The sequence below is a fragment of the Mesorhizobium sp. M0217 genome (assembly GCF_040321955.1).
GTDB lineage: Bacteria > Pseudomonadota > Alphaproteobacteria > Rhizobiales > Rhizobiaceae > Mesorhizobium.
The window spans coordinates 1-54,636 of the sequence record NZ_JAMYSN010000015.1 but is presented as its reverse complement, the minus strand read 5'-3'; the positions used below and the strand labels follow the sequence as shown (position 1 = coordinate 54,636).

Here is a 54,636-nt window from a genome sequence, read left to right as displayed (position 1 = left end):
CGATCTCAATGCGTCAGGCGTTGGCGTATGGCGTCAGAGGAGGAATATGGTGCGGAGCGGCGCCTCGCCCAAACGCCCGCCACGGGCCGCCGTTCCATGCCCCCGTCACCTCTTTTTACCCGAGCAGCGAATTCGCCTGCCCGGCGCCCGGGCGTTTCGGCCACAATAAGCACTTGATCGTAAGCAAATTCCGCTGCATTGGCCAGCGTAGCGCCGGGGGTACGGTGACAATGGCGCGTTTCGCTGGCAAGTTCGCAACCGGGACGTGATTCAGGCAATCAGGAGAGAAAGCATGGCATTGCTTGCCAAGGGAAAGATTATTGCTGCCGCGGTGGTCGCGGTACTCGCGCTGGCGACGGGCGCGCAGGCGGCGGCCAGCTGCGGCAAGACCGGCGCGGGCTTCGAAGCGTGGAAGCAGGACTTTGCCGCGCAGGCCAGGTCCGAAGGTGTCGGCGGGAAGGGTCTGGCTGCTCTGGCCGGTGCCAGCTACGCGACAAAGACAATCTCCGTCGACCGCGCCATCCACAAGGCTTTCAGCGGTTCGGTGGACGCCTTCATGAAGCGCCGTGGCGGAGCTGCGATCATTTCCAGGGGCCGTGCGCTGAAGAAGTCGAATGCGGCGATGTTCGACAGGATCGAGAGCAATTACGGCGTGTCGCCGGGCGTGTTGCTGGCCATCTGGGGCATGGAAACCGGCTTCGGAGCCTCCCTGGGCAACCAGAACACGGTCTCCGCCATTCTGACGCTTGCCTATGATTGCCGTCGCCCGGGGTTCTTTTACCCGCATGCCATTGCGGCGCTGAAGCTGGTCGATCGCGGCGCGCTGAGCGCCTCGTCGGTTGGGGCTGCGCATGGCGAGATCGGCCATACGCAGTTCCTGCCCGGCAATGTCCTGAAGTATGGCGTCGGCAACGGAAATCTGCGCGACAAGGCAACGGCCTTGGCTTCGACGGCCAACTTCCTCAAGGCTCATGGCTGGCGGGCGGGTGCGAGCGCGAGTGCGAATATGGGCGCCATCGCCGGCTGGAATTCCGCCAGCGTCTACCAGCAGGCCATCGCCCAGATCGCCGACGCGATCGACGGCAGCTGATAGAAACCTCTATTCGATGGAGAGCCCGGCCATGTGCCGGGCTCTTTGTTAATGAGAACGTCAGAATCCAATCGCTCGAAACGACTCCTGCACACTGCTCTCAATAATGCGCGTAGCCGCTCAACGGGCATTTTTGGGAGATGGGAACCTGGAAGGCGCCATCGACACCGCTGCAGTTGCGGTACTTGGACGTTCGCGGCGCGGTGGCTTTCGACCTTGACCTGCCCTTAATGTCCACTCCTGTCGGTTGGTCCGCGTGCGCGTAGCCGCTTAACGGGCATTTCTGGGACGCGGGAATCTGGAAGGGGCCGTCAAAACCATTGCAGCTACGCAAGTTGGACGCCCGTGTCGTCTTGGCGCGCGTGGCAGCCTTTGGCCTGCCTTTAATGTCCACCGAGGTCGGTTGGTCGGAATGCGCGTAGCCGCTTAACGGGCATTTCTGGGACGCGGGAATCTGGAAGGGGCCGTCAAAACTTTTGCAGGTGCGCAACTGCGGTGCTGCCAGGGCCTGCGATCCGCCAAAGACGATTGCGGCCGAAAGCAAGAGAAAAATACTGGTCTTCATTGTCGAACTTCCTCTGTCCAGCACGTAATTTAGATCGGACCGCTTTCAATCGCCTTTGATGACCTTCCAGATGTCCGTGGACTGGTCGAACTGGAGGCGGTTTATGTCGGAGAAGGTCAGCCGGCCGCTCTTCATGGCATCGACAAGGCGCCGGCATAGCAAAGGCGGCATGCGTTCCAGGGAAACGCCCATGAAAGCGGCGATCTCGTGTTTGGCCGATATGTTCGATATGGCCACCTTGCTGATGCAGCGCTCGTACGCCGCCTTGGGATACTCACTCACTTGCTCCTGTCCGGTTTGGCAACCGGCAAGCATGGCGGCCATTGCAGGCAACACTAAAAACCACGGCTTCATGTCAAATGCCCCCATCGATCATGATGAGAGGCTAGATACGGCTGCGCAAATATCAAGCATTAAAAGGCGGGTACGTCTTTTGCAATAGTTGGGCGCAAATAAAACCAGGCATCTCCGCCGGGTTTTCCTGGAATAGTAGTTGGGCTCAACCCTTGCGGTTGCGCGCGGCCAGCGTTCTCAGCCGCAGCGCGTTGAGGCGGATGAAGCCGGCGGCGTCCTTCTGGTCGTAGGCGCCGCGGTCATCCTCGAAGGTGACCAGCGCGTCGGAATAGAGCGTCTTCTTGGATTTGCGGCCGGTGACCATGACATTGCCCTTGTAGAGTTTCAGGCGCACCGTGCCTTCGACGTCCTCCTGGCTCTTGTCGATCATCGCCTGCAGCATCAGCCGCTCGGGCGAGAACCAGAAGCCGTTGTAGATCAGCTCGGCGTAGCGCGGCATGAACTCGTCCTTGAGGTGGCCGGCGCCGCGGTCGAGCGTGATCGATTCGATGGCGCGGTGGGCGACGATCAGGATGGTGCCGCCGGGGGTCTCGTAGACGCCGCGCGATTTCATGCCGACGAAGCGGTTCTCGACCAGATCGAGCCGGCCGATGCCATTGTCGCGGCCAAGATCGTTAAGCGCCGTCAGCATGGCGGCCGGCGACAGCTTCTTGCCGTTCAGTGCAATCGGATCGCCCTTCAAAAATTCGATCTCGATCTCGGTGACCTTGTCCGGCGCGTCCATCGGCGAGACGGTGCGCTGATGGACGAATTCCGGCGGCTCGTTCCACGGGTCTTCCAGCACCTTGCCCTCGGAAGAGGAGTGCAGAAGGTTGGCGTCGACCGAGAACGGCGCCTCCCCCCGCTTGTCCTTGGCCACCGGGATCTGGTGCTGCTCGGCGAAGTTGATCAGGTCGGTGCGCGACTTGAACGACCAGTCGCGCCACGGCGCGATGACCTTGATGTCGGGATTCAGCGCATAGGCCGACAGCTCGAAACGCACCTGGTCGTTGCCCTTGCCGGTGGCGCCGTGCGCAATGGCATCGGCGCCGACCTCCTGGGCGATCTCGACCAGGTGCTTGGAAATCAACGGGCGGGCGATCGAGGTGCCGAGCAGGTAGGTGCCTTCATAGACGGCGTTGGCGCGAAACATCGGGAAGACGAAATCCGAGACGAATTCCTCGCGCACATCGACGACGCGGATATCCTTGATGCCCATCATCTCAGCCTTCTGGCGCGCCGGCTCCAGCTCGCCACCCTGGCCGAGATCGGCGGTGAAGGTGACGACTTCGGCGCCGAGCTCGGTCTGCAGCCATTTCAGGATGATGGAGGTGTCGAGACCGCCGGAATAGGCGAGCACGACCTTCTTGACGTCTTTTGTCTTGGGCATTGCTGGGGACATTTTGGCGGTTCCGCGCGTGAGTTTCGCGGGCGAGGTATCACGGCATTTCCGGCCAGCGCAAGGGATGAACGGGCGCCGGCCGCCGCAGCCGCTGGACCAGATGCGACGCCAGTCAGTTGCTGGCGTGAGCGGGGAGGCTGCGTTATAGACCGACGATCATTCGCCAGGGGCCACCGATGTCCTTCATTCCCGACACCACAACACTGATCCAGTTCGCCGTCGCCACCATGATCCTGGCGATCACGCCGGGGCCGGATATGACGCTTTTCGTCTCGCGCACGCTGAGCCAGGGCCGCGCCGCCGGCTTTGCCTCGCTGGCCGGGGCGCTGTGCGGCACGCTGATCCATACAACTTTGGTGGCGGTCGGCATCTCGGCGCTGATCGTCGCCTCGCCAATGGCCTTCCTCGTGCTGAAAATCTTCGGCGCCGCCTATCTCGTCTTCCTCGCTTGGCAGGCAATCACCAAGGGCTCGGCGTTTTCACCGCAGAAGAAGAACGGGCCGCAAATTTCGCTGTTCCGCAGCTGGGCCGCCGGGCTTGGCGTCAATCTGCTCAACCCGAAGATCATCCTGTTCTTCATGACGTTTCTGCCGCAGTTCGTCTCCGCTCACGATCCGAACGCGCCGGGAAAACTGTTCTTCCTCGGCCTCATGTTCATCGTGCTGTCGGTCCCGGTGACAGCGCCGATGGTCTTTGCTGCGGAAAGGTTTTCGGCGGCGATGAAGGCCAGCCCGCGGGTGACGCGGGTGGTAGACTATCTCTTTGCCGGTGTGTTTTCGGCCTTCGCGCTCAAGATCCTGACCGCTCAGGCGAAGTAGCGGCCTGCCACCAGCTTCCGGCCCAGCGGCCGGCGCTTAGCCAGTAGAAGATGCCGCCGACCATGCCGCAGCCGATCACCGCGGCGATGGCGTGCGGTTTGGTGACGTCGACATCCACGTTCTGATGGACGAAGCCGAGGAAGGCCGCGGCCACCACGCCGCCCGCGAGTGCATAGAACAGCCAGTCGCGGCGGCTGAGGACCTCGGAGATCAGGATTGCGACCACCGCCGGTATGAAAGCGAAATAGGCGACAAACAGCGCCACGAACGGAATCGAAAAATAGAGCGCCGTGGCCATCATCGGGTGCGCATCGTCCGGCTTATAACCGACGGAAGCCAGGAACAGCACGTTGAGAAAGGCGCTCGCCGCCAATGAGGCGACGACATAGCCGAACAGGATGACGGTGAAGCGGACGAGGTAGGCGAAGAGGCGGCTCACGCCTCGCCATGCCCCGCAATCATCATGGCTTCCAGCGCCAGGCGGTCGACCTTGCGCATGCGTTCGGAGTCGGATTTGAGCTGGCCGCAGGCGGCCAGGATGTCGCGGCCGCGCGGTGTGCGGATCGGCGAGGCATAGCCGGCATTGTTGATGTAGTCGGCAAACTTCTCGATCGTCTCCCAGTCCGAGCACTGATAGTTGGTGCCCGGCCACGGGTTGAACGGGATCAGATTGATCTTGGCTGGAATGCCTTTGAGCAGCTTGATCAGCCCCTTGGCGTCCTCGATGGAATCGTTGACGTCCTTCAGCATCACATATTCGAAGGTGATGCGCTTGGCGTTGGACAGGCCGGGATAGGCGCGGCAGGCCTCGATCAGTTCCTTCAGCGGATACTTCTTGTTGATCGGCACAAGCAGGTCGCGCAGATCGTCATTGGTGGCGTGCAGCGAGATCGCCAGCATGACCCCTATCTCCTCGCCGGTGCGGAAGATCTCGGGCACCACGCCGGAGGTCGAGAGCGTAATGCGGCGCTTCGACAGCGACAGTCCGTCGCCGTCGGAGGCAATCAGCAGCGCCTTCTTCACCGCCTCGAAATTGTAGAGCGGCTCGCCCATGCCCATCATGACGACGTTGGAGACTTTTCTGCCCTCGGCAGGGACGATGGCGCCGTCGGGTGTGTCGCGGTCGGGGAAATCGCCGAGCCGGTCGCGGGCGGTGAGCAATTGCGCCAGGATCTCTTCCGCCGTCAAATTGCGCACCAGCTTCTGCGTGCCGGTGTGGCAGAACGAGCAGGTCAGCGTGCAGCCGACCTGCGATGAGATGCAGAGCGTGCCGCGGCCTTCCTCGGGGATGTAGACGGTCTCGATCTCGACGGGACGGCCGGCGCCGCGCGGCGGAAAGCGGAACAGCCACTTGCGCGTGCCGTCGGAGGAAATCTGCTCCTCGACGATTTCGGGCCTGGCGACGGTGAAATGCTTGTCCAGTTCGGCGCGCAGATCCTTGGAGATGTTGAACATGCCGGCAAAGTCGGAGACGCCGCGCACATACATCCAGTGCCAGAGCTGTTGGGCGCGCATTTTCGCCTGGCGCTCGGGCACGATGCCGGCACTGATGAGGGCCTCGCCGAGCTCGGTCCGGGTCAGGCCGATCAGCGACGGCTTCTCGGGCGTGGCGCGAGTGCGCAACGCGTCGCGTGCGCCCTCATTGGTGAGATCGAAGGAAAGGGTCATATCAGCGCCAATATAAGCGAATTGCGGCCGATTTCATCCATCGTGCCGAAAGAAGCGCGGCGCATAGCACAGGTTGCGGCGAGAGTCATGCGGCGGGAACCGCGCTAGCCTACTTGCACTTGGCGATCGACGTCAGCGCGGCCGAGATGCCTTTCAGCGAAAACACATAGGTCGTCGGATTGCCGCGGCCAGACTTCGCCGAGACCTTCATGTCGGTGCCGGTCTTCATGGCGGCGATCAGCACCGGCTCTTCGGCGGCGTTCTCGACCCAGGCCGACTTGCCGCGGGTGAACATCGAGAACGTCTTCTTGTCGATGGTGACGGTGGCCTTGGAGCCTTCCTGGAATGTGTAGCCGGCGATGAATTGCGGCTCGTAGGACACTTGCTGGCCCGGCCGCTGGCTGACGAAGAAGAACATGTCGCCGTGATCGAGCGTCGGCGGCTGCTTGTCGGTCGGCACGGTGAGCACATAGCAGACCTTGCCGCCCTGCGCCTGGTAGCTGTAGGTGCCCCAGGCACTGTGCTGGCCGATCTTGGTCGCCTGCTGCGCCAGCGCCGGCGCGGCAAAAGCCACCAGGACCAGGCTCGAGACTAGTGCAATCAATCCGCGCATCGCTTTTCCCGTATTCCAAATGGTGCGGGGCAGGCCGGCTTGGCGTCCTGCCCGTCGCTTCATTTTGATTTAATCTGGGTTACCAAACGGTGAATTTCCCTCGGAAAAGGACATTCACCCATGGAAACCACCGCCATTTCCGCGCCGCTTCTTGAAAAAACGGCTTTCGCAATGTCCCTGCGGCGACTTGGAGGCCACGAAAGCGGCAAGAGTTTGACTTTTCCAACGGCCGCAGCGGAACCCGAAGCCCAGCCGCTATCGTCCTGTTTGAGCGGAGGATTTCTTCTGAACCAAGTTGCCAACGCGACGCCGATTCAGCTCTTGTCGGCGATCGCCTCCTTGGCGGCCTTGCGGTGCGCAGGGGTGATATGGGCGCTTACCGTGGAGATCGCGGCGGTCAGCACGGCGATGTCGTCGGTGAAGCCGAGGCCGAAGACGAAATCGGGTATGACGTCGACCGGCAGCACGAAATAGCCAAGCGCTGCCAGCAATATGCCCTTGGCACGCAAAGGCGTCTTCCTGTCGAGCGCGCAATAATAGCCGGCGACGACCTCTTCCATGAACGGAATCTGCCGGGCGGCCTTCTTGGCCGTGCGCCAGAATTTGGCGCGCACTTCACTTTCGTCGCCGAGCTTGCTGCCGAAGCCGAAGAAATCAAAACCGGGCTGCTGCGCCATCAATCCTCTCCTTGCCGGCCGTCGCGCTACGCGTTGCGCGCGGCCGCCACGGAAAATGTGGTGAAAGTCCCGGTCCACTGCAAGAGGATGGCGCCGATTTGGCGTTGCCGCCCCAGCGTTCAGCCGCCAGCATACCCATTCATCTTCTTGGCCAGCGCGATGTCGAGCGCAGTGACACCACCGGCATCATGGGTGTTGAGCGTCACGTCGACAGTCTTGTAGACGTTCGACCAGTCGGGATGATGGTCCATCTTCTCGGCGGCCAGCGCGACGCGGGTCATGAAGGCGAAGGCTTCGGAAAAATTCTTGAAGTCGAAGCTGCGCTTGATGGAGGCGCCATCGGCTGCCTGCGACCAGCCGGCCAGTTCGGCCAGTGCGGCGGCGATGGCGTCCTTGCTGAGTTTCTCTCTCGTCATGATGATTTCCCGTGCTATCCCAGATATCGACCCTCACCATAATGCAAGTCGCCCAAAAGTCCTTTGCGTTTTGGGCTTCCAAATGCACGAACGGCGCATATCGAATGAGCGTAAAGCCGATAAATTCCATACTCTTCGTCTGCCTCGGCAACATCTGCCGCTCACCCCTGGCCGAAGGCGTGTTCCGCGCCGTGCTGGCGGAACGCGGCCGCGACATGGTGCTGGACGACATCGTGCTGGACTCTGCGGCGACCGGCGGCTGGAACCTCGGCGAAGCGCCCGACCCGCGCTCGATCGCGATTGCGGCCCGCCACGGCCTCGACATATCAGGGCAGCGGGCACGCAAGGTCAGGCCGGAGGATTTTTCGCGCTTCGACCTGATCCTCGGCATGGATCGGCAAAATGTCCGCGACCTCAAGGCGTTGGCGCCGGCCGGTGCGCGGGAACGTATTCATCTCTTGGCAGAGTTTGCGCAGGGCAAAACCCGCGACGTGCCGGATCCCTATTATGACGGGGCCGAAGCGTTCGCTTCGGTCTACCGCATGATCCGCGAAGCGTCGGAGGCGCTGGCGACGAGATTGGTGGCGCGGGCGTCGACGCCGGAGAGCGGCCACGCCTCCTCGACAATGTAGGGACCGCCGCCGACCGAATCGCGCGACGACATCAGCACGAAGCGGCCGACGCGAAACGGTAGCGTCGCAAAATTGCCGCGCGCCGACAGGTACTGGGCGACGTCGAGCGGGCTCGAATTGCGCAAGCGTGCCAGCGTAACATGCGGGGTGAACTTGCGCGGGTCGGCGGGCAGGCCGAGCCGCTGGCAGATGCGGTCGATTTCGCTCTGCAGCGCCGAAAGGTCGGGCGAGGCGAAGACGCCGGCCCAGACGGCGTGCGGCTTCTTCTGGCCGAAAGCGCCAACTCCGGACAGGGTGAGCGAGAAGGATGGGCGGTGCACCCGGTCGAGCGCGTTGGCGATTTCGTCGGCGACATGGCCTTCGACGTCGCCGATGAAGCGCAGCGTCAGATGGTAGTTTTCGACATCGATCCAGCGGGCTCCGGGCAGGCCGCCCCTGAGCAGGGACAGCGAAAGAGCGGCGTCACGCGGTATTTCGAGGGCGGTGAAAAGACGCGGCATGGTGAGCCTCCCTTCCTCGAATCGAACTGTGCCCCTAGCGAATCATCGATAGTCAAACGGGGCAAGTGGTTTGTTGGTTGCAGGCATTTTTACGAACAGGCGCCTCCAAGCGATGAATAAGCACTATTGCCGTGCCGCTTCGGCGCTTGCATTACCCAGATGCTGCATATGCTCTTCGAGCGCAGCATGAATGACTCGGGTCATCGGCAGCCCGGTCTTTTGTTTCAAAGTTCGCGCGAGGCGAACGCCGCGTTATTCTCGTCAGGCCGGCGTTCAACCGCCACCCTGAACTGCCGCAACAGCCTTCTCCACGGCGGGCAGGATGCGCTCGACCATCACTGCGACGCCCTTCGGATTGGGATGCAGGCCGTCCTCCAACTGCAGGCCGGACTGTCCGGCGACGCCATCGAGAAAAAACGGATAGAGCGGCACATCGTATTTCGCGGCCAGCTTTGGATAGATCGCATCGAAGGCGTTCTGGTAGTCGGCGCCGAGATTGGGAGCGGCGCGCATGCCGGCCAAAAGCACCGCGATCTTGCGCGCTTTCAGCTTCGCCAGCATGTCGTCCAGGTTCTTTTCCGTAATGCTGGGCGAGACGCCGCGCAGCATGTCGTTGGCGCCGAGTTCGAGGATAACCAGCCTTGTCCCATCCGACACCGACCAGTCAAGCCGCGCCAAGCCGCCGCTCGAGGTGTCGCCTGAAACGCCGGCGTTGGCTACGGTGACGTCATGGCCTTTGGCGCGCAGCGCAGCTTGCAATTTGTCGGTAAAGCCATCGCCAGGCCCGAGGCCGAAACCGGCCATCAGGCTGTCGCCGAAGCCGACGATGGTGAACGTCTCGGCGCGCACCGACGAAATGGCGCCGCAAAGGGTGACGAAAAGGACGAGCCCTGCGGCATTCAAGCGTTTGAAAGATATCTTGCGTTTGAAAGACATGTGGCAGGCCCCATATACCCGAGGAATTCTTCCGGCGGCGGCTTCCGGCAAGCAGAGCCTTCATCCTGATATAGGACGCTTTAATTGTGACAGAAGCCGTCATCGCGCTGAAAGACATATCCCTGACCCTGGGCCAAGGGGCTTCGTCTGTGCATGTGCTGAAAGGCGTCAGCCTTGACGTGACGCGCGGCGAGGCGACCGGCATTGTCGGCCCTTCGGGTTCCGGCAAGTCGACCTTGCTGATGGTGCTTGCCGGGCTGGAGCGGGTCGATTCGGGGACGGTGCGGATCGCCGGCGAATTGCTGAACGGCAAAAGCGAGGACCAGATCGCCTCTTTTCGGGGCCGAAACATCGGCATCGTCTTCCAGTCCTTCCATCTCATTCCCAACATGACGGCGCTCGAAAATGTCGCGGTGCCGTTGGAACTGGCCGGCCATGCCGATGCGTTCGGTGTCGCGGCGCGCGAGCTGGCGGCGGTGGGCTTGAGCGACCGCGTCACCCACTATCCGGGCGAGCTCTCCGGCGGCGAACAGCAGCGCGTGGCGATCGCCCGCGCGCTGGCGCCGTCGCCGCGCATTCTCATCGCCGACGAGCCGACCGGCAATCTCGACCAGGCGACGGGGCGGCAGGTTGCCGACCTTTTGTTCGCCAAGGCGGCCGAGCGCGGCATGACCTTGGTGCTGGTCACGCACGATCCGGCCCTTGCGGCGCGCTGCTCGCGCCAGGTGTCGATGCGCTCGGGCCGCATCGAGGATGCGCCGGTAGCGCAGGTCAAGGTGCCGGCCTGATGCCACTGTCGCAGACGCTGAAGCTCGCGTTCCGCTTCTCGCTGCGCGAGATGCGCGGCGGGTTGTCGGGTTTCCTGATCTTCCTTGCCTGCATTGCGCTCGGCGTCGCTGCAATCGGCGGGGTCAATTCGGTGGCGCAGGCGATCACCGCAGGCGTTGCCGACCAGGGCCAGACGCTGCTTGGCGGCGACTTGCGCTTCCAGCTTAACCAGCGCGATGCGACGCCAGCCGAAAGCACCTTCCTCGACCGCCTCGGCACTGTGTCGCACAGCGCCAATATGCGCTCGATGGCGCGGCTGGAAGACGGCTCCGACCAGGCGCTGGTCGAGGCCAAGGCCATCGACGACGCCTATCCGCTCTATGGCGCGCTCGAGACCGCGCCGCAGCTTGGCAGAGAGGATTTGTTCGGCGAGAAATCAGGCGTCTTTGGCGCCGCCGCGCTAGACCTGTTGTTCGACCGGCTGAATGTGAAGATCGGTGACCGGCTGAAGGTCGGCAGCGCGACATTCGAATTGCGGGCCAGGCTGGTGAGCGAACCGGATGCGGTGTCGGACGGCTTCGGCTTCGCGCCGCGGCTGATGGTCTCGACGCAAGGGCTTGCCGCGTCCGGCCTGATCCAGCCGGGCAGCCTGGTCGAGAATGCCTACAAGGTTCGGCTGCCGGCCGGCGCCAGCGAGGCCGATCTCAAGGCCATCCAGGATCGGGCGGCGAGCGATTTCCCCGAAGCCGGCTGGTCGATCCGCACCCGCTCGAACGCCGCGCCGGCGCTGTCCTCCAACATCGAGCGCTTCTCGCAATTCCTGACGCTGGTCGGGCTGACGGCGCTGGTCGTCGGTGGCGTCGGCGTTGCCAATGCGGTGCGCGCCTATCTCGACGGCAAGCGCGGCGTCATCGCCACCTTCAAGAGCCTTGGCGCCTCGGGCGGCTTCGTCTTCACCGTCTATCTCGTGCAGATCCTGATGATCGCCGGCCTCGGCATCGCGCTTGGCCTCATCCTCGGCGCCGCCATGCCGTTTGCTGCCAGCGCTGCGCTCCAGTCGGTCATTCCGGTGCCGGCTAAAGGCGGCTTCTATCCCGGTGCGCTGGCTCTTGCCGCGCTGTTCGGGCTGCTGGTGACGCTTGCCTTCGCGCTGTTGCCGCTCGGCCGCGCCCGCGATGTGCCGGCGACCGCGCTGTTTCGCGAAATGGGTTTTGAGGGCCGCGGCTTTCCACGCCTGCCCTATCTTGCCACGGCGGTCGGCATCGCGGTCGCTTTGGCGGCGCTCGCCATCCTGTTTTCCGGCGACCGGCGCATCGCCTTGATCTTCGTCGGCGCGACGGTCTTTGCCTTTCTGGTGTTGCGCCTGGTCGGTGCGCTGGTGCAGTGGGTGGCGCGCAAAAGCCCGCGTGTGCGCTCGGTCGCGCTCAGGCTCGCCATCGGCAACATCCACCGGCCCGGCGCGCTGACGCCGTCCGTCGTGCTGTCGCTGGGCCTCGGGCTGACGCTTTTGGTGACGCTGGCGCTGATCGACGGCAATCTCAGGCAGCAGATCTCCGGCAGTCTGCCGGGACGGGCGCCGAATTTCTTCTTCGTCGACATCCAGAATAGCGAGGTCGATGCCTTCTCGACACTGATCGGCAAAGAGGCGCCGAAGGGAACGCTGGTCAAGGTGCCGATGCTGCGCGGCCGGGTGATGGCGCTGAACGGCGTTAGTGTCGACAAGGCCAATGTGCCATCGGAAGGCGCATGGGTGCTGCGCGGCGATCGCGGCCTGACCTACGACGCCAAACAGCCGGCCAATGCGACATTGACCGAGGGCAGCTGGTGGCCGGAGAACTACAGCGGCGAACCGCTGGTCTCGTTCTCCAACGATGAAGGCAAGGCGCTCGGCCTGAAGCTCGGCGATACCGTCACCGTCAATGTGCTCGGACGCAATGTAGCGGCCAGGATCGCCAATTTCCGAGAGGTGCAATGGGAGACGATGGGCATCAATTTCGTCATGGTGTTCTCGCCCAGCACCTTTGCCGGCGCCCCGCATGGCTGGCTGGCGACGCTGACCGAAAAGGATGCCACGGCAGCAGAGGATGCCCGCCTGCTCAACGCCGTCACCCGCGCCTTCCCGGCGGTGACGACAGTTCGGGTCAAGGACGCGCTCGACGTCGTCAACCGGCTGGTCGGCCAGCTCGGCACGGCGATCCGGGCCGCGGCCGGCGTGGCGCTGATCGCTTCGGTGCTGGTGCTGGCCGGCGCACTCGCCGCGGGAAATCGCGCCCGCATCCACGATGCCGTGGTGCTGAAGACGTTGGGCGCCACGAGGCGCACGCTGATCGCGGCGTTTTCGCTGGAATACATGCTGATCGGCCTGGCCACCGCGGTGTTTGCGTTGGCTGCCGGCGGCATCGCCGCCTGGTACATCGTTGCCCGCATCATGACGTTGCCGTCGCATTTCATGCCGGAGGTGGCAGTGGCGACCTTGGTGTTTGCGCTGGTGATCACGGTCGGCATCGGCCTTGCCGGCACCTGGCGGGTGCTCGGGCACAAGGCGGCGCCGGTGCTGCGCGACCTCTAGGCCCAAAACGGCAAGGTTGGCCGAATCTGCCGTTTCCGATTAAATCTTGGTAATGTGCAGTCAAGGAAGCCCAAGAAAACCGGCTTCCGGAGATTCACCAAGCGTTGCAGCCCGTTACGGTCTTGTTCTTGACGTCAAGAACCATCATATTTCGCCACAGGCATGCTGGAGCCCCGCCAGCGGCGCCCAGGTCCGAAAGGGCCTGACACCGTACGGGGCAGAAGCAACAGAGGATTCCAATGGCTGAGCCCATTCGCAACTACCAGACTTCGGCCGTGCCGGGCGCGCGCGCCGACATCGACCAAGGCCTGCGCACTTACATGCTCAAGGTCTACAATTTGATGGGGCTTGGCCTCCTCATCACCGGCGTCGCCGCCTGGGGCGCTTTCCAGCTCGCCGTCACCGGCGACGGACAGCTGACCGCTTTCGGCACGCTGATCTATGCCAGCGCCTTCCGCTGGGTGGTCATCCTGGCTCCGCTCGCCGCCGTCTTCTTCCTGTCGTTCAGGATCCAGTCGATGAGCGTGGCCGCGGCGCAAACCACCTTCTGGGTCTATTCGGGCCTGGTCGGCCTGTCGCTGTCGACCATCTTCCTGGTCTACACCGGCGCCTCGATCACTCAGACCTTCTTTGCCACGGCGGCCGCCTTCGGCGCGCTGTCGCTCTACGGCTACACGACCAAGCGCGACCTTTCGGCGTTCGGCTCGTTCCTGGTCATGGGCGTGGTCGGCCTGGTGATCGCCATGCTGATCAACATCTTCCTGCAATCGTCGGCGCTCGGCTTCGCTATCTCGGCGATCGGCGTGTTGATCTTCGCCGGCCTCACCGCCTACGACACGCAGACCATCAAGGAAATGTACTACGAAGGCGATCAGGCCGACGTTGCCGGCCGCAAGGCGATCATGGGCGCGTTGAGGCTATATCTCGACTTCATCAACCTGTTCATGTTCCTGCTGCAGTTCATGGGCGATCGCCGGTAGGCGGTCTTCCCATCAGGCAACTGGACCAGCTGATATCAAGAGGGCGGCCCAACGGCCGCCCTTTTCTTTTGTGCCGGCCTTTGCTGTCATGGAGGCAGATGAATCGTCTGCATAAATTATGAGCACTATTTCCATCCGCGCGGCCTTGGAAGGCGACCTCGGCCGAATCACCGAGATCTACGCTGACGCCGTGACGCATGGCACCGCGAGCTATGAGCTGGAGCCGCCCAGCCGCACTGAGATGGGTACGCGCTTCGACAGCCTGACGGTGGGGGGCTTTCCCTATCTGGTGGCGGAACGAGGTGGCGCGCTGCTCGGCTACGCCTATGCCGGCGCGTTCCGGCCGCGCCCGGCCTACCGCTTCATCGTAGAGGATTCCGTCTATGTCGCGCCTGATGCGAAGGGCCAGGGCGTCGGGCTGCTGCTGATGCAGGCGCTGATTGAAGCCTGCCGTATGGCGGGCTTTCGCCAGATCGTCGCGGTGATCGGCGACGGCCATGCAGACAGCGCCTCGGTGCGGCTGCATGAAAAGCTCGGCTTTCGCCATTCCGGTCGCCTGGAAGGCTCCGGCTACAAGCATGGGCGCTGGCTTGACACGGTGTTCATGCAGCTGTCGCTGAATGGCGGCGTAACGGTTCCGCCCGATCCGCATTCGCTGCCGGAGCGGAAGTTTCGTGAGAGCCTGAGGAGGGGAATTGAGGAGAACTGAAGAGAACTGAAGAATTGAGGATCCGAATAGCTGAGAACAAATCCTGCGGTATTTCGACCGTTACATCCTCTTTTTTCAATTCTTCAGCTCTTCAATTCCCCAATTTTCAATTAGGCCTGGACAATCTTCAGCTTAGCATCGAAGACGTTGAGCACGCGACCGAGTTCCTGGCCGCGCTTGAGGATTCGGCCGCCGGCGGCGATGACGGCGAAGGCGCCTTGCCGGCGTGCCAGTTTCGGATCCTTGACGATCTGGAACAGCGGCACTTCGCTGGCCCGGCGGAAGACTGAAAACACAGCCCGATCAGACAGATGATCGATGGCATAGTCGCGCCATTCGTTGGCGGCGACCATGCGTCCGTACAGCTTCAGGATCTCGTCGAGTTCACGCCGGTCGAAACGGACCGGCTGGTCGAGGCGTTCGCGTCGCGCCTCGTGCAGCGGGATCAATATTGCGGATGCGTCCCCATCCTCCGTCCCACCGCTGCGATCGGTCATCCCGCGATCCCTTTGAAAATGAATCTCGCTTGCAGAAGTTGGCGTGTTCGCCGTGGAATTGCAAGGCCCGGCTAACCATCCCGGGACCGCGCTGTTTTCGCAACGTCCAGTCACTTTTATAAAACGCGGTGTTTGAATTGGTGATGCCTCGCCACATTTCTGCCTTTTTTTATCCGCGCTCATGCCCCAATGTCCGACGAATTTACCGGCGTTGCCTGAGACGGTTCGGTCCGGCACCGGCTCGTAAACCCCAAGCCCCCCGCCCACGGGTCTGCGTCGGATCGAACCAACCTCGGACTTTCCTCAGGGAGAGACCGGGTGCGACGATCCCAAAGCCTAAATGACCGACGTCAGAAGCAAGCTGACGTCGGTTTTTTTGTTGGGCGGCGCCAGACACTTGTCGTCGTGATCCTTCACACCCCCTCTGTCCTGCCGGACATCTCCCCGCAAGGGTGGAGATCAGATTTCGCGTTTGCTTTCGCCAATCTCAAACGTGGGACAGGATGGCGGATGTGGCGAAGCTGCCAATCTCCCTCCTTGCGGGGGAGATGGCCGGCAGGCCAGAGGGGGGTGCTGTCCCGCCGATATCAAAAGATATGGACCAGCCTCTTAAGGCTTGTGAATAAACGCCGCGCCCAGAATAGGCCCCGGCAGGCCGTCCTTGCCGACCGATTGCAGCAGCACGGCGCAGCCGCCTTTCTTGGCGATCTCGGTCATCGGCAATTCGTAGCGCTGCGCCTTGCCGTGCCACATGCCGGCGGTCTGGATGCCGGTGACGGCGTTCCAGTAGGTCATGCTGCGGCCGGTGTTCTCGCCCTTGGCGATGGTCACCGTCTGCGGTGGTTCGAAATAGACGATGACGACATGGGCGTCGCTGGGGCCGCTACCGGCGTCGCCGGCATCGATCATGACGCGATCGCTGGTGCGGCTGACCTTGACGCTGACCCGCATGCCTTCACCGGATTTCTCCATGCGGGCAAGCGCGCCGTCGACCTCCTTGCGGCTGGCGCCGTTGACATGGCTGCGACCATTGATGACGGCTTGCGGCGTGTAGACGGAGCGGGTGCCGAAGGCGCGCATATAGTCATATTGCCGGTCGGTATTGTCCTTGCTGCTCAGCGTGTCCTGCCAGCCGAGATAGTCCCAGTAATTGACGTGGTAGGCGAGCGCGACGACGTTGTCCTTGGCCGCGAGCTCGGCAAAGAACGCGTCCGCCGGCGGGCAGGAATTGCAGCCCTGGCTGGTGAACAGCTCGACCACGCCCAAGGGCCTGTCAATCTGCGGTTTGTCGGTCTGGGTCGTTCCCGATTCCTCGGCGAACCCGGTCCCGGCAAGCGCCGAGAAGGCCAGCGCAAAAGCCGCAAGCCGCAGAGGGTGTCGAGGTGCCATGGTCGTTCCGATTCCCGCCGGTGACGCCGGCCTTGTTCTGGTTGCCCAGATTTGTGGCAGAAGCGACAGTCAACGGGAAGTCACGTTGCGGTGAAATTTTTGCTGCCGCAACCATGGGTATGGCCATCACAGGGGGAGCACTTCACCGCCCGGTTCGATCGGGAGCATGGCATCAGGAGCGTGGGGCAGATCTTGCTGAGCCCAGCCGGTTTTTACTCCTGTCGTACAGGGCGGGGCTTCGATCGGGTCGGGCAATGCTTTCGAAAGACTGGGAGTAGGGAGTAGGGAGTAGGGAGTAGGGAGTAGGGAGTAGGGAGTAGGGAGTAGGGAGTAGGGAGCAGGGGATGTCGTTCCCCGCTACCGCCCAATCCCTACTGCCTAAACCCTGGCCGCTACGCGGCCAGATCGCGCAGCACGTATTGCAAAATGCCGCCATTCTTGAAGTAGTCGAGCTCGTCCAGCGTATCGATGCGGCAGATGATCGGCACGTTCTTCACGGTGCCGTCGCCATAGGTCACCTTGGCGATCATCGTCTGGCGTGGCTTGATGGTGCTTATGCCGTCGATCTCGACCAGCTCGTCACCCTTGAGGTTGAGCGAGGCCCATGAGGTGCCTTCCTCGAAGACGAAGGGGATGACGCCCATGCCGACCAGGTTGGAGCGATGGATGCGCTCGAAGGACTGGGCGATGACGGCACGGACACCGAGGAGATTCGTTCCTTTAGCTGCCCAGTCGCGCGAGGAGCCGTTGCCGTATTCGACGCCGGCGAAGATGACCAGCGGCACGCCTTCCTTTTTGTACCTCATCGCCGCGTCGTAGATCGATTCCTCTTCCTTCGACGGGTAGTGGATGGTGTAGCCGCCCTCGCGGCCGTTCTCGCCCAGCATATGGTTGCGGATGCGGATGTTGGCGAAGGTGCCGCGCATCATCACCTCATGGTTGCCGCGCCTTGTGCCGTACTGGTTGAAGTCGGCAACGCCGACGCCATGGTCGGTGAGGTATTTGCCGGCCGGGGAAGCGGCCTTGATCGAACCCGCCGGTGAGATGTGATCGGTGGTGATCTTGTCGCCGAACAGGCCGAGCACGCGCGCGCCCTTGATGTCGCCGATCTTGCCGAAACCGGAGGTCATGTCGGCGAAATAGGGCGGGTTCTGCACATAGGTCGAGTTGTCGTCCCAGGCATAGGTCTGGCCTTCCGGCGCCTTGACGTTCTGCCAGTATTCGTCGCCCTTGAAGACGTCGGCATATTTGCGGGCGAACAGCTCACGTGTGACGTTCTTCTCGATGAACTCCTGGATCTCGGCCGAACTCGGCCAGATATCCCTGAGATAGACCGGCTTGCCGTCGCGGCCTTCGCCGAGTGGCTCGGTGGTCAGGTCCTTGGTGACGGTGCCGGCCAAAGCATGGGCTACCACCAGCGGCGGCGACGCCAGATAGTTCGCCTGCACGTCAGGTGAAACACGGCCTTCGAAGTTGCGGTTGCCGGAGAGCACTGCGGCGGCGATCAGGCCCTTATCGTTGATGGTCTTGGAGATCGGCGCCGGCAGCGGGCCGGAATTGCCGATGCAGGTGGTGCAGCCGAAACCAACCAGGTTGAAGCCGATCTGGTCGAGCTCCTTCTGCAGGCCGGACTTTTCCAGATATTCGGCGACCACCTGGCTGCCCGGCGCCAGCGAGGTCTTCACCCACGGCTTCTGCTTGAGGCCGAGCCGGTTGGCGTTGCGCGCCAAGAGGCCGGCGCCGATCAGCACGCTCGGGTTCGAGGTGTTGGTGCAGGACGTGATGGCGGCAATGACGACATCGCCATGGCCGAGATCATGGTCGGTGCCTTCGACGGCATAGCGCTTGTGGATTTCGGCAGCCTTCTTGTACTCGGTCTCCATCGCCTTGGCGAAGCCGGCCGGAATGCCTTCGAGCGGAACGCGGCCTTCGGGGCGCTTGGGACCTGCCATCGACGGCACGACGCTGTCGAGCTCGAGTTCGAGCAGGTCAGTGAAGACAGGGTCGGCCGAGCCGGCGTCACGCCACATGCCTTGCGCCTTGGAATAGGCCTCGACCAGGGCGATGCGGCTTTCCTCGCGGCCCGACATTGTGAGGTAGCGGATGGTCTCGCCGTCGACCGGGAAGAAGCCGCAGGTGGCGCCATATTCGGGCGCCATGTTGCCGATGGTGGCGCGGTCGGCCAGCGTCATGTTGGACAGGCCCGGGCCGAAGAACTCGACGAACTTGCCGACGACGCCCTTCTTGCGCAGCATCTGGGTGACGGTCAGCACCAGGTCAGTGGCGGTGATGCCTTCCCTGAGTTTGCCGGTAAGGCGGAAGCCGATGACTTCGGGCAACAGCATGGAAACCGGCTGGCCGAGCATCGCCGCCTCGGCCTCGATACCGCCGACGCCCCAGCCGAGCACGCCAAGGCCATTGATCATGGTGGTGTGCGAATCGGTGCCGACGCAGGTGTCGGGATAGGCGGTCGTTTCGCCGTCTTCCGTGTTGGTCCAGACGACCTGACCGAGATATTCGAGGTTGACCTGATGGCAGATGCCGGTGCCGGGCGGCACGACGCGAAAATTGCGGAACGCCTGCTGGCCCCATTTCAGGAATTTATAGCGCTCTTCGTTGCGCTCATATTCGAGCTCGACATTCCTGGCAAAGGCCAGTGGCGTGCCGAATTCGTCGACGATGACGGAGTGGTCGATGACGAGGTCGACCGGCACCAGCGGATTGATCTTCTGCGGATCCCCGCCGAGCGCCTTGAGGCCGTCGCGCATGGCGGCAAGGTCGACCACCGCCGGGACGCCGGTGAAATCCTGCATCAGGACACGCGCCGGGCGATAGGCGATCTCGACGCCGGCGGTGCCCTTGTCGGTCAGCCAGCCGGCCACAGCCTGGATAGAGTCCTTGGTGACGGAGCGGCCGTCTTCATTGCGCAAAAGGTTTTCCAGCAGCACCTTCATCGAATAAGGCAGCTGGGCAATGCCGGTGAGGCCGTTCCTCTCGGCCTCGACCAGATTGTAATAGACATAGTCCGCGCCACCCACGGTGAGGGTGCGGCGGCAATTGAAACTGTCGAGGGATTTTGACACGTGCGGTCCGTCCTTGTCTGTTCAGCCTGAAAGGGAACGGACGCCGATGGGCATGCAATCACGCGCAAAGGTGCGGGTACGGCCATTTCCGCTGTCCGTTCCCAGCCAACCCGAGCCGTTCAAGGCGGCGCGTGCGCTGGTTCGGCGCAAATTCTGTTCCCGTGCCGACCGCTGGCACGGATGTCCCGCATATAGAGAATTTTCTGGAATAGTTCTAGACAGTTGCGGAGCAAATTTGTGCGATGCGGCAGCTATCGCGCGGTAAAGTTTTCGGGACGGGCAGGCATGCGGCTGATTGCCGAAAATCTGGGCGGCGAACGCGGCGGCGAGACGGTCTTTTCCGGCATCGGTTTTGCGCTCGACAAGGGCCAGGTGCTGGTCGTCACCGGGCCGAACGGTTCGGGCAAATCGACGCTGCTCAGGGTCATCGCCGGGCTGCTGCCGAAGGCGCAAGGCGACGTGCGCATCGAGGGCGGCGGCGAGACGTTTCCGACGATCGCTTCGGCGGTCCACTATCTCGGCCACCTCAATGCAATGAAGGCGGCGCTCAGCGTGGCGGAGAATCTGCGCTTCTGGCGCGATTTCAACGGCGATGGGCAGTCGGGTGTGGGGGAGGCGCTGGAGACGGTTGGTCTCGGCGGCATCGGCCATCTGCCTTTCGGATATTTGTCGACCGGGCAAAGGCGGCGGGCGGCGATTGCGAAATTGCTGGTCAGTCATAAGCCGCTGTGGCTGCTGGATGAGCCGACGGCTGGGCTGGACAAGGCCTCGGAGGCGCGGTTTGCGGGGCTGATGACGAGGCATTGCGCGGAGGGCGGGATTATTGTCGCGGCGACGCATTTGCCACTGGGATTGGATGGGGCGAAGGAATTGAGGATGGGAGCAACAGGGTGATGTCGGCATTCCCGCCCACCCCCCTCTGCCCTACCGGGCATCTCCCCCGCAGGGGGGGAGATCAGATGTCATGCCGGCTTTCGCCAATCACCGGCATTGAAAAAGAGGCGTCAGCAACGGAACTGCCAATCTCCCCCCTTGCGGGGGAGATGTCCGGGAGGACAGAGGGGGGTGTGAAGGAACGCCACCTTCGGCAAGATGGCGATCAAACCGCAGGCGCGGCTCGCCAATGCTAGCCCTCTTCCTGCGCGACGTCCGTCTCTCAATCCGTGCCGGGGGCGGGGCGCTCACCGGCGTCATCTTCTTCCTCGCCGTCATCGCCACCATCCCCTTCGGTGTCGGACCGGACCTGAAGCTGCTCGCCCGCATCGGTCCGGCGATCCTTTGGATCGGCGCTCTGCTCGCCTGCCTGCTCGGCCTCGACCGGCTGTTTCAGGCCGATCGCGAAGACGGTTCGCTCGATCTTCTGGTGCTGGGCAATGACCGCCACATGCTGGCGCTGACGGTGCTGGTGAAGTGCCTGGCGCACTGGATGGGCAGCGTTCTGCCGCTGGTGGTCGCCGCTCCTCTGCTCGGTCTGTTCATGAACATGGAGCCGCTCAGCATCGGCGCCACGGCGCTGACGCTGCTGGTCGGCACGCCGGCCATCACTTTCATCGGCGCGGTCGGTGCGGCGGTGGCGGCGGCGCTGCCGCGCGGCGGGCTGCTGATCTCGGTGCTGGTGCTGCCGCTGACCATCCCGGTGCTGATCTTCGGGGTGTCGGCGAGCTACGGCGCGGTGGCCGACCCTGATCCGTTCCTGCAGCCCTTCCTCATTCTTGCCGCGCTGACGCTGTTTCTTGCCGTGCTGGGTCCGGTGGCGGCAGCACTGGCGCTGCGGCATGGAACGGACTGATATGACCGCTGCGGCGCGACGGATCAATTGCGAAGCCCCAGCCGCAAAGCTAAGAAAGCCGCAAAGCCATGGGAAGGCCATGATCGAGCACGACGAAGCGACGGTGGAAGGGGAGCGAAGCGCATGAGTGCACACGCACTCTATGTCGCGGCCGCCTATGGCATCACGGCGATCGTGCTGGCCGGGCTGATCGGCTGGATCCTGCTCGACCAGCGGACCCGCAAGCGCGAACTGGCGGAACTAGAAGCGGCCGGCGTGCGGCGTCGCTCGGACAAAGCCGGTACTGGGGCCAGCACTGGGGCCAGCAAGCCATGAGCACGGAAAGCGAAACGCCGGCGTCGCCGCACCGCCGCCTGATCGTGCTGTTGCCGCTGCTGGTTTTTCTCGGCCTCGCCGGATTGTTCCTGTCGCAGCTTTTGTCGGGACGCGACGAGGCGGCAGTGCCGTCGGCGCTGATCGGCCTGCCGGCGCCGCAGACCAACCTGCCGGCGCTGGAAGGATCAAACCTGCCCGGGCTGGATTCAAAAGCCTTCGCCGGCAAGGTAACGTTGGTCAACGTCTTTGCATCGTGGTGCGCGCCGTGCCGGGAAGAGCATCCGGTGCTCCTGGCGCTGTCGCAGGACAAGCGCTTCGTCATGGCCGCGCTAAACTACAAGGACCAAGCGCAAAACGCGCGCCGGTTCCTTGGTGATCTCGGCAATCCGTTCCAGGCGATAGGTGTCGACGAGGCCGGCCGCACGGCCATCGACTGGGGCGTCTACGGCGTGCCGGAAACCTTCGTCATCGGCAAGGACGGCAAGATTGCCTACAAGCATGTCGGGCCGCTGACAGGGGAGTCGGCGAGGGATGTTCTGTTGCCGCAGATTGAAAAGGCGCTCGCGGCACCGGGCTGACGTTGGCGCCATGCCCCCTCATCGGGCCGCTACGCGGCCCCCTCCTCCCCGTGGGGGAGAAGAGGGAAGCATCGGCACAGGCTAGCTCCTCTCCCCGGGGGGAGAGGTCGAATTGCCCGAATTGCTCATGCAATTCGGTTTGGCAATCCGGGTGAGGGGGCGGTGCCCCGCTGACGTTTGAAATGCTCAGCCGTAGATCTGCCTGTGGACCTGGTAGAGCATTTCCGAGCGGTCGGCGCGCAGGTCGGCCAGATCGCGGCTCGTCAGGTTTTCGATTTCCGCGACGAGGCGGTTGTAGTGGCGGCGCTTGGCCATCGAGGAGCGCGCGCGGGAGAAGAGGTTGTCAAAAGCCATAGCAAGGGTCCTTTCGTGCCGCATATCAGCGGTGAATTTGTTCCTCCCTTGGTCGTTCGCACCATGACATAGGAATGGTGCGATGCAAAAAGAAGATGTTGCAATGCACCATTGCACAGGGCGCATAGCGGGTTAATACAGCGCTACAGCACCATAAACGGCCGGACAGGCTGGCGGGCCATGCCGGCCGGGCACCTTTTGTCTTACAAATTGCGCCTGCGCCACCTTGCCATCGCGCCCGCAGGCTGGCTTGATCCGCGCGTCACGTGATGCCCGGAGGAAATGCATGGCGACCGCAGACTATTACGAAATTCTGGATCCGCGTTTCGCGCGGCTGTTCAACGGCAACGCCCAGGTGGAAAAGCTGTTTACCGGATGTCAGTGGGCGGAAGGGCCGGCCTGGTTCGCCGCCGGCCGCTATGTCGTCTGGTCCGACATCCCCAACAACCGCATGCTGCGCTATGACGAGACCGACGGCAATGTGAGCGTCTTCCGTCAGCCCTCCGGCAATTCCAACGGCAACACCGTCGACCGCCAGGGCCGACTGGTGACGTGCGAGCATTCCGGCCGCCGCGTCAGCCGCACCGAGCATGACGGTTCCGTCACCACCATCGCGGCCGAATGGAAAGGCAAGCGGCTGAATTCGCCCAATGACGCGGTCGTGAAATCCGACGGCTCGATCTGGTTCACCGATCCGAGCTACGGCATCGACACCGACTATGAGGGCGACAAGGCCGAAAGCGAGATCGGCGCTTGCAATGTCTACCGGGTCGATCCGGATACGGGCGAGGTCGAGGCCGTCATCACCGACATGGTCCGGCCGAACGGGCTTGCCTTTTCACTGGATGAAAGCCAGCTCTATGTCGTCGACACCGGCCGCACGCATGGCGCGCAGAACCCCGCGCATATGCGGGTCTTCAACGTCGGCAAGCACGGCAAGAAGGTCTCGGGCGGCAAGGTGTTCGCCGACTGCACGGCCGGCCTGTTCGACGGCTTCCGGCTCGACGAGGCCGGCCGCATCTGGACCAGTGCCGCCGACGGCATCCATTGCTACGATCCCGACGGCACGCTGATCGGCAAGGTCAAGGTGCCGGAAGTGACCGCCAATTGCGTGTTCGGCGGCAACAAGCTGAACTGCCTCTACATCGCCGGCACCACGTCGCTCTACATGGTGCGGCTGATGGTGAACGGGGCGAAGACGTATTGAGGCTGCTGGAAACGCTTCTCTGGCGGCCCTTGATGGCGTTTCTGCGCCTGCCGGCGGCGCCTGTAGCGCTGCGGCCGCGGAACCACCGCCAAGCGGTTCGCCGGAGCGGATTTCGAAGCCGCCCAGCGGCGGCGGTATCAGACACAATTCAAGGGGAGGACGTCATGCCATTCGTCAACATCCTCATCGTCAAGGAAGTGATCGCCGCTGATCCCGCTGGCAAGAAGGCCGACATTGCCAAAAAGGTCACGGCGGCGATCATGGACGCCACCGGGCTTAGCAATGACGACGTCTGGGTGGTGTTCGAAGAGGTCAACGCGCGCGACTGGTATGTCGGTGTGACCGATGTCGAGACGTTGCGGAAGGGGTAGCACAGCGGCACGTTGGGGTGCGCCGCACCCTTTCGTTCGTCATCCTAGGGTCTGCGCCGCGTCGCTTCGCTCCTTGCTCCGCCCTAGGATGACGAGGCAACGTTTGCGCGTATAAAACTCGCGAAAACCTGCACCGCTTCGCGCATGGCCCGCAGGTTCTCGTCCTCTCCCAGGATCGCTTCTATCTCCGGCGGTTTCTTGCCGAGCAAGGCAATCTCCAGAACCGCATTCTCACAAAGCGCGAACGACATGGTGCGCATGATCTCGGCCAGCGCGGCGCGGGCATAGAGCGAGCGCGCGGAGGCGTGGGCCAGCATGGCGGGCTTGCCGACTGCGGCGTCGCGCGAGACCAGCCAGTCGAGAGCGTTTTTCATGCCGCCGGGCACGCCATGGGCATATTCGGGGCAGGAGACGATGATGCCATCGGCGCTGGTGACGGCCTCGATCAGCCGCATGGCCTCGGCCGGTGTGCGCTCGCCTTCGTCATCCGGGTTGAAGATCGGCAGCAGGCCGAGCCCGTCATAGACAGTTACGCGGCAATCCGAAGGCGCGTTCGCGGACAGCGCCGCCAGCAGCGCCGAATTGGTCGAGGCGGCGCGCAGGCTGCCGGAGATGGCGAGGAGTTCGATCACGGGGAAACAGGGCTAGGGCAAACCGGCAAAGGACCGCAATGGCGAATCGTACCCGAAATCTACCACAGGGTCTTGCTGTAGGCTTCGTCCAGCGAGCGGTCGAAATCGTCGGCAGTTTCGGCATGCGCCATCTGATCGGACAGGATCTGACCGAGCGTCGGCAACGTCGCGCGGTCGTGCCAGCTGTCCGGCTTCCACAATTCGGAGCGCATGAAGGCCTTGGCGCAGTGCATGTAAGCGGCCTTGACGCTCACCACGACGACGCTTTGCGGTTGCTTGCCGTCGACGGTGAGGCGCTCGCGCAAACCGGCATCGACGGTTATGCGGGCGTCGCCATTGATGCGCAGCGTCTCGTTCATGCCGGGGATGAGAAAAAGCAGCCCGACCGAAGGGTTGAGCAGGATGTTTTCCAGCGTGTCCAGCCGGTTGTTGCCGGGCCGGTCGGGAATGGCGATGGTCCTGTCGTCGAGGACAAGGGCAAAGCCCGGTCTGTCGCCTTTCGGCGTCACGTCGGCATTGCCGGCGCCGTCGGAAGAACCGATCAGCACGAAAGGGCTCTTGCCGATGAAAGAGCGGCAGTGGCCGTCGAGCGCCCTGAGTTCCTTGCGCATCGAGGTGTCGGTCGGCCGCGGGGTCTTGTAGATCGTCCTCAGTTCATCGCGCGTGGTGACGAATTCCATGGCCGTCTCCGTTTATTCTGACGCAATTCCGGACGGCTTCACACTTTTCCTGGAATTGCTCTACTTGCCGGCTTCTTCCACCTTCTCGGCCTTATCCTCGATCGAATGGTGCAGGATCAGCGGCATCTGGCTGAAGGTGAACAACAGGGTGATCGGCATGATGCCCCAGACCTTGAAGGTAACCCAGAAGTCGGTGGAAAAATTCCGCCACACCACTTCATTGGCAAGAGCCAGGAACAGGAAGAACAGGCCCCAGCGGAAAGTCAGCTTGCGCCAGCCTTCGGCATCGAGGCGAAAGGCCGAATCGAAGACATAGCCGAGCAGCGATCGGCCGAAATACAGACCGCCGAGCAGCACGCCGCCGAACAGGGTGTTGACGATGGTCGGCTTCATCTTGATGAACACGTCGTCCTGCAGATAGAGCGTCAGCGCGCCGAAGATGAAGACGACGACGCCCGAGACCATCGGCATGATCGGCAAGGTGCGCAGCAGCAGCCAGGAGGCGATCAGCGCGACCGCCGTCGCCGCCATGAAAAGGCCGGTGGCGACGAAGATCGGCCCGCCGAATTCGGCCAGGACAGGAAATTTCTGCACCAGCCAGGCGCCGCGTGCATTGGCGAAGAAGAACACCATCAGCGGCCCGAGTTCCAGCACCAGCTTGAGCAGCGGATTGACGCTTTCTTTCTTCTTTCGCGGGTCGGACGGGTCGCGTTCGAGGATGGGTGGGTTCATGACTTCCTTCTGACGCATGATCTTGTCCAAAAAGCCGTCAGCTCTTCGGGATCATTGCCTGTTACGCTACGCCGGCGATCGCCCTGGCGAATTCGCCGGCCGAGAATGGTTCGAGGTCGTCGACCTGTTCGCCGACGCCGATGAAGTAGACCGGCAGTTTGTGCTTTGCCGCGATCGCGACCAGAATACCGCCGCGCGCCGTGCCGTCCAGCTTGGTCATCACCAGGCCGTTGACGCCGGCGACATTGCGGAAGATCTCGACCTGATTGAGCGCATTCTGGCCGGTGGTGGCGTCGACCGTCTGCAGCACGGTATGCGGCGCTTCCGGATCGAGCTTGCCCAGCACGCGCACGATCTTTTCCAGCTCCGCCATCAGTTCGGTCTTGTTTTGCAGCCGGCCGGCGGTGTCGATGATCAGTACGTCGGAGCCGGCCTCCTTGGCGCGTTCGAAAGCGTCGTAGGCAAGGCCGGCGGCATCCGCGCCGATCTTCGAGGCGATGACCGGAGACTTCGTCCTCTCGCCCCAGATCTTCAGCTGCTCGATGGCTGCAGCGCGAAAGGTATCGCCGGCGGCCAGCATCACCGACAGGCCACCATCGGTCAGTTTGGCGGCGAGCTTGCCGATGGTCGTGGTCTTGCCGGTGCCGTTGACGCCGACCACCAGAATGACATGCGGCTTGTGCGACAGGTCGAGCTCCAGCGGCATGGCGACATGGGCCAGCACCTTCTCCACCTCGGCCGCCATGATGGTGCGGACATCCGCGTCGGAGACATCCTTGCCGTAGCGGCTGGCAGCGAGGGCATCGGTGACGCGCAAGGCTGTTTCCATGCCCAGATCGGCACGGATCAGCACGTCCTCCAGATCCTGCAGCGTCTCCTCGTCGAGCTTGCGCTTGGTGAAGACGCCGGCGATGTTGCCGGTGAGTTCTTTCGAGGAGCGGGCAAGCCCGTCGCGCATGCGCTGGAACCAGGAGCGTCGCGGCGCCGGTTCGGGCGCCTTTTGCGGCTCGGCTTTCTGCTCGACCTTTCTGGTGACGGTGACTTTGCCGACTGACGGTGTCGGCTGTGGTGTCGGCGGAAAACCCGGTTCAGGCATGGGCGCAACCCCCGCCGTGGCAGCCCGGACTTCGACCGGCGCGGGTGTGGCTTCGACCGGAGTGCGCTTTACCTCCCCCTCGATGGGGGAGGTCCCAAGCGAAGCTTGGGGGTGGGGGTGATTTGCGCTGGCGTCAGCGCTGTCACCCCACCGCGCCGCTTCGCGTCGACCCTCCCCATCGAGGGGAGGGTGGGTCGCCTCGTCCTTCTCCCCGTGGCTATACGGGGAGAAGGTGCCGGCAGGCGGATGAGGGGCGGCGCTGACCTCTGAGGTAGGCTGTGCGGGAGGCGCGGACGGTTGCGGCACTTCGATCGGGGCGGCCGGTTCTGCGGGAGTCTCGGCAGGCGTCGGCACTTCGACGGGAGCGGGCTCCAGCTGCGGTTCCGGACGCGATGGTTCGATCTCCGGCTCGGCCGGCGCCGGCGGCACTTCTTGGGGCTGCGGCTCGGGAGCCGGCTCCGGAACGGCTGGCGGCGCAGGAACTTCTTCCGGTGCAGGCGGCTCGGGTATCTCCGGCTCAGGCTGCGGTTCTTCTACCGGCGCGGGCTCCGGCAACGGTTCCGGCTCGGATGGGACGACCGGTTCCGGCGCGGGCGGGATGGTCGGCGTGGGTTCGGGCTTCGGTTCTTCTGGCGCCGACTGCGGCGCAGGCTTTACCTCCCCCTCGATGGGGGAGGCCCCAAGCGAAGCTTGGGGGTGGGGGTGAGTGGCGTCGGCGTCGGCGCTCTCACCCCTCCCCGCCACTTCGTGGCGACCCTCCCCATCGAGGGGAGGGTGGGGCGTCGGCGGCTCGGGCTCCTCGCGCTTCAAGAACTCCGGAACGACCTGCTCGGCCGCCGGCTTCAGCGCCTCAAGCGCATCCCATTTGATCGGCGGCAGGGGAGCGGTTTCGTGGATGCGCTCCTCGACGACTTCCTTCTTGCCGAACGAAAATATGTTCTTGAAAAAACCGGCCATGCTTCAATCGTCGCAGGCGGCGCGGGCAGTGAGCGGGGCCGCTATCAGGCGCACGCCGTCATGGCCGGTGATGTCTGCCTCGACGATCTCGCCCGGCGCGCCTGTGCCGAGCCCGGCAAGCGTGAACCCTTCGGTGCGGCCGACGCCGTCGCGCTCGATAAGGATCGTTTGGCGCGTTCCGGGAAGCGACGACAGATGGCGGCGATACGCAGCCTCACCAGCGGCGCGCAGCTGGGCCGCGCGCTGCTTGACCAATTCGCGGCGGACCTGCGGCATGCGCGCGGCGGGCGTGCCTTCGCGCGGCGAAAACGGGAAGACATGCAGGTGCGTCAGCCCACATTCCTCGACGATCTTTATCGAATTCTGAAACATTTCCTCGGTCTCGGTCGGGAAGCCGGCGATGATGTCGGCGCCGAAGACGATTGCCGGGCGCAATTTGCGCACATCCTCGCAGAAGCGGATCGACTGGTCGCGCAAATGCCTGCGCTTCATGCGCTTCAGGATCATGTCGTCACCTGATTGCAGCGACAGATGCAGATGCGGCATCAGCCTGGGCTCGGTGGCGATGGCGTCCAGCAGATCGTCGTCGGCCTCGATCGAATCGATGGAGGACAGCCGCAGCCGCCTCACATCAGGCACCTGCTTCAGGATGGTCTTCACCAGCTTTCCCAGCTTCGGCGCGCCCGGCAGGTCGGCGCCGAAAGAGGTCATGTCGACGCCGGTCAGCACGATCTCGGCGTAGCCGTTGCCGACGAGACGCTTGACCTGCTCGACAACCGCGCCCATCGGCACCGAGCGTGAGTTGCCGCGGCCATAGGGGATGATGCAGAAGGTGCAGCGATGGTCGCAGCCGTTCTGCACCTGGACGAAAGCACGTGCCCGGCCGTCAATGGCGTCGACCATGTGGCCGGCGGTCTCGCGCACCGAGAAAATGTCGTTGACGCGCGCCTTCTCGCTGTCGTTGACGCCGAAATCCGGCAGCGCGCGGTAGGAGTTGGCCTTCAGCTTCTCTTCGTTGCCAAGCACGAGGTCGACCTCGTCCATGGCGGCAAAATTCTGCGGTTCGGTTTGCGCGGCGCAGCCGGTGACGATGATGCGCGCCGCCGGATTTTCGCGGCGGGCCTTTCTGATCGACTGCCTGGCCTGGCGCACCGCTTCGGCGGTGACGGCGCAGGTGTTGAAGATAATGGCGCCGCCTTTGAGCGCGCCGAGACCTGCGCTTTCGGCCTCGCGGCGCATCACTTCGGATTCATAGGTGTTGAGACGGCAGCCAAAGGTGACGACGCCTATGCCTTGGGAGTTGGGGCCCTTGGTATCGGCAAGCGCAGACATCAGGCCGCGCTTTCGGTGTCGCGGGCCCAGGTGCCGGTCGACGGATCGAAATTGCCGGAAAACTCCCATTCGGCAGCGCCGGTCAGGATGACGTGGTCGTCGTCGCGCCATTCCACATGCAGCGAGCCGCCGCCGGGCGTCATCAGCGTAACGCTGCGGCCGGTGCGCCGGGTGCGGGCAGCGGCGACGACGGAAGCGCAAGCGGCCGAGCCGCAAGCCCTGGTCAGGCCGGCGCCGCGCTCCCAAGTGCGGATGATCATCGTCTCCGGCGACGTTACCTGGGCGATGGTGATGTTGGCGCGCTCGGGGAAGATCGGATGGTTTTCGAGCAGCGGGCCGAAACGCTCGAGTTCGTAGGACCAGACATCGTTGTCGACCCAGAAGATAGCGTGAGGGTTGCCCATCGAGAGAGCCGAAGGCGAATGCAGCACCGGCGCGTCGATGGGGCCGATCTGCAACTCGATCATGCGGGTGTCGCGGAATTCCTCGGCCAGCGGAATGTCCTGCCAGCCAAAGCGCGGAGTGCCCATGTCGACCGAGATGGTGCCGTCGGCATGTTCGACGGCGTTGAGGATGCCGGCGCGGGTCTCGAAGGTGAAAGTCTTCTGGCCGGTTTCGGCGGCCAGCGCCTGGACGACACAGCGCATGCCGTTGCCGCAGGCCTGCGCGCCCGAGCCGTCGGAATTCAAAATGTCGATGTAAAACGCGGTGCCCGGCGTGCGCGAATCGTGGATCGCCATGATCTGGTCGAACCTAGTCGCCGCATCGGCGTTCAGCGCGACAGCCGACGCCGCCGTGACCCTATCGGCACGGCCACGCATGTCGGCGACGATGATTTCGTTGCCGATGCCGTTCATCTTGGCGAAGGGGGCAGTGCCTGCCATGATCTGAGGTAATTCCTGTACGTTTCGCCGCTATATGGCGGAAACGGGCGGGAATTACCAGTGTGGGCTGCGTTTAGGTTACCGCGAAAACGCCGAGCACGATCAGCAGGAAGATGACGAGAACGATGCCGATCAGCACGCGCGCGCCGGTGGCGGCGGCACCGGCCAGCGCCGGCATGCCGAGCAGGCTGGCGGCGGCAGCAACGATGAGAAGAATGATGATCCATTTGATCATGGACAATGCCTCGCAAATTGACTGGCCTGCAGCCGGCTTAAGAACGCATCTGCGGCGCTCTGGTTCCGTTGCCGCGAGGCTCTTTCCGACTGGGCGCGCTATTCGGCAATCTCGAAGTCGGTCGTGAAAGGCGCCGTCTTTTGCGAGTTCTCGTCGTGCATGAGGAAATCCGCGCGGTATTTGCCGGGGGGAACGCCATCCAGGGAGACGTTTAATTTGAAGAACATCTCTCGGTTATGCGAGCGCGAGGCGAGCTGGACCCGGCCAAGCTTTTCGACGGTTCCCAGCTTCTCGCCCGACTGGGAAAGCACGGTAAGGTCAACGTAAAGCGCGATCTGGTTGTTGCCGAGCCCATCCGAGCCGTAGCCGTAACCGACCGGCTCCATATAAAGCACAATCTCTTCGCCCGGCTTGTAGACATGGTTCGGGCGCTCGGCGTAGGCCCCGAACCCGCTGGCCGACATGATGTGCTTCACATTTTGCACGCCAAGCGGCATCGCTTGCCACAGAGCGTCCTCGGCGCTGCGGAATTTGTCCAGCGCGCCGGCACCATCACCCGCCTGCAGTGCCTTTTCGGCTTCAGCGGCGCGATCGGTGATTTCACCCGCGAAAGCGGCCGGCGTCGAAATTACCAGCGCGATCAAAACTGCCAAGATTGATTTCATCTGTTCCCCCTGTTGCGATAGACCATCGGCTAAAACGGCAGTGCCGTAAACGGCCAAATGCAGACTTCAGCCGCGCTCGATCTCGGGAACGTCCCAAAGCTCGCCCGGACGGAAGGCGCGAAACCGCTCACCCAGGCCTTGCGCCTCAAGCGCTTCAGTCAGTTTTGCGCCGGCATTTGCGCTCGACCGCCGATGCGCCGACCTGCCGCGGGCTCCGGTGCCGCTTTCGCAACCAATGTACCGGTTGGAACCGCGCTAGAGCGAAGACATGCCTTTTGTCCGCCAGCCATTTTGCGACAAATTTACAACAATTCGTGGTGCAAACCCTATTTTAACCATATCGGGTTGAAATTTCGCCACCTTCTCCATCTTGGTGAGGGGTGAGATTGTGCGGACGGCTTCCCCCCAGCCGGATCCGACGGAGGTTGGAATGATTTTTTCGAGAAGCGGGCTGATGGCCGTATCGCTGGCAGCGCTCGTTGCGAGCGGCTGTTCGACCTCGCGTTTTTCATCGATGGATGACCAGCAGCCCGCCCCGCTGCAGCCCGCGCCCGCCGGCACGGTGAGCGGAAGCCAACTGCCGCCCCCGGCAGCGCCGGGCACCACCGACCCATCGCAATTCCCGACCGCGCCGGCAGGCGCGCAGGTCGCCTCGCTGCCGCCGGACGGATCGGCGCCGGCCGGAGCCTCCGACCTTACCGCTGCGAGCGTTGCCGGCGTTTGGAACGCCAGCGTGTCCGGACAGAGCTGCAAGGTGGCGACGCCGCAGACCAAATTCGGCGCCGGCTTCCGCGCCGGGCCGCTGCATTGCCCGCCGCCCATCGACGGCATCAAATCGTGGAACGTCGCCGGCAAGCAGCTGACGCTCTATGACGAGAATGGCGGCACGCTGGCGCGGCTCTATTCCTCGGGCGGTTCGAAATTCGACGGCCAGACTACCAACGGCTTGCCGATATCGCTTACAAGATAGGCTGCCTATCCCTAGACAGCGACGTGACCGATGCATCTGCGTGACGGCCTCCAGACCCATGCGACCGTCAGGCAGCGCTACAACCATCTGGTCGCAACCGGCGCCATCGAGCGCGATGCGGCGCAGGAGCGCATTGCCGCCGCGCTCGACCGGCTGACCGACGAGATCTCGGTCAAGCGGCTGGCGCACAAGTCGAGCGCGCTCGGCTGGCTGTTTGCCCGCAAGCGCGAGACGCGCGAGGTCGTCAAGGGCCTCTACATTCATGGCGGCGTCGGTCGCGGCAAGACCATGCTGATGGATATGTTCTTCGAGTTGTTGCCGGTCAGGCGCAAGCGCCGCGTTCATTTCAACGACTTCATGGCCGATGTGCAGGACCGCATCCAGAAGCACCGGCAGGCGCGCAAGAACGGCGACGTCAAGGAGGACGACCCGATCCCGCCGGTCGCGCTTCAGCTTGCCGAACAGGCCTGGGTGCTGTGCTTCGATGAGTTTTCGGTCACCGACATTGCCGATGCGATGGTCCTGTCGCGGCTGTTTTCGGCGCTGTTCGCCAATGGCGTGGTTCTGGTCGCCACCTCGAATGTCGCGCCGCAGGACCTTTATCGCGACGGGCTGAACCGCCAGCTTTTCCTGCCCTTCATCAGCATTCTCGAGCGCCACGCCCATGTGCTGACGCTTGATGCCGACAAGGACTACAGGCTGGAAAAGCTCGCCCGCACGCCGGTTTATGTCACCCCGGCGGATGCCGAAGCCGACCGTGTGCTCGACGAGGCCTGGCAGGCGATGACGCGTGGAGCGCTGACGGCCGAGACCTCGCTGACGCTCAAGGGGCGGCAAGTGAGGATACCGGCTGCCGCCGGGGATGCAGCGCGGTTTTCCTTCGCCGACCTCTGCGAAAAGCCGCTCGGCGCACGCGATTTCCTGGCCATTGCCGGCCGCTTCTCGACCGTCTTCATCGATCACGTGCCGGTGCTGGGCGAAGGCAAGCGCAACGAGGCCAAGCGCTTCATCCTGTTGATCGACACGCTCTACGATCATCACACGCGGCTGGTGGTGAGCGCTGAGGCTCCCCCGCCTGAGCTTTACACGGCCAGGCGCGGCGTCGAGGTGTTCGAATTCGAACGCACCGCCTCGCGGCTGATCGAGATGCAAAGCCGCGACTGGCTGGAGGACTGGGCGGAACGGCAGAAGGACAACGCGGAAGCGCAGGTCTGAGGGTTCCAAGAGGTCATTATGTAGTGATCCTTCGCGCCCCCCTCTGTCCTGCCGGACATCTCCCCCACACGGGGGGAGATTGGCGGTTTCGGCGCTCCGCTCATTCATGCGGCCATTGGAGATTGGCGAAAGGTCGCGTGACGTCCGATCTCCCCCCTCGTGGGGGAGATGCCTGGCAAGGCAGAGGGGGGGCGCTGTCCCGCCGACGCCTAAAGCTCGTACACATACATCACAAACGACTCCGCCGGCCCATGCACCTCCTTGCGCGATTCATAAAGCGCGCGCGCTGGCACATTGTCCGGTTCGGTGCCGACCCAGGCTTCGCCGCATCCCTGCTCGCGGCCGAGCGCGAACATGGCGTCGAGCATCTTTCGCGCGATGCCATGGCGCTGGTAGGCGGGTGAGACGCCGACCTCGTCGATGTAGAGTTCGCTGACCTTGTCCAGGTGGCGGTGGATGACGGCAGCACACTGGCCGACGACGACGCCATCGGCCAGTGCCACAATCATCATATGACCTGAGGAGGCGAGGTAGGCGGACAGTCTGTCGGCCCGTACCGGTTCATCGAACACGTCTTCGGCGATGCGCTTCACAAGGGCGTCATCGCCTGGATATAGTCTTCTGATTTCCACGTTCATTGTGTAAAATCTCTCAAGTCGGCTTACAAATTTTGACGTTTACGTAAATCCCAATGTTTCTAACCGATTGAAATTATTCACTCGAAAATAATCGATTGAATATATTTTCCACCAGGGCTACTGGATGCGGCGAAATCCGCTGACACCACAGCATTCCGGCCTCTTCCTCGACGCCGTCAACCAGATCGCCAGAGATTTGGGCGTCGTCACAGACAAAGGGAAAATTTCCTCACATGGCACGCAACAAGATAGCGCTCATCGGCTCCGGCATGATCGGCGGCACGCTCGCTCACATGATCGGCCTCAAGGACCTCGGCGACGTGGTGCTGTTCGATATTGCCGAGGGCATCCCGCAAGGCAAGGGGCTCGATATCGCGCAGTCTTCGCCGGTCGATGGTTTTGACTCCCGGCTGACCGGGGTCAATGATTATGCCGGGATCGAGGGCGCCGATGTCTGCATCGTCACTGCCGGCGTGCCGCGCAAGCCGGGTATGAGCCGCGACGATCTGCTCGGCATCAACCTCAAGGTCATGGAACAGGTCGGCGCCGGGCTGAAGAAATACGCGCCCAAGGCCTTCGTCATCTGCATCACCAACCCGCTCGACGCCATGGTCTGGGCGCTGCAGAAGTTTTCGGGCCTGCCCAAGACCCATGTCGTCGGCATGGCCGGCGTGCTCGACAGCGCGCGCTTCCGCTATTTCCTCGCCGAGGAGTTCAAGGTCTCGGTCGAGGACGTCACCGCCTTCGTGCTCGGTGGCCATGGCGATTCCATGGTGCCGATGATCCGCTATTCCACGGTGTCGGGCATTCCGCTGCCGGACCTCATCAAGATGGGCTGGACCTCGAAGGAAAAGCTCGACCAGATCGTCCAGCGCACCCGTGACGGCGGCGCCGAGATCGTTGGCCTCTTGAAGACCGGCTCGGCCTTCTACGCGCCGGCGGCTTCCGCAATTTCGATGGCCGAATCCTATCTCAAGGACAAGAAGCGCGTGCTGCCTTGTGCTGCGCATCTCTCGGGCCAGTATGGCGTCAAGGGCACCTATGTCGGCGTTCCCGTTGTCATCGGCGCCGGCGGCGTCGAGCGCATCATCGAGATCGACCTCAACAAGGCCGAGCAGAAGATGTTCGACGCTTCGGTGGCGACAGTGCAGGGCCTGACCGAGGCTTGCGTCAAGATCGCCCCGCACCTCGCCTCGAAGTAATCCCCCAAAGCAGCCGATCCGGAGACATCCAGATGAACATCCATGAATATCAAGGCAAGGCGCTGCTGAAGTCGTTTGGTGCGCCGGTGGCCGAAGGCGTGCCGGTGTTCAAGGCAAGCGAGGCGGAAGCCGCGGCACAAGCGCTGCCCGGCCCGCTCTATGTGGTGAAGAGCCAGATCCACGCCGGTGGCCGCGGCAAGGGGAAGTTCAAGGAACTGTCGCCCGACGCAAAGGGCGGCGTGCGGCTGGCTAAGTCGGTTGCCGAAGTCGTTGCCAACGCCAATGAGATGCTCGGCCACACGCTGGTGACCAAGCAGACCGGCCCCGCCGGCAAGCAGGTCAACCGTCTTTATATCGAGGACGGCGCCGACATCGAGCGCGAGCTTTATCTGTCGATCCTGGTCGACCGCTCGGTCGGCCGCATCGCTTTCGTCGTCTCGACCGAGGGCGGCATGGACATTGAAGGCGTCGCCCACGACACACCGGACAAGATCATCACCCGCGCCATCGATCCGCTGGCCGGCGTGACGACCATCGACGTCGACATATTGGTGGAAGCGCTGGGACTAAACGGCGATGCCGCCAAGGATGCCGGCACGCTGTTCCCGATCCTCTACAAGGCCTTTGTCGAGAAGGACATGAGCCTGCTCGAGGTCAACCCGCTGATCGTGATGAAAAACGGCCGCCTGCGCGTGCTGGACGCCAAGGTGTCGTTCGACAACAACGCGCTGTTTCGCCACCCCGAACTGATGGAATTGCGCGACACCACCGAAGAGGACGAGAAGGAGATCGAGGCGTCGAAATACGACCTCGCCTATGTCGCGCTCGACGGCAATATCGGCTGCATGGTCAATGGCGCCGGCCTCGCCATGGCGACTATGGACATCATCAAGCTCTACGGCGCCGAGCCCGCCAACTTCCTCGATGTCGGCGGCGGCGCGTCGAAGGAGAAGGTGACGGCGGCGTTCAAGATCATCACCAAGGATCCGGCCGTCAAAGGCATACTGATCAACATCTTCGGCGGCATCATGAAGTGCGACCTCATCGCCGAGGGCGTCATTGCCGCAGTCAAGGAAGTCGGCCTGGAAGTGCCGCTGGTGGTGCGTCTTGAAGGCACCAATGCCGAGCTCGGCAAGAAGCTCATCAACGACAGCGGCCTCAACGTCGTGTCGGCCGACGATCTCGACGACGCAGCCAAGAAGATCGTGGCGGCGGTGAAGGGCTGAAGGCGAATGCCTCCGCGCAAGATAAACCTGGTCGAGGCGGCGGATCGAACGATCACCAAGGTCTTCGATCCGCATATTGCCGGCGACGTCAATGACAGCCAGGCCAAGGTCGCCAAGTTCGGCGAGACCTTCGACTGGCATGCGCACGAGCATGAGGACGAGGCTTTTCTCGTGCTGCGGGGCAAGATCGCCATCGATTTTCGCGACGGCCCGGTCGAGCTCGGCGAGGGCGATTTCATTGTCGTGCCGAAGGGCGTCGAGCACCGGCCGCGGTCGCTGACCGCCGAGCCGGTGGTGCTGATGTTCGAGCCGGCAACGACGCTCAACACCGGCAACGCCAAGAGCGACCTCACCGTCTCCGACCTGAAGCGGCTCTGACCCATGAACGCGTTCTCCTTGCTCTCGGCCGATCACCAGCGCCTGCAGGCGCTGGTCGGCGCGTGGCGCGGCGAGGAAGAGGTGGCGGAAACGCAGTGGGCCGATGGCGGCACAGCGACTTCCGACGTGCTGACAGAGCCACAGTTCGGCGGACTGTTCGTGGTCCAGCGCTATCGCCAGCGCCGCGACGGCACGGTCTCGTTCGGCTCGCACAGCGTGTTCGGCTTCGACCAGCCAAACAGGCTCTTCACCATGCACCAGTTCGACTCCATGGGTTTTGTGCCGGCCACGCCGGCCACAGGAACGTGGAACGGCGATGAGCTGGTCCTGGAGCGGTCGTCGCCGCGTGGCTCAGCGCGCGTGACCTATATTTTCGACAATGTCGATGCCTACCGGATGCGACTGCATTTCAAACCTGCCGGCAGCGACAGCTGGCAAGACATGGTGAGCGGCGTCTACCGGCGCGTTTCGCCTTCCTCGATCAACGGTTTTTAGAAAAGGGCTCCGATGTCCATTCTCATCGACAAGAACACCAAGGTGCTGGTTCAGGGCCTGACCGGCAAGACCGGCACGTTCCACACCGAGCAGGCGCTGGCCTATCACGGCACCAGGATGGTGGGCGGTATCCATCCCAAGAAGGGTGGCGAGACCTGGACCGGCGCCAAGGGCGAAAACCTGCCGATCTTCGCCTCGGTCGCCGAGGGCAAGGAAAAGACCGGCGCCAACGCCTCGGTCGTCTATGTGCCGCCGGCGGGCGCCGCCGAAGCCATCCTCGAAGCCATCGAAGCCGAGATCCCGCTGATCGTCTGCATCACCGAAGGCATTCCGGTGATGGACATGGTCAGGGTCAAGGCGCGGCTCGACCGCTCGACCTCGCGGCTGATCGGCCCGAACTGCCCTGGTGTGCTCACCCCCGACGAATGCAAGATCGGCATCATGCCCGGCAACATCTTCCGCAAAGGCTCGGTCGGCGTTGTTTCGCGCTCGGGAACGCTTACCTATGAGGCAGTGTTCCAGACCACAAATGTCGGCCTCGGCCAGACGACCGCGGTCGGTATCGGCGGCGACCCCGTCAAAGGCACCGAGTTCATCGACATGCTCGAAATGTTCCTCGCCGACGACGAGACCAAGTCGATCATCATGATCGGCGAGATCGGCGGTTCGGCCGAGGAAGACGCCGCGCAGTTCCTCAAGGACGAGGCCAAACGCGGCCGCAGGAAACCGATGGCGGGCTTCATCGCCGGGCGCACTGCGCCGGCCGGTCGCACCATGGGCCATGCGGGCGCGGTCATCTCCGGCGGCAAGGGCGGCGCGGAAGACAAGATCGCGGCGATGGAATCGGCCGGCATCAAGGTATCGCCATCGCCGGCGCGTCTGGGCACGACGCTGGTCGAGGCGATCAAAGGCTAAGTGAGTAGCGAGTAGTGAATAGCGAATAGGGAAAAGAGAGTAACGGCGCGACCCGGGAAAAATCCCTACTCGCTATTCGCTACTCACTATTCGCTTTTGAAAAGGAGACGGAGCCAGGCTCCGCAGACAAAAATGGCAAGACAAGATCAGGCCAACGACCAATTTTCGCTCACCTCTTTCCTCTATGGCGGCAATGCCGACTATATCGACGCGTTGTATGCCTCCTATGAGGATGATCCAGAGTCAGTAAACCCCGAATGGCAGGACTTCTTCGCCGGGCTGAAGGACGACGCCGGCGATGTGCGCAAGAACGCCAAGGGCGCTTCCTGGGCAAAGCCCTCCTGGCCGCTGCAGGCCAATGGCGAACTGGTGTCGGCGCTGGACGGCAATTGGGGCATCGTCGAGAAGCATCTGGAAAAGAAGGTCAAGGACAAGGCGGTCACCAATGGCGTCGTGCTGTCGGATGCCGACGTGCATCAGGCGACGCGCGATTCGGTGCGCGCCATCATGATGATCCGCGCCTTCCGCATGCGCGGCCATCTGCATGCCAATCTCGACCCACTCGGCATCGCCAAGCCGCTTGAGGACTATAACGAGCTGTCGCCGGAGAATTACGGTTTCACCGCAGCCGACTACGACCGGCCGATCTTCCTCGACAATGTGCTCGGCCTCGAATTCGGCACCATCCGGCAGATGCTGGAAATTCTGACCCGCACCTATTGCTCGACGCTCGGTGTCGAGTTCATGCACATTTCCGATCCCGAGGAGAAGGCCTGGATCCAGGCGCGCATCGAGGGCGCCGACAAGGAGATTTCCTTCACCGCTACGGGAAAAAAAGCGATCCTGCAGAAGCTGGTCGAGGCCGAAGGCTTCGAGCAGTTCATCGATGTCAAGTACAAGGGCACCAAGCGCTTCGGCCTCGATGGTAGCGAAGGTCTGATCCCGGCGCTGGAGCAGATCATCAAGCGCGGCGGCCAGCTCGGCATGAAGGAGATCGTGCTCGGCATGGCGCATCGCGGCCGGCTGAACGTGCTGTCCCAGGTGATGGCCAAACCGCATCGCGCCATCTTCCACGAGTTCAAGGGCGGCTCGGCCGCTCCCGACGAGGTCGAGGGCTCGGGCGACGTCAAGTACCATCTCGGCGCCTCGTCGGACCGCGAATTCGACGGCAACAAGGTGCATCTGTCGCTGACCGCCAATCCTTCGCATCTGGAAATCGTCGATCCGGTTGTGATGGGCAAGGCGCGCGCCAAGCAGGACTATCTGTTCGGCCGCAGCCGCGAGGAGATCGTGCCGCTGGAAGAGCGCGCCAAGGTGCTGCCGCTGCTTCTGCATGGCGACGCCGCCTTTGCTGGCCAGGGCGTAATCGCGGAAATTCTCGGCCTGTCGGGCCTGCGCGGCCACCGCGTCGCCGGCACGCTGCATTTCATCATCAACAACCAGATCGGCTTCACCACCAATCCGCGCTTCTCGCGCTCGTCGCCCTATCCGTCCGACGTCGCCAAGATGATCGAGGCGCCGATCTTCCACGTCAATGGCGACGACCCGGAAGCGGTGGTGCATGCCACCAAGGTGGCGATCGAATTTCGCATGAAGTTCCACAAGCCGGTGGTGGTGGACATGTTCTGCTATCGCCGCTTCGGCCACAATGAGGGCGACGAACCGGCCTTCACGCAGCCGATCATGTACGCCAACATCCGCAACCACAAGACGACGGTGCAGATCTATGGCGACCGGCTGATCGCCGAGGGCCATATCAGCCAGGCCGAACTCGACAAGATGAAGGCCGACTGGCGCGCCCATCTGGAGTCCGAATGGGAAGTCGGCCAGCACTACAAGCCCAACAAGGCCGACTGGTTGGACGGCGCCTGGTCTGGTTTGCGCACCGCCGACAACCAGGACGAACAGCGCCGCGGCAAGACCGCCGTGCCGGTCAAGGTGCTGAAGGACATCGGCAAGAAACTGACCGAGGTGCCGAAAGGTTTCGAGGCGCACAAGACCATCATCCGCTTCCTCGAAAACCGCCGCCAGGCGATCGACTCCGGCGAAGGCATCGACTGGTCGACGGCCGAGGCGCTGGCCTTCGGCGCCATCCTGCTCGACGGCAATCCGATCCGGCTCTCCGGCCAGGATTCAGAACGGGGCACCTTCTCGCAGCGCCATTCCGTGCTCTACGACCAGAAGGACGAGACCCGCTACATCCCGCTCAACAATCTGTCGGCGGCACAGGCCGGCTACGAAGTCATCAACTCGATGCTGTCGGAAGAGGCGGTGCTTGGCTTCGAATATGGCTACAGCCTGGCCGAGCCGAAGGCGCTGACGCTCTGGGAAGCGCAGTTCGGCGATTTCGCCAACGGCGCCCAGGTGGTGTTCGACCAGTTCATCTCGTCGGGCGAGCGCAAGTGGCTCAGAATGTCAGGCCTGGTATGCCTGCTGCCGCATGGCTATGAAGGCCAGGGTCCGGAGCATTCTTCGGCCCGGCTCGAGCGCTTCCTGCAGCTCTGCGCCGAAGACAATATGCAAGTCGCCAACTGCACGACGCCGGCCAACTACTTCCACATACTGCGCCGGCAGCTGAAGCGCGACTTCCGCAAGCCGCTGATCCTGATGACGCCGAAGTCGCTGCTGCGCCATAAGCGGGCAGTGTCGACGCTGCCGGAGATTTCGGGCGAAAGCTCGTTCCACCGGCTGTTGTGGGACGACGCCCAGCTGTTGCAGAACCAGGCGATCAAGCTCACCAAGGATTCCAAGATCCGCCGCGTCGTGCTGTGCTCGGGCAAGGTCTATTACGACCTGTACGAGGAGCGCGAGAAGCGCGGCATCAACGATATCTATCTCCTGCGCGTCGAACAGCTCTACCCGTTCCCGGCCAAGGCGCTGATCACCGAACTGTCGCGCTTCCGCAATGCCGAGATGGTGTGGTGCCAGGAGGAACCCAAGAATATGGGCGCATGGTCGTTCATCGACCCTTATCTGGAATGGGTGCTGGCGCATATCGACGCCAAGCACCAGCGGGTGCGCTATACCGGACGTCCTGCGGCGGCATCGCCGGCGACCGGTCTGATGTCGAAGCATTTGGCGCAGCTCGCCGCCCTGCTCGAAGACGCGCTCGGCGAATAGAACAAACCCGGCGAATAGAACAGACAGAGAAGAAACGGAACAGGCACAATGACTACCGAAATCCGCGTTCCCACTCTCGGCGAATCCGTCACCGAGGCGACCATCGGCAAGTGGTTCAAGAAGGTCGGCGATGCCATTGCCGTCGACGAGCCGCTGGTCGAGCTCGAAACCGACAAGGTGACGGTGGAAGTGCCTGCCGCCGCCGCCGGCACGCTGGGCGAGATCACCGCCAAGGAAGGCGAGACCGTTGGCGTCGGCGCGTTGCTGGGTTCGATCTCGGCAGGCGTCGCCACGGCCGCCCCGGCGTCCAAGCAGGAGACCAAGCCGCAAGCGGTGTCGCAGGCTTCGAGCCCGGACGCAGCGCACACGACCAGACAGGCTGCGGCTGAGACCGCCAAGATAGCCGGCGACGCCGGGCCGGTCGAGCCGCGCACCATGCCGCCGGCGCCAGCTGCCGCGAAGCTGATCGCCGAGAACAATCTGTCGGTCGACCAGGTTTCCGGGTCGGGCAAGCGCGGCCAGGTGCTGAAGGGCGATGTGCTCGACGCGATTTCCAAGGGCGCGCCGTCGCAGCCGGCCGAAATTCCGAAGGCCGCACCGGCTCCGGTCGCTGTGCGTGCGCCGTCTTCGGGCGACGATGCGTCGCGCGAGGAGCGCGTGCGCATGACCAAATTGCGCCAGACCATTGCGCGCCGGCTGAAGGAAGCGCAGTCGACCGCCGCCATGCTGACCACCTTCAACGAGGTCGACATGTCGGCGGTGATGGCGCTCAGGACCAAGTACAAGGACATCTTCGAGAAGAAGCATGGCGTGAAGCTCGGCTTCATGGGCTTCTTCACCAGGGCGGTTACGCACGCATTGAAGGAAATCCCCTCGGTCAATGCCGAGATCGACGGCACCGACATCATCTTCAAGAACTATGCCCATATCGGCGTTGCCGTCGGCACCGAAAAGGGTCTCGTCGTGCCGGTGGTGCGCAATGCCGACCAAATGTCGATTGCCGAGATCGAGAAGGATATCGGCCGGCTGGGCATCGCCGCGCGGGACGGCAAGCTGTCGGTCGCCGACATGCAGGGTGGTACGTTCACCATCTCCAATGGCGGCGTTTACGGCTCACTGATGTCGACGCCGATCCTCAATGCGCCGCAGTCCGGCATTTTGGGCATGCACAAGATCCAGGACCGGCCGGTCGTGGTCGGCGGCCACATCGTGATCCGGCCGATGATGTACTTGGCGCTGAGCTACGATCACCGTATCGTCGACGGCAAGGAAGCCGTGACCTTCCTGGTCCGCGTCAAGGATAGCCTGGAGGATCCCGAACGGCTGGTGCTTGATTTGTGATCGGAGCTGATCCGTCATGAGCGGCTGGCTGGCGCGGTTTGGGTTCAAGCTGGGTCGAGTAGCGGGTAGCGTATTGAGGCGTTCCCGGCCGGCGGCTTCCGCCGCCATCTCTCCGCCGGCGACATCGACTGAATGGGATTCGGCGCCGGCGAGCAGCAATCTCGGTGTCTTCGCTCTCAGCGAAGCCGAAATGGCGGAGCGGAAGATCATCGTCACCGCGATCGGTGAGCTTGAGCTACCGACCGGCGAAATCATCGCTTGCGATCCACTGATTACCGGGCTGGAACGGCCTGTGTTTAGCCGTAAGGTCAGGCCGGGATGCTATCCAGTCACGTTGCTTGAGGCGCAAGGCCGTGTTGCTGCAGCGGTATTGCGGTTTGGCACTGGCTTGCCGGTGCGGTGGGAGTTGGCTGCCTTCGTCCGCGACGTCGGCACATCGTCCTGGAAGTCTGGATTTATTGTCGATGATAATGTTGCTTCGTTCATGGACAAGTCGGTTCTGACGCTGATGTCCGAGCAGGAGGAACTCGACAGCTATCTTGCTGACGTTGCATGCTCGTTCGACAAGTTCCGCATGGATAATCCGGTTGATGGAAATCCGCTTAATATAGCCATGTTCGACACTGGCTTCGGTGATGGGAACTATTATTCCTTCTGGGGACTGGATGCGGCCGGCGAGCCGCTGGTCTTGATGACCGATTTCGAGGTGCTCGAAAACGCCGACGGCCGCGAGAGCAGCCCGAGCAATTCATGACAAACATCGCTTCGCCAATGATCGGATTTATGGCCGGGCTGGCTGTTCTCGCAGCGGGTTACGAGGCGCATGCCGCCTGCCCGCTGGCGCTTGCTGTCTATGGCGATGCCGAAAGCGAGGCCGGCATTGATTTCCGGCCGACGACGGATGCGGTCACCGTCACCAACTCGTTCAAGATGGTGCTCGACAAGGGCATCGTTCTCGACGGCATTGTCATGTGGACATCCGGTGTTTCGCGACCGCAAGGGTCGCTGATGTACAAATGCCCGACCGGCGACGTCACCGGTGACGAGCTTGCCGCCTGCACGGTCTGGCATGGCGTCATCTACAGCGCCGACGACAAGGGCAACATCGCGCTCCTGGCGGCGGAAGGCACGGACGCGCCGCAGAGCCTGATCTTCCCCGATCTCGGGCCGTCGCTGCAGATGTCGACGGCCTTCGGCCCGAACGGTTTCTCAAAACTGCCATGGGACGTGTTTCTGCTGAAAGGTTGCCAGGAATGAGCGCGTCCAAGAAGGTGCTTCTGGTCACCGGCGGCAGTCGTGGCATTGGCGCGGCCACCTGCCGGCTTGCGGCAAAGGCGCGCTACCGGGTCGCGGTCAACTATGCCTCGAACGAGGCTGCCGCCAAGGCGCTGGTCGACGAAATCGAGGCGGCGGGTGGCGAGGCATTTGCCGTCAAGGGCGACGTCGGCGTCGAAGCCGACATCGTCGCCATGTTCGAAGCCGTCGATCGCGCCTATGGCCGGCTCGACGCGCTGGTCAACAATGCCGGCGTCGTCGACGTCAAGGCGCGCGTCGATGAGATGAGCCTGGCGCGGCTGGAGCGCATGATGCGCATCAACGTCATCGGCTCGTTCCTGTGCGCGCGCGAAGCGGTCAAACGCATGTCGAGCAAGCATGGCGGCCAGGGCGGCGCCATCGTCAACATCTCGTCCGCGGCGTCGCTACACAGCTCGCCCGGCGAATATGTCGACTATGCAGCGTCCAAGGCGGCGATCGACACTTTTACGCTCGGCCTGGCGCGCGAAGTCGCGACCGAAGGCGTGCGCGTCAACGCGATACGGCCGGGCATCATCGACACCGAGATCCACGCTTCGGGCGGCCAGCCGGACCGGGTCGAGCGGTTCCGCGACATGCTGCCGATGAAACGAGCCGGCACGGCGGATGAAGTCGCGCATGCCGTTCTCTATCTTTTGTCGGATGAAGCGTCCTACACGACGGGCGCAATCCTGAATGTAAGCGGCGGCCGCTGAGCCCCAAGCTAAGGGAAACGAACATGGCTTATGATGTCGTTATCATCGGGTCGGGACCGGGCGGCTATGTCTGTGCCATCAAGGCGGCACAGCTCGGGCTCAAGGTCGCGGTGGTCGAGAAGAACGCCACTTTCGGCGGCACCTGCCTGAACATCGGCTGCATCCCATCCAAGGCGCTGCTTTATGCCTCGGAGATGTTCGCCGAGGCCGGCCATTCCTTCGATGCGCTGGGCGTCGAGATACCGGCGCCGAAACTCAATCTGAAGAAGATGATGGCGCACAAGGACGCGACCGTTTCGGCCAACGTCAATGGCGTCGCCTTCCTGTTCAAGAAGAACAAGATCGACTCGTTTCGCGGCACCGGGAAGGTGGTCGCGGCCGGCAAGGTGTCGGTGTCGGCTGAGGATGGCAAGGTCGAGGAGATCGAGACGAAAAACATCGTTATCGCCACGGGCTCCGATGTCGCCGGCATTCCCGGCGTCAAGGTCGACATCGACGAGAAGGTGATCGTATCGTCGACCGGCGCGCTGTCGCTGGAGAAAGTGCCGGGACATCTGGTGGTGGTCGGCGGTGGGGTCATCGGTCTGGAGCTCGGCTCGGTCTGGGCACGGCTCGGCGCCAAGGTCACCGTGGTCGAATTCCTCGACACCATCCTGGGCGGCATGGACGGCGAGGTCTCCAAGCAGTTCCAGCGCCTGCTTTCCAAGCAGGGTTTCGAGTTCAAGCTCGGCGCCAAGGTGACAGGGGTGACCAAGGCCAAAAAGGGCGCCGCCGTTACCTTCGAGCCGGTCAAGGGTGGTGCGGCCGAGACCATCGAGGCCGACGCGGTGCTGATCTCGACCGGACGCCGGGCCTATTCCGACAGCCTCGGGTTGAAAGAAGCCGGCGTCGAGGTCGACGAGCGCGGCCGGGTCAAGACCGACGGGCATCTCAGGACCAACGTGGCCGGCATCTACGCCATTGGCGACGTCATCGCCGGGCCGATGCTGGCGCACAAGGCCGAGGATGAAGGCGTGGCGGTGGCCGAGACCATTGCCGGCCAGGCCGGCCACGTGAATTACGACGTCATTCCGAGCGTCGTCTACACCAGCCCGGAAATCGCTTCGGTCGGCAAGACAGAGGAAGAGCTGAGGAAGGCCGGCATCGACTACAAGATGGGCAAATTCCCGTTCACCGCCAACGGCCGCGCGCGCGCCATGCTGCACACGGACGGCTTCGTGAAGATCCTCGCCGACAAAGCCAGCGACCGCGTGCTCGGCGTCCACATTGTCGGCTTCGGCGCAGGCGAGATGATCCATGAGGCGGCGGTGCTGATGGAGTTCGGCGGCTCTTCCGAAGACCTCGCCCGCACCTGCCACGCGCATCCGACAATGTCGGAAGCGGTGAAGGAAGCAGCGCTGGCGACGTTCTTCAAGCCGATCCATATTTAAGGAAACGCTGGAGGGACAGCACCCCCCTCTGGCCTGCCGGCCATCTCCCCCTCAAGGGGGGAGATTGGACTTCACCGCCGCGTCGCGAGCTTTCAAGTTTCTCACGTTTCTAACCTGGCGCTGTTCGTGAACTGCCGATCTCCCCTCTCGAGGGGGAGATGTCCGGCAGGACAGAGGGGGCGGTGAAGAATCGCGACGCTCGCCGATAGGTGCCCCAAACAAAACGGCCCGCTTTTCAGCGGGCCGTTCTTGGCTGGAATCAAGATGCCAGATCAGTTGGCCAGATTACGGGCTCGGCGCCGGAGCAGGCGCGGGTGCCGGAGCTGGCGCAGGAGCCGGTGCGGGCGCAGGGGCTGGTGCGGGAGCCGGTTCGGCGGGCTTCATCGGCTCAGCCGGTGCAGGTGCGGGCGCCGGTGTGCTGGCTGCCGGCGGCTCTGCGGGCGCAGGATGTTCGCCGCTTCTGCCGAAAACATAGTACGCGACAATCGCAAGGATGACGACGACCAGCGCAATCAGCCAGCCGCTGCCACCACCCGACCTGGGCGCTGGATCGTTAGGGTTCGCCATAAAAGTGTCCTCCGTGGATGAAAAGCATCAATCAACACCCCTCAACGCGCAACCGTTGAACGGGTTCATACTAGGCCTTCAAATTGACGAACGCAGGAAAATTCTGATTCGCAACCGCTTGTTGGCCTGTATTTCCCCCGCAAAATCAATCACGAACGAGGTAGAACGAGCTTAGCTGGCCTTTTCCGCCAAAAATAGGGCCAACCGCCTCCGCTTTGCGAATCAGTTGCGCACCGCACAGAGCCGGGCTTACGTGATTCGGTATTCAAGACGGGCGCTGCTCAGTCGACGGCGGTGACGGTATAGCCGGCCTTGCGAAAATCCTCGACCAGGCCTTCGGGGCCGGGAAGATGCATGGCGCCGACGGCCATGAAGGCATTGCCCTTGGCCAGGATCGGTGCGGCATGGTCGGCCATGACCTTGTTGCGGCCGGTGATCATCGTCCGGTCGAATTCGGCGTAACCTGCGTCGTCGTCTTCGTCGGGCGAGATCGAACGCAACAGCGGCCAGAAGGTGCCGGTGTCGCCGCGCTGGTAAAGCACGATCATGGTTTCGTTGATGTCGTTTATCTTGTCGCCGAGCTTCAGGGTCTCGACCAGCCCTTTGATGTGGAACGCAATCGGCAGCGAGGCCATGGCGTGCAGCTGGCTGGCAGCGGTCTCCAACCCTTCCACCGGCTTCCCCAAGGCCTTGGCGTCCTGCGCCAGCTTGACGTCCAGAACCGGTGCGCCGCCTGCCTGACGGGCGACCTCACAGACCGGCAGCGCGACCATGGCCGACAGCAGCCACGGCTTCATCTTGGAGACGCTCGCCGGCGGAATGCCGCGCGCATCGAGCCCTTTGTTCACCACCGCCGCATCCTCCGGCGACAACAGCGACGACAACGTCGTGTTGTCGGTGAACATCATCAGCTCGGGTTCCTTGAGCATGGCCTCCATCATCTTCTGCTTGTCGAGCACGTCGGTGGTCTCGATGATGATGGTGCCGGCAGCGTCATAGGCTTTCCTGGCTGCCGGCGGCAGAGTGGTCACGCGCGGGTCGGTCATGTGCATGGTGCCGAACAGGAAGGACGGCTTTTCGCCTGATTTCTCCAGCTTCCACAACAGGCCCTTGCCGTTCAGCGTCGCTGCTGCTTCCGTCTCGATCCTGGCATAGGCGGCGGGGTCTTCCTTCTGCAGGGCCGATAGCAGATCGGCGCCGGCGCAGGCCGGGGCTTCGGCATGCGCCTTGCCCATGGCAAGCAGCAACGCGACGAGAAAAGACAGGAAAAACACTGCGTTGAGCGCGACGAGCAGCTTCAGCGACACAAGGGCCGCGCGGTCGGCGATGGCAAGGGCGCGTTTCATGGTGCGGTTCTAGGACTGAAAAGCGGCGAAACGGTTAACCGGCGTGGGGAAATTGTCCTGGACTTATACAGTGTCACGCGCGGGGATGGGCGGATTCGTAGATCTCGAGCAGCCTTGCCGTGTCGACGCCGGTATAGACCTGCGTCGTCGACAAGCTGGCGTGGCCGAGCAGTTCCTGGATGGTGCGCAGGTCGCCGCCGCGCCCGAGCAGATGGGTGGCGAAGGAATGGCGCAACGCGTGCGGCGTCGCGGTGTCGGGCAGGTTCAGCGCCGAGCGCAGCCTGGCCATGTCGCGCTGGACGATGGCCGGGTTGAGCGGCCCGCCCCGGGCGCCGCGAAACAGCAGGCCCTTGGGATCGAGATGGTAGGGACACAGTTTTCGGTATTCGGCGATGGCCCGCAGCGCCACCGGCAGCACCGGCACCAGCCGTGTCTTGCCACCCTTGCCGGTGACGCGCAGCACGGTGTCGGCTTCCGATGCCAGGTCGGCGGCGCTGAGGCCCAGCGCTTCGGAAATGCGCAGGCCCGATCCATAAAGCAGCGTCAGCACGGCGGCGTTGCGGGCGGCGATCCAGGGCTCTTCAGCCAGCTGGCCTTCCACCGACACGACATGTTTGGCATCGCTGGCGGTCAGCGGCTTGGGCAGCGATTTCGGCTGGCGCGGCGCGCGCAACGCAGCGGCACCGGCGGCATTGGCGAGACCGCGCCGTTCGAGGAAGCGCAGCAGCGAGCGGATGCCGGCGAGGCCGCGTCCGAGCGTGCGGGCGCCGGCGCCGGCGTTGCGCCGCGCGGCAAGAAAGCCGCGCAGATCGGCCGGGCGGAGAGTGGCGATGTCGGAAAGACCAGGCGAGCCGCCGCAATGCCCTGTGAGGAAATGCAGGAACTGGCGCGTGTCGCGCTCATAGGCTTCGACGGTCGCCGGCGACAGCCGGCGCTCGCGCGCCAGCATCTTCAGCCAGCTTTCGCGCGCTGCCTGGAGGTCGGGTTTTGCCGGGATGAGAAATTCCTGCATGCCGCCATTGTCAGGCAGCCGGGTTAGGAAGCGGTGAAGAACCTGTCATTGAAATGACGCCGGTAGGGCGTTAGAGCAGGGCAAAGGATATCAGCCATGTCGAAGCCCCAGAACCCCGTGCAAATGGCCGTGATCGGCGCCGCCCACGGCATCAAGGGCGAATTGCGGGTGAAGACTTTCACTGGCGAGCCGATGGCGCTGGCCGATTATGGGCCGCTCTATGCCAAGGACGGCCGCGTTTTCCAGATCACCGACATAAGGCCCGCCAACACCGTCGTGGTGGTGCGCTTCAAGGGCATTGCCGATCGCAATGCCGCCGAGGCGCTGGCCGGAACCGAGCTGTTCGTCGACCGCTCGAAGCTGCCCGACGATGGCGAGGAGGACGAATTCTACCACGCCGATCTCGTCGGACTTGAAGTCCGCGACGATAAGGGCGCGGTCATCGGCAAGGTGGTGGCGGTGCATAATTTCGGCGGCGGCGACATTCTCGACGTTACCCTCGGCGGGCGCAAAGGCGTGCTGATCCCGTTCACCCAGGCCGCCGTGCCTCAGGTTTCGATCGCCGAAGGTTTTCTCCGCGTCGACCCGGCAGCCGCCGGCCTTGTCGAGGATGAGGATGGCGACGCGCCGCGCGAAGAAGATTTCGACGCGAAGGGCCGACCGCGCGGGCCGCGCGAAGCCGGAGGCAACCGGTGACGTTCAAGGCGTCGGTGCTGACGCTCTATCCCGAGATGTTTCCGGGCGGGCTAGGCCTGTCGCTGGCCGGACGGGCGCTCGAAGTCGGGACATGGTCGCTGGAAGCTATCCAGATCCGCGACTTCGCCAGCGATCGCCATCACACCGTCGACGACACGCCGGCCGGCGGTGGCGCCGGCATGGTGATGCGCGCCGATGTGCTGGCCAAGGCGATCGACCACACGTCGCCGGCGGGCGATCCGCGGCCGCGTTTGCTGATGAGCCCGCGTGGAAAGCCGCTGACGCAGGCGCACGTGCGCGAACTGGCTGGCGGGCCAGGCGCCGTCATCGTTTGCGGCCGGTTCGAGGGCGTCGACCAGCGGCTGATCGAGGCGCGTGGACTGGAAGAGGTCTCCATCGGCGATTTCATCCTGTCGGGCGGCGAGCCGGCGGCGCTCGTACTGCTCGACGCCGTTGTGCGGCTGTTGCCCGGCGTCATGGGCAATGCGGTGTCGGGCGAGGAAGAAAGTTTCGAGAACGGCCTGCTCGAACACCCGCATTACACGCGGCCACAGGAGTTCGAAGGCCGCCCCATCCCCGACGTGCTGGTCTCCGGTAATCACAAGAAGATCGCCGCGTGGCGGCGCGCCGAGTCCGAGAAGCTGACCAGGGAGCGCCGGCCGGATTTGCTCGCCGCTCAGCCCTTGGCAAAATAGTAGACGGCGAGAAACAGGCCGACGGCGATGACGAAGCCGCGTACTGCGTTTTGCGGCACGCGCTTGGCGATCCAGACGCCGGCATAGCCGCCGAGCGCGCCGCCGGGGATCATGATGATTGCCTGCGGCCAGGCGACGACGCCGCCGGAAACGAAGACCAGTATGGCAACGGCGGCGATGACCACGGCCAGCATGTTCTTCAGCGCGTTCAGCCGGTGATAGTCGCCGGATTGCGTCAGGCCGAGCGTCGCCAGCATCATGACGCCCATGCCGGCGCCGAAGAAGCCGCCATAGATGGCGGTGGCGAACTGCGCCAGCGAACCGGTCAGAGAGCCCACCGTGGCTTCATGCCCAGGCTTCGGCGTTGGTTTGAGCCACGGCCCGGCGGCGAACAAGGCGGTTGCCGCCAGCAGCAGCCACGGCACCAGCGCGCGGAACGACGGATTTGAGAGCGCCAGCAGGATGAGCGCACCAGCCAGCGCGCCCAAAGCCGAGATCAGGCAAAGCAGCAGCGCGCCGCGCCAGAAATGCTTGATGTCTGTCCAGTAAGCCAGCGTCGAGGTGATGTAACCGGGAAACTGCGTCACCGAGGACGTGGCGTTGGCGACGATCGGCGGCAGGCCGGCCAGCGTCATGGCGCCGAAGGTTATGAAGGTGCCGCCGCCGGCAACGGCGTTGACGGCGCCTGACAGAAAACCCGCGAGGAAGAGCAGGACTGCGTCGAAAACAGACATTGTGAGGCCGCCGGACAAGTGTGCTGCTCCCGGATTAGGAAGCTTGAAGGGCCGGCGCAACCCTGCACTGGACGATTGCGTGGTGGCATGCGACCAAAAAAGACAGGGCCAAGGCGTGACAAGTCAGTGAAATAGCTGTATGTGCCCGCCCGTACTGGCGAGAAAAATCTCCCGGACCCGTCAACAATGACGGTGTAGTCGCCCCTGCCCAATGTTTCGAAGACAAGATGTCTCGGGGACAAAGGGCATAGCCGAGCGGTCAATGGAACTGCAAGGCGAGTGTCGGACGCTCTGACTGTCGGAAGAACAAGAAGTGGACTATTGAGATGGATATCATCCGTCAGCTCGAGGCCGAACAGGCCGCCAAGATCGAAGCCAAGCGCAAGCTTCCCGAGTTTCAGCCCGGCGACACCGTGCGCGTCCAGGTCCGCGTGACCGAAGGCACCCGCACCCGCGTCCAGGCCTATGAGGGCGTCGTCATCGCCCGCGCCGGCGCCGGCTTCCAGGAAAATTTCACCGTCCGCAAGATCTCCTACGGCGAAGGCGTCGAGCGCGTTTTCCCGGTCTACTCGCCGATGGTCGAAGGCGTCGAGATCGTGCGCCGCGGCAAGGTGCGCCGCGCCAAGCTCTATTATTTGCGCGACCGTCGCGGCAAGTCGGCCCGTATTTCGGAAAACACCGGCGTGCGCGCCCGCAAGCTCAACGATGAGGAGCGCGACGCGCTGAACGCTGAGAAGGCCCGCATCGAGGCCGAGAAGGTCGCCGCCGTGCAGGCGCTGGCAGCCGAGAAGGCCGCGCAGGAAGCCGCCGAGAAGAAGGCCGCCGACGAAGCCGCCAAGGCCGCCGACGAGGCTGCAAAGGCCGCGGAAGCGACCCCGGCCGAATAAGATCTCGACCAAGGATTTTGAAAAGGCGGCTTCGGCCGCCTTTTTTCGTTTCACCAGACTGTGAACGATTGCCGGCCGAGAGTTGCGCCACGGCTGTTGACTCGAATTATATTGTACACTAAATGATCGTATACAAAGCAAATGGAGAACTGACATGGCACTCTACACCACACAGGCTCGCGTCACCGGCGGCCGCGCCGGCCACGGCGAGACCAGCGACGGCCTGCTGAAGGTCGACCTCGCTTTGCCGAAGGAGCTCGGCGGACAGGGTGGCGCCACCAATCCCGAGCAGCTGTTCGCGGTCGGCTATGCCGCCTGCTTCGAAAGCGCCATCCGCTTCGTCGCGCGCAAGCAGAAGCTGCCGCTGGACGATGCGGCGGTGAGCGCCACCGTCAGCCTGCTTCCCAATGGTGAAGGCTTCAAACTTGGTGTCGCACTGGCCGCGGAGACCAAAGGCCTTGATCAGGCGGCGGCGGAAGCGCTTGTATCGGCAGCGCATCAGATTTGCCCCTATTCCAATGCGATCAAAGGCAATATCGAGGTGGCGCTTTCGACCGTGGCGCTTCCGGCAAAGGCAGCATGACGACGAAGACCGAAACCAGGGCCAGCGAAGTCCCGGCGGACACCGCCGGGAGGATCGCCGTTCCGCGCCTCGACCAGCAGCTCTGTTTCGCGCTCTATTCGGCGAGCGGGCTGATGACCAAGCTCTATCGGCCGCTGCTTGACCCGCTCGGCCTGACCTATCCGCAATATTTGGCGATGCTGGCGCTGTGGCAGCATGCGCCGAGCACGGTCGGCGAACTCGGCGAGGCGCTGGGGCTGGATTCGGCGACATTGACGCCTCTGCTCAAGCGGATGGAAGCGGCTGGTCTCGTCACCCGCCGTCGCGATCCGGCCGACGAGCGCCGCGTGCTGGTCGAACCGACTGCCAAGGGCCAGGCGCTGCGCGCCCGCATCAAGGACGTATCCGCAGGCCTTGCCTGCGCCATGCCGCTGGAAGTCGAGGAGCTGAAGTCGCTGCACCGGACCTTGACCGGATTTGTCGCCAAGCTGCGTGAGGCTACGTCACCATCCTGATCCGTCATCTGACGGGTTCCCGTGTCCAGGAGGGGCCTGGTTTGCCGGCGGCGCAATCACGGAATAAATTCCCACCACGGGGCGTTCTAAAACCGCGTTGGTTGAAGGCATTGGAATCCGCTTTCACCGGACGCTGAGCACCGGACCGGCTTGCAAGCCGTCTGCGGACGGCTAAAGTCGCGCCTGGATTTTCATGCGAGCCCGGCTGCAAGCGGGCTTCTCATCCTGGAGCGTGTCATGACCAAATCGAAGCTGCTGCTGGCCGCCCTCGCGGCCTGTTTCCTCGCGCCAGTCGCTGCATGGGCGGCCGATGCGCTGCCCGATCTCGGCGGCAAGAAGGTCGTGGTGGTGACGGAAAACGCCTATCCGCCGCTGCAGTTCATCGACGCCAAGACCGGCAAGCAGATCGGCTGGGAGTATGACGCGATGGACGAAATCGCCAAGCGGCTGAACTTCAAGGTGGAGTACCAGAACACCTCCTGGGACGCGATGATCCAGGCGGTTTCCGACAACCAGTACAACATTGGCATGACCGGCATCACCATCAAGGACGACCGAAAGGAGAAGGTCGATTTCTCCGACCCCTATATGCGTTCGGAGCAGTTCATGCTGGTGCGCGCCGATGAAAGCCGCTTCACCGACGCCAAGACCTTCGCCGCCTTCAAGGACGGGTTGATCGGCGCGCAGGCCGGAACGACGCCGTTCTACACCGCCGTCTACAGCGTGCTCGACGGCAATGAGCAGAACCCGCGCATCAAGCAGTTCGAGACCTTCGGCGCTTCGGTGCAGGCACTGAAATCCGGCGACGTCGATGTCGTCCTGACCGACGGCACCGCCGGCAAAGGCTATGTCGATGCCTCCGGCGGCAAGCTCAAGCTGATCGGCGGCCCGCTCGGCACCGAGGATTTTGGCTTCATCTTCCCGAAGGGCTCGGACCTGGTGAAGCCGGTCAACGCGGCGATCGCGGCGCTGAAGGCTGACGGCACGCTGGAAGCGCTGAACAAGAAGTGGTTTCTCGACTACAAGATGGGGCAGTGATGTCCGACTCCTTACCCTCCCCCTTGTGGGGAGGGTCGATCCGCGAAGCGGAGCGGGGTGGGGGTGCCAGCGCCGGCGCGTTGTGGCCACCCCCCCCCCCCCGCCCCCCCAATTGGCATGGAAACGAGATAGAGTTATAACCAAAAAAACACCACCCCCACCGCACCGAGGAT

General features: G+C 63.3%; 58 protein-coding genes. 32 read left to right on the top strand and 26 right to left on the bottom strand.

All coding sequences use genetic code 11. From position 1 onward, the window contains the following. Positions 1–292: 292 nt before the first annotated feature. Entirely contained in the window at positions 293–1,090 is a 798-nt protein-coding gene (locus NKJ18_RS21965; protein ID WP_023694544.1) for a lytic murein transglycosylase, read from the top strand. Between the two features lie 100 nt (positions 1,091–1,190). Here the strand turns inward: NKJ18_RS21965 and NKJ18_RS21960 are convergent, their stop codons facing one another. From NKJ18_RS21960 to NKJ18_RS21950, 3 genes are all read right to left on the bottom strand, one after another. Beyond that, positions 1,191–1,655: a hypothetical protein gene (locus NKJ18_RS21960; protein WP_352759643.1), complete on the bottom strand. Its 465-nt coding sequence runs from the start codon at positions 1,653–1,655 to the stop codon at positions 1,191–1,193. 45 nt (positions 1,656–1,700) lie between these two features. Continuing rightward, a complete protein-coding gene (locus NKJ18_RS21955; protein ID WP_352460998.1) occupies positions 1,701–2,009 on the bottom strand; it encodes a hypothetical protein in 309 nt (102 codons plus the stop codon). A 145-nt stretch (positions 2,010–2,154) separates the two neighbouring features. Beyond that, complete coding sequence (locus NKJ18_RS21950; protein ID WP_023824374.1) at positions 2,155–3,378, bottom strand: argininosuccinate synthase; 1,224 nt, start codon at positions 3,376–3,378, stop codon at positions 2,155–2,157. Positions 3,379–3,566: 188 nt separating this feature from the next. On the opposite strand from NKJ18_RS21950, the gene NKJ18_RS21945 reads away from it, so the two are divergent. Next, positions 3,567–4,208 carry a LysE family translocator gene (locus NKJ18_RS21945; RefSeq protein WP_352759640.1) on the top strand — a complete coding sequence of 214 codons (642 nt, stop codon included), beginning with the start codon at positions 3,567–3,569 and terminating at the stop codon, positions 4,206–4,208. On the opposite strand, the gene NKJ18_RS21940 is transcribed toward NKJ18_RS21945, so the two are convergent. The 5 genes from NKJ18_RS21940 to NKJ18_RS21920 form a co-directional block, all read right to left on the bottom strand. Next, positions 4,180–4,647, bottom strand: coding sequence for a hypothetical protein (locus NKJ18_RS21940; RefSeq protein ID WP_352759637.1), 468 nt, complete (start codon positions 4,645–4,647; stop codon positions 4,180–4,182). The genes NKJ18_RS21945 and NKJ18_RS21940 overlap by 29 nt on opposite strands. Then, positions 4,644–5,876, bottom strand: coding sequence for a dual-specificity RNA methyltransferase RlmN (rlmN, locus tag NKJ18_RS21935; protein WP_352666581.1), 1,233 nt, complete (start codon positions 5,874–5,876; stop codon positions 4,644–4,646). Before rlmN ends, NKJ18_RS21940 begins: the two co-directional genes overlap by 4 nt. A gap of 109 nt (positions 5,877–5,985) precedes the next feature. Beyond that, complete coding sequence (locus NKJ18_RS21930) at positions 5,986–6,489, bottom strand: invasion associated locus B family protein (RefSeq protein WP_352759634.1); 504 nt, start codon at positions 6,487–6,489, stop codon at positions 5,986–5,988. Positions 6,490–6,803: 314 nt separating this feature from the next. Beyond that, positions 6,804–7,166, bottom strand: a complete 363-nt coding sequence (locus NKJ18_RS21925) for a YkvA family protein (RefSeq protein WP_023671719.1) — start codon at positions 7,164–7,166, stop codon at positions 6,804–6,806. Between the two features lie 119 nt (positions 7,167–7,285). After that, positions 7,286–7,582 (bottom strand): 4a-hydroxytetrahydrobiopterin dehydratase, encoded by a 297-nt coding sequence (locus NKJ18_RS21920; RefSeq protein ID WP_023671720.1) that lies wholly within the window; start codon positions 7,580–7,582, stop codon positions 7,286–7,288. A 104-nt stretch (positions 7,583–7,686) separates the two neighbouring features. On the opposite strand from NKJ18_RS21920, the gene NKJ18_RS21915 reads away from it, so the two are divergent. Beyond that, on the top strand, positions 7,687–8,214 hold the full coding sequence (locus tag NKJ18_RS21915) for a low molecular weight protein-tyrosine-phosphatase (protein WP_023702599.1): 528 nt from the start codon (positions 7,687–7,689) through the stop codon (positions 8,212–8,214). Here NKJ18_RS21915 and thpR read toward each other — a convergent pair. Further along, complete coding sequence (gene thpR, locus NKJ18_RS21910) at positions 8,118–8,714, bottom strand: RNA 2',3'-cyclic phosphodiesterase (protein WP_023818342.1); 597 nt, start codon at positions 8,712–8,714, stop codon at positions 8,118–8,120. The two genes, NKJ18_RS21915 and thpR, sit on opposite strands and share 97 nt — an antisense overlap. Positions 8,715–8,987: 273 nt before the next feature. Continuing rightward, on the bottom strand, positions 8,988–9,650 hold the full coding sequence (locus NKJ18_RS21905; protein WP_502906173.1) for an arylesterase: 663 nt from the start codon (positions 9,648–9,650) through the stop codon (positions 8,988–8,990). An 86-nt stretch (positions 9,651–9,736) separates the two neighbouring features. On the opposite strand from NKJ18_RS21905, the gene NKJ18_RS21900 reads away from it, so the two are divergent. The 4 genes from NKJ18_RS21900 (at position 9,737) to NKJ18_RS21885 (ending at position 14,676) form a co-directional block, all read left to right on the top strand. After that, the gene (locus NKJ18_RS21900) at positions 9,737–10,438 is read left to right on the top strand and encodes an ABC transporter ATP-binding protein (RefSeq protein ID WP_352759632.1); all 702 of its coding nucleotides are present in this window, start codon (positions 9,737–9,739) and stop codon (positions 10,436–10,438) included. After that, positions 10,438–12,987: an ABC transporter permease gene (locus tag NKJ18_RS21895; RefSeq protein WP_352759630.1), complete on the top strand. Its 2,550-nt coding sequence runs from the start codon at positions 10,438–10,440 to the stop codon at positions 12,985–12,987. Before NKJ18_RS21900 ends, NKJ18_RS21895 begins: the two co-directional genes overlap by 1 nt. A gap of 239 nt (positions 12,988–13,226) precedes the next feature. Further along, positions 13,227–13,967 (top strand): Bax inhibitor-1/YccA family protein, encoded by a 741-nt coding sequence (locus NKJ18_RS21890; RefSeq protein ID WP_023671726.1) that lies wholly within the window; start codon positions 13,227–13,229, stop codon positions 13,965–13,967. A 118-nt stretch (positions 13,968–14,085) separates the two neighbouring features. Then, a complete protein-coding gene (locus NKJ18_RS21885) occupies positions 14,086–14,676 on the top strand; it encodes a GNAT family N-acetyltransferase (protein WP_352512820.1) in 591 nt (196 codons plus the stop codon). 110 nt (positions 14,677–14,786) lie between these two features. Here NKJ18_RS21885 and NKJ18_RS21880 read toward each other — a convergent pair whose 3' ends face one another. The 3 genes from NKJ18_RS21880 to acnA form a co-directional block, all read right to left on the bottom strand. Beyond that, entirely contained in the window at positions 14,787–15,173 is a 387-nt protein-coding gene (locus NKJ18_RS21880) for a DUF2794 domain-containing protein (RefSeq protein ID WP_352497732.1), read from the bottom strand. Between the two features lie 609 nt (positions 15,174–15,782). Further along, a complete protein-coding gene (locus NKJ18_RS21875; protein WP_023683845.1) occupies positions 15,783–16,562 on the bottom strand; it encodes a DUF1223 domain-containing protein in 780 nt (259 codons plus the stop codon). Positions 16,563–16,954: 392 nt separating this feature from the next. Beyond that, positions 16,955–19,645: an aconitate hydratase AcnA gene (gene acnA, locus NKJ18_RS21870; protein ID WP_352759628.1), complete on the bottom strand. Its 2,691-nt coding sequence runs from the start codon at positions 19,643–19,645 to the stop codon at positions 16,955–16,957. Between the two features lie 285 nt (positions 19,646–19,930). On the opposite strand from acnA, the gene ccmA reads away from it, so the two are divergent. From ccmA to NKJ18_RS21850, 4 genes are all read left to right on the top strand, one after another. Beyond that, a complete protein-coding gene (gene ccmA, locus NKJ18_RS21865; RefSeq protein ID WP_352759626.1) occupies positions 19,931–20,539 on the top strand; it encodes a heme ABC exporter ATP-binding protein CcmA in 609 nt (202 codons plus the stop codon). A gap of 229 nt (positions 20,540–20,768) precedes the next feature. Beyond that, a complete protein-coding gene (gene ccmB / locus NKJ18_RS21860; protein ID WP_352759625.1) occupies positions 20,769–21,434 on the top strand; it encodes a heme exporter protein CcmB in 666 nt (221 codons plus the stop codon). A gap of 123 nt (positions 21,435–21,557) precedes the next feature. Then, positions 21,558–21,749 (top strand): heme exporter protein CcmD, encoded by a 192-nt coding sequence (gene ccmD, locus NKJ18_RS21855; protein ID WP_352759624.1) that lies wholly within the window; start codon positions 21,558–21,560, stop codon positions 21,747–21,749. Then, complete coding sequence (locus tag NKJ18_RS21850; RefSeq protein WP_352759622.1) at positions 21,746–22,327, top strand: DsbE family thiol:disulfide interchange protein; 582 nt, start codon at positions 21,746–21,748, stop codon at positions 22,325–22,327. The genes ccmD and NKJ18_RS21850 overlap by 4 nt, the downstream gene beginning before the upstream one ends. 186 nt (positions 22,328–22,513) lie before the next feature. Here NKJ18_RS21850 and NKJ18_RS21845 read toward each other — a convergent pair whose 3' ends face one another. Continuing rightward, on the bottom strand, positions 22,514–22,681 hold the full coding sequence (locus NKJ18_RS21845; protein ID WP_023687680.1) for a hypothetical protein: 168 nt from the start codon (positions 22,679–22,681) through the stop codon (positions 22,514–22,516). 286 nt (positions 22,682–22,967) lie between these two features. Between NKJ18_RS21845 and NKJ18_RS21840 the strand changes: the two genes are divergently transcribed. Together NKJ18_RS21840 and NKJ18_RS21835 are read left to right on the top strand one after the other, a co-directional pair. Next, the gene (locus NKJ18_RS21840; protein WP_023671738.1) at positions 22,968–23,888 is read left to right on the top strand and encodes an SMP-30/gluconolactonase/LRE family protein; all 921 of its coding nucleotides are present in this window, start codon (positions 22,968–22,970) and stop codon (positions 23,886–23,888) included. Positions 23,889–24,052: 164 nt separating this feature from the next. Continuing rightward, on the top strand, positions 24,053–24,259 hold the full coding sequence (locus tag NKJ18_RS21835) for a tautomerase family protein (RefSeq protein WP_352759620.1): 207 nt from the start codon (positions 24,053–24,055) through the stop codon (positions 24,257–24,259). An 83-nt stretch (positions 24,260–24,342) separates the two neighbouring features. On the opposite strand, the gene NKJ18_RS21830 is transcribed toward NKJ18_RS21835, so the two are convergent. The 8 genes from NKJ18_RS21830 to NKJ18_RS21795 all read right to left on the bottom strand — a co-directional run bounded on the left by NKJ18_RS21830 (position 24,343) and on the right by NKJ18_RS21795 (position 31,529). Beyond that, positions 24,343–24,891, bottom strand: coding sequence for an NADPH-dependent FMN reductase (locus NKJ18_RS21830; RefSeq protein WP_023683853.1), 549 nt, complete (start codon positions 24,889–24,891; stop codon positions 24,343–24,345). A 59-nt stretch (positions 24,892–24,950) separates the two neighbouring features. Next, positions 24,951–25,571: a pyridoxamine 5'-phosphate oxidase family protein gene (locus tag NKJ18_RS21825; RefSeq protein ID WP_023683854.1), complete on the bottom strand. Its 621-nt coding sequence runs from the start codon at positions 25,569–25,571 to the stop codon at positions 24,951–24,953. Between the two features lie 60 nt (positions 25,572–25,631). Beyond that, a complete protein-coding gene (locus NKJ18_RS21820) occupies positions 25,632–26,303 on the bottom strand; it encodes a septation protein A (protein WP_023710236.1) in 672 nt (223 codons plus the stop codon). A 61-nt stretch (positions 26,304–26,364) separates the two neighbouring features. Continuing rightward, positions 26,365–28,356, bottom strand: a complete 1,992-nt coding sequence (gene ftsY / locus NKJ18_RS21815) for a signal recognition particle-docking protein FtsY (protein WP_352759618.1) — start codon at positions 28,354–28,356, stop codon at positions 26,365–26,367. A 3-nt stretch (positions 28,357–28,359) separates the two neighbouring features. Next, positions 28,360–29,688, bottom strand: coding sequence for a tRNA (N(6)-L-threonylcarbamoyladenosine(37)-C(2))-methylthiotransferase MtaB (gene mtaB / locus NKJ18_RS21810; protein ID WP_352759615.1), 1,329 nt, complete (start codon positions 29,686–29,688; stop codon positions 28,360–28,362). Then, complete coding sequence (gene dapF, locus NKJ18_RS21805; RefSeq protein ID WP_023687687.1) at positions 29,688–30,572, bottom strand: diaminopimelate epimerase; 885 nt, start codon at positions 30,570–30,572, stop codon at positions 29,688–29,690. The genes mtaB and dapF overlap by 1 nt, the downstream gene beginning before the upstream one ends. A 73-nt stretch (positions 30,573–30,645) precedes the next feature. Next, the gene (locus NKJ18_RS21800; RefSeq protein WP_023683859.1) at positions 30,646–30,807 is read right to left on the bottom strand and encodes a DUF1328 family protein; all 162 of its coding nucleotides are present in this window, start codon (positions 30,805–30,807) and stop codon (positions 30,646–30,648) included. Between the two features lie 98 nt (positions 30,808–30,905). Beyond that, positions 30,906–31,529 (bottom strand): hypothetical protein, encoded by a 624-nt coding sequence (locus tag NKJ18_RS21795; RefSeq protein WP_245263098.1) that lies wholly within the window; start codon positions 31,527–31,529, stop codon positions 30,906–30,908. A 373-nt stretch (positions 31,530–31,902) separates the two neighbouring features. Here NKJ18_RS21795 and NKJ18_RS21790 point away from each other — a divergent pair, with 373 nt between their 5' ends. Both NKJ18_RS21790 and zapE read left to right on the top strand, forming a co-directional pair. Then, entirely contained in the window at positions 31,903–32,442 is a 540-nt protein-coding gene (locus NKJ18_RS21790; RefSeq protein WP_023687689.1) for a protease inhibitor Inh/omp19 family protein, read from the top strand. A 30-nt stretch (positions 32,443–32,472) separates the two neighbouring features. Beyond that, positions 32,473–33,657: a cell division protein ZapE gene (gene zapE, locus NKJ18_RS21785; protein WP_027050498.1), complete on the top strand. Its 1,185-nt coding sequence runs from the start codon at positions 32,473–32,475 to the stop codon at positions 33,655–33,657. A 209-nt stretch (positions 33,658–33,866) separates the two neighbouring features. Here zapE and NKJ18_RS21780 read toward each other — a convergent pair whose 3' ends face one another. After that, on the bottom strand, positions 33,867–34,295 hold the full coding sequence (locus NKJ18_RS21780) for a GNAT family N-acetyltransferase (protein WP_023687691.1): 429 nt from the start codon (positions 34,293–34,295) through the stop codon (positions 33,867–33,869). Positions 34,296–34,528: 233 nt separating this feature from the next. On the opposite strand from NKJ18_RS21780, the gene mdh reads away from it, so the two are divergent. From mdh to lpdA, 11 genes are all read left to right on the top strand, one after another. After that, the gene (mdh, locus tag NKJ18_RS21775) at positions 34,529–35,497 is read left to right on the top strand and encodes a malate dehydrogenase (RefSeq protein ID WP_023670541.1); all 969 of its coding nucleotides are present in this window, start codon (positions 34,529–34,531) and stop codon (positions 35,495–35,497) included. A gap of 32 nt (positions 35,498–35,529) precedes the next feature. Continuing rightward, positions 35,530–36,723, top strand: coding sequence for an ADP-forming succinate--CoA ligase subunit beta (sucC, locus tag NKJ18_RS21770; RefSeq protein WP_352759612.1), 1,194 nt, complete (start codon positions 35,530–35,532; stop codon positions 36,721–36,723). A 6-nt stretch (positions 36,724–36,729) separates the two neighbouring features. Further along, a complete protein-coding gene (locus NKJ18_RS21765; RefSeq protein ID WP_023706740.1) occupies positions 36,730–37,101 on the top strand; it encodes a cupin domain-containing protein in 372 nt (123 codons plus the stop codon). A gap of 3 nt (positions 37,102–37,104) precedes the next feature. Next, positions 37,105–37,596 (top strand): DUF1579 family protein, encoded by a 492-nt coding sequence (locus NKJ18_RS21760; protein ID WP_352759610.1) that lies wholly within the window; start codon positions 37,105–37,107, stop codon positions 37,594–37,596. A 12-nt stretch (positions 37,597–37,608) separates the two neighbouring features. After that, complete coding sequence (gene sucD / locus NKJ18_RS21755; RefSeq protein ID WP_023694514.1) at positions 37,609–38,511, top strand: succinate--CoA ligase subunit alpha; 903 nt, start codon at positions 37,609–37,611, stop codon at positions 38,509–38,511. A gap of 132 nt (positions 38,512–38,643) precedes the next feature. Further along, positions 38,644–41,631 carry a 2-oxoglutarate dehydrogenase E1 component gene (locus NKJ18_RS21750; protein WP_352759608.1) on the top strand — a complete coding sequence of 996 codons (2,988 nt, stop codon included), beginning with the start codon at positions 38,644–38,646 and terminating at the stop codon, positions 41,629–41,631. Positions 41,632–41,679: 48 nt separating this feature from the next. Continuing rightward, on the top strand, positions 41,680–42,972 hold the full coding sequence (gene odhB, locus NKJ18_RS21745) for a 2-oxoglutarate dehydrogenase complex dihydrolipoyllysine-residue succinyltransferase (protein WP_352759605.1): 1,293 nt from the start codon (positions 41,680–41,682) through the stop codon (positions 42,970–42,972). Between the two features lie 16 nt (positions 42,973–42,988). After that, positions 42,989–43,726 (top strand): DUF4241 domain-containing protein, encoded by a 738-nt coding sequence (locus NKJ18_RS21740; protein ID WP_050485860.1) that lies wholly within the window; start codon positions 42,989–42,991, stop codon positions 43,724–43,726. Then, complete coding sequence (locus NKJ18_RS21735) at positions 43,723–44,229, top strand: hypothetical protein (protein WP_023736766.1); 507 nt, start codon at positions 43,723–43,725, stop codon at positions 44,227–44,229. Before NKJ18_RS21740 ends, NKJ18_RS21735 begins: the two co-directional genes overlap by 4 nt. Then, positions 44,226–44,981, top strand: a complete 756-nt coding sequence (locus NKJ18_RS21730) for an SDR family oxidoreductase (protein WP_023683871.1) — start codon at positions 44,226–44,228, stop codon at positions 44,979–44,981. The genes NKJ18_RS21735 and NKJ18_RS21730 overlap by 4 nt, the downstream gene beginning before the upstream one ends. A gap of 23 nt (positions 44,982–45,004) precedes the next feature. Further along, complete coding sequence (lpdA, locus tag NKJ18_RS21725; RefSeq protein WP_352759603.1) at positions 45,005–46,411, top strand: dihydrolipoyl dehydrogenase; 1,407 nt, start codon at positions 45,005–45,007, stop codon at positions 46,409–46,411. 848 nt (positions 46,412–47,259) lie between these two features. On the opposite strand, the gene NKJ18_RS21720 is transcribed toward lpdA, so the two are convergent. Beyond that, entirely contained in the window at positions 47,260–48,324 is a 1,065-nt protein-coding gene (locus NKJ18_RS21720; protein ID WP_352759601.1) for a TraB/GumN family protein, read from the bottom strand. A 73-nt stretch (positions 48,325–48,397) separates the two neighbouring features. After that, complete coding sequence (locus NKJ18_RS21715) at positions 48,398–49,336, bottom strand: tyrosine recombinase XerC (RefSeq protein WP_023706731.1); 939 nt, start codon at positions 49,334–49,336, stop codon at positions 48,398–48,400. Between the two features lie 96 nt (positions 49,337–49,432). Between NKJ18_RS21715 and rimM the strand changes: the two genes are divergently transcribed. Together rimM and trmD are read left to right on the top strand one after the other, a co-directional pair. Then, a complete protein-coding gene (gene rimM, locus NKJ18_RS21710; protein ID WP_023828730.1) occupies positions 49,433–50,032 on the top strand; it encodes a ribosome maturation factor RimM in 600 nt (199 codons plus the stop codon). Next, positions 50,029–50,727, top strand: coding sequence for a tRNA (guanosine(37)-N1)-methyltransferase TrmD (gene trmD / locus NKJ18_RS21705; protein WP_023726048.1), 699 nt, complete (start codon positions 50,029–50,031; stop codon positions 50,725–50,727). Before rimM ends, trmD begins: the two co-directional genes overlap by 4 nt. Here trmD and NKJ18_RS21700 read toward each other — a convergent pair. Continuing rightward, positions 50,709–51,461 carry a sulfite exporter TauE/SafE family protein gene (locus NKJ18_RS21700; protein WP_023828729.1) on the bottom strand — a complete coding sequence of 251 codons (753 nt, stop codon included), beginning with the start codon at positions 51,459–51,461 and terminating at the stop codon, positions 50,709–50,711. The two genes, trmD and NKJ18_RS21700, sit on opposite strands and share 19 nt — an antisense overlap. A gap of 326 nt (positions 51,462–51,787) precedes the next feature. On the opposite strand from NKJ18_RS21700, the gene rplS reads away from it, so the two are divergent. The 4 genes from rplS (at position 51,788) to NKJ18_RS21680 (ending at position 54,463) form a co-directional block, all read left to right on the top strand. Next, entirely contained in the window at positions 51,788–52,348 is a 561-nt protein-coding gene (gene rplS, locus NKJ18_RS21695) for a 50S ribosomal protein L19 (protein WP_352759599.1), read from the top strand. A 154-nt stretch (positions 52,349–52,502) separates the two neighbouring features. Next, positions 52,503–52,931: an organic hydroperoxide resistance protein gene (locus NKJ18_RS21690; protein WP_023694503.1), complete on the top strand. Its 429-nt coding sequence runs from the start codon at positions 52,503–52,505 to the stop codon at positions 52,929–52,931. Beyond that, positions 52,928–53,425, top strand: a complete 498-nt coding sequence (locus tag NKJ18_RS21685) for a MarR family winged helix-turn-helix transcriptional regulator (protein ID WP_023683877.1) — start codon at positions 52,928–52,930, stop codon at positions 53,423–53,425. Before NKJ18_RS21690 ends, NKJ18_RS21685 begins: the two co-directional genes overlap by 4 nt. Before the next feature lie 237 nt (positions 53,426–53,662). Beyond that, positions 53,663–54,463: a transporter substrate-binding domain-containing protein gene (locus NKJ18_RS21680; RefSeq protein WP_352759596.1), complete on the top strand. Its 801-nt coding sequence runs from the start codon at positions 53,663–53,665 to the stop codon at positions 54,461–54,463. Positions 54,464–54,636 lie beyond the last annotated feature (173 nt).

Coding starts and splice junctions, on each gene's coding strand:
- NKJ18_RS21925 (WP_023671719.1), bottom strand. CDS start 7,166: ATGGCGCAGCAGCCCGGTTTTGATTTCTTCGGCTTCGGCAGCAAGCTC.
- NKJ18_RS21960 (WP_352759643.1), bottom strand. CDS start 1,655: ATGAAGACCAGTATTTTTCTCTTGCTTTCGGCCGCAATCGTCTTTGGC.
- NKJ18_RS21965 (WP_023694544.1), top strand. CDS start 293: ATGGCATTGCTTGCCAAGGGAAAGATTATTGCTGCCGCGGTGGTCGCG.
- NKJ18_RS21950 (WP_023824374.1), bottom strand. CDS start 3,378: ATGCCCAAGACAAAAGACGTCAAGAAGGTCGTGCTCGCCTATTCCGGC.
- NKJ18_RS21895 (WP_352759630.1), top strand. CDS start 10,438: ATGCCACTGTCGCAGACGCTGAAGCTCGCGTTCCGCTTCTCGCTGCGC.
- ftsY (WP_352759618.1), bottom strand. CDS start 28,356: ATGGCCGGTTTTTTCAAGAACATATTTTCGTTCGGCAAGAAGGAAGTC.
- ccmA (WP_352759626.1), top strand. CDS start 19,931: ATGCGGCTGATTGCCGAAAATCTGGGCGGCGAACGCGGCGGCGAGACG.
- NKJ18_RS21750 (WP_352759608.1), top strand. CDS start 38,644: ATGGCAAGACAAGATCAGGCCAACGACCAATTTTCGCTCACCTCTTTC.
- NKJ18_RS21825 (WP_023683854.1), bottom strand. CDS start 25,571: ATGGAATTCGTCACCACGCGCGATGAACTGAGGACGATCTACAAGACC.
- NKJ18_RS21930 (WP_352759634.1), bottom strand. CDS start 6,489: ATGCGCGGATTGATTGCACTAGTCTCGAGCCTGGTCCTGGTGGCTTTT.
- NKJ18_RS21905 (WP_502906173.1), bottom strand. CDS start 9,650: ATGTCTTTCAAACGCAAGATATCTTTCAAACGCTTGAATGCCGCAGGG.
- sucC (WP_352759612.1), top strand. CDS start 35,530: ATGAACATCCATGAATATCAAGGCAAGGCGCTGCTGAAGTCGTTTGGT.
- rplS (WP_352759599.1), top strand. CDS start 51,788: ATGGATATCATCCGTCAGCTCGAGGCCGAACAGGCCGCCAAGATCGAA.
- lpdA (WP_352759603.1), top strand. CDS start 45,005: ATGGCTTATGATGTCGTTATCATCGGGTCGGGACCGGGCGGCTATGTC.
- NKJ18_RS21685 (WP_023683877.1), top strand. CDS start 52,928: ATGACGACGAAGACCGAAACCAGGGCCAGCGAAGTCCCGGCGGACACC.
- NKJ18_RS21760 (WP_352759610.1), top strand. CDS start 37,105: ATGAACGCGTTCTCCTTGCTCTCGGCCGATCACCAGCGCCTGCAGGCG.
- NKJ18_RS21880 (WP_352497732.1), bottom strand. CDS start 15,173: ATGACCGATCGCAGCGGTGGGACGGAGGATGGGGACGCATCCGCAATA.
- NKJ18_RS21850 (WP_352759622.1), top strand. CDS start 21,746: ATGAGCACGGAAAGCGAAACGCCGGCGTCGCCGCACCGCCGCCTGATC.
- NKJ18_RS21735 (WP_023736766.1), top strand. CDS start 43,723: ATGACAAACATCGCTTCGCCAATGATCGGATTTATGGCCGGGCTGGCT.
- sucD (WP_023694514.1), top strand. CDS start 37,609: ATGTCCATTCTCATCGACAAGAACACCAAGGTGCTGGTTCAGGGCCTG.
- NKJ18_RS21945 (WP_352759640.1), top strand. CDS start 3,567: ATGTCCTTCATTCCCGACACCACAACACTGATCCAGTTCGCCGTCGCC.
- NKJ18_RS21915 (WP_023702599.1), top strand. CDS start 7,687: ATGAGCGTAAAGCCGATAAATTCCATACTCTTCGTCTGCCTCGGCAAC.
- zapE (WP_027050498.1), top strand. CDS start 32,473: ATGCATCTGCGTGACGGCCTCCAGACCCATGCGACCGTCAGGCAGCGC.
- NKJ18_RS21800 (WP_023683859.1), bottom strand. CDS start 30,807: ATGATCAAATGGATCATCATTCTTCTCATCGTTGCTGCCGCCGCCAGC.
- NKJ18_RS21890 (WP_023671726.1), top strand. CDS start 13,227: ATGGCTGAGCCCATTCGCAACTACCAGACTTCGGCCGTGCCGGGCGCG.
- NKJ18_RS21955 (WP_352460998.1), bottom strand. CDS start 2,009: ATGAAGCCGTGGTTTTTAGTGTTGCCTGCAATGGCCGCCATGCTTGCC.
- NKJ18_RS21690 (WP_023694503.1), top strand. CDS start 52,503: ATGGCACTCTACACCACACAGGCTCGCGTCACCGGCGGCCGCGCCGGC.
- thpR (WP_023818342.1), bottom strand. CDS start 8,714: ATGCCGCGTCTTTTCACCGCCCTCGAAATACCGCGTGACGCCGCTCTT.
- NKJ18_RS21730 (WP_023683871.1), top strand. CDS start 44,226: ATGAGCGCGTCCAAGAAGGTGCTTCTGGTCACCGGCGGCAGTCGTGGC.
- ccmB (WP_352759625.1), top strand. CDS start 20,769: ATGCTAGCCCTCTTCCTGCGCGACGTCCGTCTCTCAATCCGTGCCGGG.
- mdh (WP_023670541.1), top strand. CDS start 34,529: ATGGCACGCAACAAGATAGCGCTCATCGGCTCCGGCATGATCGGCGGC.
- mtaB (WP_352759615.1), bottom strand. CDS start 29,688: ATGTCTGCGCTTGCCGATACCAAGGGCCCCAACTCCCAAGGCATAGGC.
- NKJ18_RS21720 (WP_352759601.1), bottom strand. CDS start 48,324: ATGAAACGCGCCCTTGCCATCGCCGACCGCGCGGCCCTTGTGTCGCTG.
- NKJ18_RS21680 (WP_352759596.1), top strand. CDS start 53,663: ATGACCAAATCGAAGCTGCTGCTGGCCGCCCTCGCGGCCTGTTTCCTC.
- NKJ18_RS21840 (WP_023671738.1), top strand. CDS start 22,968: ATGGCGACCGCAGACTATTACGAAATTCTGGATCCGCGTTTCGCGCGG.
- dapF (WP_023687687.1), bottom strand. CDS start 30,572: ATGGCAGGCACTGCCCCCTTCGCCAAGATGAACGGCATCGGCAACGAA.
- NKJ18_RS21820 (WP_023710236.1), bottom strand. CDS start 26,303: ATGAACCCACCCATCCTCGAACGCGACCCGTCCGACCCGCGAAAGAAG.
- NKJ18_RS21920 (WP_023671720.1), bottom strand. CDS start 7,582: ATGACGAGAGAGAAACTCAGCAAGGACGCCATCGCCGCCGCACTGGCC.
- odhB (WP_352759605.1), top strand. CDS start 41,680: ATGACTACCGAAATCCGCGTTCCCACTCTCGGCGAATCCGTCACCGAG.
- rlmN (WP_352666581.1), bottom strand. CDS start 5,876: ATGACCCTTTCCTTCGATCTCACCAATGAGGGCGCACGCGACGCGTTG.
- NKJ18_RS21790 (WP_023687689.1), top strand. CDS start 31,903: ATGATTTTTTCGAGAAGCGGGCTGATGGCCGTATCGCTGGCAGCGCTC.
- NKJ18_RS21835 (WP_352759620.1), top strand. CDS start 24,053: ATGCCATTCGTCAACATCCTCATCGTCAAGGAAGTGATCGCCGCTGAT.
- rimM (WP_023828730.1), top strand. CDS start 49,433: ATGTCGAAGCCCCAGAACCCCGTGCAAATGGCCGTGATCGGCGCCGCC.
- NKJ18_RS21780 (WP_023687691.1), bottom strand. CDS start 34,295: ATGAACGTGGAAATCAGAAGACTATATCCAGGCGATGACGCCCTTGTG.
- NKJ18_RS21700 (WP_023828729.1), bottom strand. CDS start 51,461: ATGTCTGTTTTCGACGCAGTCCTGCTCTTCCTCGCGGGTTTTCTGTCA.
- ccmD (WP_352759624.1), top strand. CDS start 21,558: ATGAGTGCACACGCACTCTATGTCGCGGCCGCCTATGGCATCACGGCG.
- NKJ18_RS21715 (WP_023706731.1), bottom strand. CDS start 49,336: ATGCAGGAATTTCTCATCCCGGCAAAACCCGACCTCCAGGCAGCGCGC.
- NKJ18_RS21765 (WP_023706740.1), top strand. CDS start 36,730: ATGCCTCCGCGCAAGATAAACCTGGTCGAGGCGGCGGATCGAACGATC.
- NKJ18_RS21845 (WP_023687680.1), bottom strand. CDS start 22,681: ATGGCTTTTGACAACCTCTTCTCCCGCGCGCGCTCCTCGATGGCCAAG.
- NKJ18_RS21875 (WP_023683845.1), bottom strand. CDS start 16,562: ATGGCACCTCGACACCCTCTGCGGCTTGCGGCTTTTGCGCTGGCCTTC.
- NKJ18_RS21740 (WP_050485860.1), top strand. CDS start 42,989: ATGAGCGGCTGGCTGGCGCGGTTTGGGTTCAAGCTGGGTCGAGTAGCG.
- NKJ18_RS21885 (WP_352512820.1), top strand. CDS start 14,086: ATGAGCACTATTTCCATCCGCGCGGCCTTGGAAGGCGACCTCGGCCGA.